The organism is Lentzea xerophila, from assembly GCF_051094245.1.
GTDB classification, from domain to species: domain Bacteria; phylum Actinomycetota; class Actinomycetes; order Mycobacteriales; family Pseudonocardiaceae; genus Lentzea; species Lentzea xerophila.
Genome location: NZ_CP194934.1, coordinates 3,195,379 through 3,253,049 on the forward strand (window position 1 = coordinate 3,195,379; position 57,671 = coordinate 3,253,049).

Here is a 57,671-nt window from a genome sequence, read left to right on the forward strand (position 1 = left end):
GACGCGTCAAGGCCGCAGTGTGGTGTACAGCCTGTACGACAACCACGTCGCGATGTTGCTCGACGAGGCCGTCTATCACATCGAACATCTCGGTCTCGGCGCCACCGACGACATCGACGGCACTGCTTGAGCTGCTTCGTCGTGTGCCGCGTGCACGCGGTCGAGGTGTGTCCCAGACCGCGTGCCCCGCAGGTTATCCAGGCGCGAGCGTCACGGCGTGGCCGGTACGGGGTGCCCTTCCGACGCCTGCACGACGACGATGCCCTGACCCGACAGCGCGAGCTGGTACGCCTCGCCCGAGCCGCGTCCGATGACGGCACCGAGCTTGGCCGTCTTGCGGATCGAGGACTGCAGCGAGGTGGACCACAGGACGGCGGACTGCATGTCGACGTACGTCGGCACGTCCACGTTCAGCACGACCGGCGTCCCGTAGGCGGTGACGGCCAGCGACCCGGTGCCCGTGAACGTGGTGTTGAACAGGCCGCCGCTGAGCATCGACGCGCCTTCGGTGCGGTTGATGTCCCACTTGAGCGTGCTGTCGAAGGCGAGCACGTTCTTGCCGTTCACCGTGACGCCCTCGTTTTCGAGGTGCAGCACGAAGATCTCGTCGGCGTCCTGGGCGAGGAACACGTCGCCGCTGCCGGACACCTTCATCAGCGACATGCCCTCACCGGTGAAGGCCTTCTTGAACAGCTTGCCGAGGCCACCGGCGCCTTCGTAGGCGAAGTCGACCTCGCCCTGGTAGGCGACCATCGATCCCTGCTTGGCGAAGAAGAACCCGCCGCTGCCGGTGAGGTCCACCTTCAGCATGCGTTCGTTCTGCAGTTGGAAGCTTCCCGGCTCTACGGACCGTTCTTCGTGGTTGAACAGTGAGCTGCGCATGCACAGATGATGCAGGCGATCAAGCGCACGCGTGTACCTGGGGCTGGGAACAGGGTTCGGGCGTGGCGGAGTGCCTTGCTCGGCAACAGGATCAGCGCGGCGGAACGCCCAGGTCGAGCAGGGGCAGGGTGAGGCGGAAGCAGGCGCCCTCGCCCAGGGTCGTGTCGAGTTCGACGTCGCCGTCGTGGGCACGGGCGAGGGCGCGGGCGATCGCCAGGCCGAGTCCGGCGTTGGCGCCGTCCGCGCGGTTGCGCGAGTGGTCGGCGCGGTAGAAGCGGTCGAAGACGCGTGCCGCCTGGTGCGCTGCCAGTCCTGGACCTTGGTCCGCCACCTCGAGCACCGCGCGGCCGTTCGCTGTGCCCACGCCGATGCGCACCGCGGTGCCCGGTGGGGTGTAGGTGACGGCGTTGCCGATCAGGTTGGTGACGACCTGACGCAGGCTGTCCTCGTCGGCGTGGACCGGGGCGGGGCCAGGCGGTCCGATGCCGCCGGGGCCGGTGAGCTCGACGGGGCGGGACGGGTCCAGGCCGCGCAGGTCGTGCCGGGCGTCGCCGGCCAGCGTGCGCAGGTCCATCGGGGTGGCGTCCAGCTGGGCCTCCGGCGCCTCGTCCAGCCGGGCCAGCAGGAGCAGGTCCTCGGTGAGGCTGGTGAGCCGGGTGGCTTCGCGGTCGATGCGGAGCATCGCCTGATCCACGTCGGCGCGTTCGGGCATCGCGCCCATCCGGTACAGCTCGGTCGAGCCCTTGATGCCGAACAACGGGGTGCGCAGTTCGTGGCTCACGTCCGAGAGGAACGTGCGCATCCGCGCCTCGGCCGCGGCCCGGTCGGCGAAGGCCTGTTCGAGCTGGCCGAGCATGGTGTTGAGCGAGGTCGACAGGTGCCCCACCTCCGTGGTCGGCGCCGCGAGGACGGGCACGCGCCGGGTGAGGTCCCCGTCGGCGATCGCGGCGGCGGTCTGCTCGATCCGGCGCAACGGCCGCAGCCCCCGGCCGAGGGCGAACCAGCCGACCGCGGTCAGCAGCATGAGCAGCACGGCGCCGCTGATCAGGCTCGTCGCCCGGAGCCGGGCGGTGGTGGCGTCGGCTGCGGCCAGCGATGCCGCGACGACGACCGTCCCCTCCCTCTCGGTGGTCGGCCGCGCGGCCGCTCGCCAGCGTTCCGAACCGTCCGCGGCGCGCAGGTCGACGGGCTCGCCGTCGGTGGGCACGGACCGCAGTTCGGCCGGTCCGGGCACGGATGCGATGTCCAGCCGGCTGGGGTGCAGGCCTCCCACCACCGCGCCGTTCGCGTCCAGGTACACGAGGTACGGCGCGCCGACCAGGCGCAGGGCGGGGTCGAGGAGGTCGGGGCGGGTCGTGGTGCCGACGGCGCCGAGCGGCCCGGTGGCGGGTGCGCGGGAGAGGATCTCGCCGAGTGAACGCAGCTGAGCGTCGATCCGCTCCAGCTGGTAGCGCTCCAGCTGTTCGGACACGACCGCGCCGACCAGGCCCAGCCCGGCCAGGAGCAGACTCGTGGTGAGCAGCAACAGCCTGGTCCGCAGGGAAAACCTGCCCAGTACGCGCCTCACCCCGCGGATTCCCGCATCACGTACCCGACGCCGTGCACGGTGTGGATCAGCTTCGGGTCCTCGGCGTCGACCTTGCGCCGCAGGTACGAGATGTAGGTGTCCACGATGCCGGCGTCACCGCCGAAGTCGTAGCGCCACACCCGATCGAGGATCTGCGTCTTGGACACCACGCGCCCGGCGTTCTCCATCAGGTAGCGCAGCAGCCGGAACTCCGTGGGGGAGACGCGGACGGGCAGCCCGGCCCTGGTCACCCAGTGGCCCTGGGTGTCGAGTGCGAGCGCGCCCACGGTCAGCACGCCCTCCCGGTGGCCGGAGGTGCGGCGCAGGATCGCCCGGATGCGGGCGATCAGCTCCTCCAGGTCGAACGGCTTGGTCACGTAGTCGTCGGCGCCCAGGGACAGGCCGGTGACCTTGTCGGCCTTGCGGTCCCTGGCGGTGAGGAAGAGGACGGGCACGGGTCCGCGGTGGCCCTCCGCGCGCTGCTCACGCAGCCGCCGGACCACCTCGAACCCGTCCACGTCGGGCAGCATCACGTCGAGCAGCTCGAGGTCGGGCGGTTCCTTGATGGCCGCGGCGACCGCCTCGGCGCCGGTCGCCGCGGACGTCACCTGGAACCCCGCGAAGCGCAGTGTCGCGGACAGCAGTTCGCGCACCGTGGCTTCGTCGTCCACCACCAGCAGCGTCGTCACCGGACCCGATCCTCGCGCGCCTTCCACGCAGGCCACGATACGGACGCCAACCTGAGAGTCCCCTCGACGAGCAGGCTGCCCACGAGCCCCGCCACGGCGCCACCCACGCTTCCCAGTGCCACCACGGCCAACGGGTTCGCCGCCACCGATGCGTCGAGCAGTGACAGCGAGAGTCCGAACGCGTCGATACCGAGCCGCACCGACACCCGTGACAACCACGCCAGTACTCCCAGCGCCACCCCCACCACCGCGCCCAGCACCGCGGCACGGCGCAGCAGTCCACCGGACCGGCCACCGGGCAGGGCGACGACGACGCCGAGAGTCAGCAGCACGGCAACCGCCACCCACGTCAGCGGCCCACCCGGCGCGGGTGGCGCGACACCGTCGAGGACGCACGCGAGCGCGCCGTCCGACCTGACCGTCCACGGCACTCCCAGCCCGAGCGACAGCACGCCGAACACGACCAGCGGCAGCAGGAGCAGGACACCGCCCGCCACCGCCGGACCGCCCAGCGCCCACGCGAACAGCACGCCGGCGGCGGCGAGCCCGCACACCGTCCACAGTGGACCGCGCAGGGCGGGCCGGAACCGCGCGACCAGCCCGCACACGCCGACGACGGCGAGAACCCAGCCCACCGCCCCGATCCACACCGCCCCGGTGGGCACGGAGAACCCGACGCCGATCGCGTCGAGGGCTCCGGCGCGACCGAGGGGCGAGACCGCGGGCAGTCCGCAGACGCCGGAGGCCCCACCCGGTGCCGCACCAGCGGGTGGCGTCACCGTCCCCCGGGCCGCCGTCGCGACCGCCACCACGCCGGCGGGGAAGACCACAGCCGCTGCCGCGCCGCGGACGAGCAGCCCGTCACGGTGGCGCAGCAGCAGCCATCCCAGCACCACGGCGCCGACCAGCGTGACCCCCGACGGAACCACACCGATGCCGCCCTGCACGGCGAACGGCGCGTCACCCGCCGAGTCGGTGCCGAACTCGGCGGAGCCACCCACGGCCAGGGCGACGACGGCCGCCGTCAACCGGTCCAGCCCGCCCACCCGGCCGGCGTCGAGCAGCAGCAGCCCGGCCGCGGCGGTACCCGCCATGGCGGCCAGTGCGGCGACCGCCGCCGTCACGCCCCGCCATATGTCCTGCCGCGTCGCCATCACACGTCACGGCGGTGGAAGACGACGAACGCGGCGGCCAGCACGGCGGCGACACCGAGACACATCCCGCCCAGGTTCAGCCAGGGGTTCGGATAGGCGGGATCCGGCACCGTCGTGAACACCGCGGCGGCGCCCAGCGTCGGCCAGAAGTCGAGCAGGCCCTCGAACCACGAGGGGAACATGCCCGCCAGGCCGGGCACGATGAATATGATGCCCACCAGCGTGGTGAGCGCGCCCGCCGTGGCGCGCATGATCGTGCCGAGGCCGATCCCGAGCAGAGCGATCGCCGCGAGGTAGAGCCCGCCACCCGCGACGGCGGAGAGCACACCGGCGTCACCGAGCTGTGCGTGCGGCACGTCCTGGCCGGCGTAGAGCGCCTGGCCGAGGAAGAAGACGGCGAACATCAGCGTCTGGCCCGCCATTACAGCGACGGCGGTGGCCACCGCCACCTTCGCCGCGAGCAGCCGGTGCCTGCGCGGGGTGACCGTCATCGACGTCCGGACCAGCCCGGTCGCGTACTCGGAGGTCACTACCAGCGTGCCGAGCACGCCGATGATCAACTGGGCCACGAGGTAGGCGGTCAGGCTGCCGTTGGTGGGATCCCACGCCAGCCGTTCGGCGGCCGACGCACTCGCGTAGACCTCGCCCGCCCGGCTCGTCGCGAGGAACGTGATGCCGAGCCCGACCCCGAACAGGCAGGCAAGCGTGTACCAGGTGGAACGCAGGCTGCGCAGCTTGACCCACTCCGCGTGCAGCGTGTGGCCGAAGGACACCCGATGCGTCGGCCGGCTCATGCGGTCACCCCCTGGTACTCGACGCTGTCCTTGGTCAGCTCCATGAAGGCGTCCTCCAGCGAGGGCCGTTGCGGCGTCAGTTCACTGAGCACGGTGCCGTGGTAGGCGGCGAGCTTGCCGATCTCCTCGCCGTCCAGGCCGGAGACCACCAGTGACGAGTCGGGCCCTTCCCGCACGGTCGCGCCGGTCGCGGTCAGCTGGAGCGCGAACGCGGCGGGATCGAGCGTGCGGACGAGCACGGTGCCTCCACCCTGGCCGCGCAGGAACTCGGCCATGCCCGTGTCGGCGATGAGCCTGCCGCGGCCGATCACGACCAGATGGTCGGCGGTCTGCGCCATCTCGCTCATGAGGTGACTGGAGACCAGCACCGCGCGCCCCTCGTGGGCCAGGGAACGCATGAAGTCGCGGATCCAGCGGATGCCCTCGGGATCGAGCCCGTTCACCGGCTCGTCGAAGATCAGTATCCGCGGGTCGCCGAGCAGCGCCGCCGCGATGCCGAGCCGCTGCCGCATGCCGAGCGAGAACCCACCCGCACGCTTGTGCGCCACGCTTTCCAGCCCGGTGCGGGCGAGCACCTCGTCCACCCGGCGCCGGGGCAGGCCGTTGCCGACGGCGAGCGCCAGCAGGTGGTCGCGAGCCTTCCGCGCGCCGTGCACCGCACCGGCGTCGAGCAGCGCGCCGACCTCGGTCAGCGGCACGGGCAGATCGCGGTAGCGGCGTCCGCCGACCGTGACCGAGCCGCTGGTGGGCGCGGCCAGCCCGAGGATCACCTTCATGGTCGTGGACTTGCCCGCGCCGTTCGGCCCGAGGAACCCGGTCACCTGTCCGGGCTCGACCGTGAATGACAGGTCGTCCACCACGGTGTCGAGACCGTACCGCTTGGTCAGCCCCCGTACGTCGATCATCGTCATGGGTTCGAGCTTGGAGACCCGGCCTGACCGATCCCTGGGAGTTCCTGTGAGAACCCGGAGAATCCCGCTTTGGATCACCGTCGGGGCGGCGCATTCACAGGGAACACCCAGATCCGGGGTGGTGTGCGGCCCAGCGTGGTCGACAACACCCATGTGATCGGCCATACAGGCGGAGCAGGTCGCGGAGGCCTGATGGAGCCGACTATCGGCGCCGCTGACCGCGGGCGCCAGAACGTCCCGGACGCCGCCGGGAAACGGCACCCGATTCAGAAAGCTGGCTCGGTCAACTCGGTCGTGCGCATAGCCGGCCTGAATTCGAGCCGCGATGGAGCCGACCATGGACTGCAAGTGCGGCAAGGGTTCGACGTCGTCGTCGCTGAAAGGCAGTCCGTGCGCACCTCGACGGCATGAACCACCTCGGACGATTTCGGCCACCCTCGTTTGCTCGAAGGTGAGGCGGGACTTGCACCGCATCTTCCTTGTGGCCGCGCTGGCGGTATACGCCAAATGCCACCTTGATGTGTCCATTTGGAGTAGTGGCACGGTCGTCTCGCCCAGATGAGGGTGATCTAGGATACGGCGATGAATCCGGATCAGCCACGAAACAGGGGTGTTCGAGCCGAAGTTCATGTCTTTTCGTGCGCGCTTGTGGCCAGTCCGGTTACGACCATGACGCACGGGCCGTGGTGCTGAACCGCAAATCGTGTCGGTGCCGGGTCTTGGCGTGCCGATCCCGCTTTGCCTCGGCCGAGTTGGGGCGGTCCGCTGTTCGCGCAGGTTCGAAGGCTGATCGTGATGCGTGCCCGCCGGCTTCCGGAATCCCGTTCTCGTCGCGACGACGTTCCACATGCGACAGCCGGTGGCAGGCCGAAGCGCTCGGGATACGGCCGGGCCGCTGGTCCGTCCGCCGGCGGACCGGCTTAGTGTGTCAGGCGGCCTTCCAAGGGGTCGCGGTTGACGGATCGTTGTCGCGGCGCATCTGTCCTCTCTCAGCACACAGAAAGGAGTGCGGGTTTGAACATGAGCACGCCGCGCACAACGCGGAACGGTGAGCCGATCCTGTTAGCAGACCCGGAAGTGCACGAGATGCCGGTGCTTGACAACGGCGAACCCTTGGTGTCGCTCGACTTCGCCCCCTCTGTGCTGGTCCGCGCCGGGCTGGCCGACCGCCTGCGTCGGGCGAGGGCGAACCTTCCCGCCGGAGTCGACTTCCTGGTGGTCGAGGGTTATCGGCAGGCCGCGAGCCAGCTTGCGATCATCGAGCGCTACACGGCCGAGCTGCGGGAGTTCCATCCGCACGCGGACGCTCATGAGCTCGCTCGCCTGTCGAGCCGGTTCGTCGCCCCGATCGCGGTCGCCCCGCACGTTGCCGGTGCGGCGGTCGACCTCACGCTGGTCGACCGCGATCGCGTGGAACTGTGGATGGGTACGGTGGTGGACGCCACACCCGAGCAGAGCGGTGGCGCTTGCTGGCTCGATGCCGAGGTGGATCCGGTGGCTCGTCGCAACAGGACGATCCTGGCCGAGGCGCTGGAATCCGCCGGACTGGTCAACTATCCGACCGAGTGGTGGCATTGGTCCTACGGCGACCGGTACTGGGCGTTGCAGACGGGTGCCGCTCATGCCCTGTACGGACCGGTCGCAGCGGCGGTCTCGTGAGCTCCCTCGCAGTCGACGTCCAGCAGACGCACGCGGGACCGGTGCTGCACGTCGACCTCACCGCGGTGGCGGCCAACACGCGCCATTTCGTCGAGGCGACCCCGGCAGCGGTGATGGCCGTCGTCAAGGCGAGCGGATTCGGGCACGGATTGCCCGCCCTCGCGACGACCGCGCTCGCCAGCGGTGCGACGTGGATCGGGGTCACCTCGATCGAGGAGGCCGTCGAGGTGCGCGGCGCCGGCGTCAGGGCGCCCGTGCTGAGCTGGCTGAACCCGGTGGACGTGGACACGCTCGCCGTGCGGCGGTACGACATCGACCTCAGCGTGCCGAGTGTCCACCACCTGGCGGCGATCGAGGAGTCCGCCGGGCCGCCCATCCGGATCCACCTCCAGCTCGACACCGGGATGGCGCGGGACGGCGCCGCGCCCGAGGAGTGGTTCGCGCTGATGAGTGCGGCGAAAAGGGCAGAGGTCGCGAAAAGGGTGAAGGTGGTCGGCGTGATGGGACATCTGCCGATGACCGACTCACACTCGGCTGGTCTGCGTGCGTTCGAACGCGGGGTGCAGATGGCGCGGCAATCCGGCCTGCGACCTGCCTTCCGCCACTTGGCATCCACCAGCGCCACACTGACCGACCGGCGCACGCACATGGATATGGTGCGGATCGGCGCCGGTCTGGTGGGAATCGACCCGTCCGGCACCACGAACCTGCGTGGCGGACTGACGCTCACCGCGCCGGTGGTGCAGGTGCGGCGGGTGCGCAAGGGGACCGGCGTGGGCTACGGACATACCTACGTCACGAGCCGCTCGACCACCTTGGCGCTGGTGCCGCTCGGATACGCGGACGGGGTGCCCCGGCTCGCCTCCGGACGAGCCGAGGTCTGGCTGGCTGGACGGAGACGACCGGTGGTGGGCCTGGTGTCCATGGACCAGATCGTGGTGGACATGGGTGACGACCCACTGGTGCCGGGCGCACAGGCGACTGTGTTCGGACCAGGCGACAACGGTGAACCGACGGTGGAGGACTGGGCTCAATGGGCAGGAACCATTCCGCACGAGATCATGACCGGGATCGGTCCGCGGGTGCGCAGGGTGGTCAGGTGACGAAGGTCGCGGTGATCGGTGGCGGCCGGAACTGCGAGCACGACGTGTCACTGGCGTCCGCGGCCGCGGCGCGCGCGGCTCTGGACCCTGCCAAGTACGAGGCCGTCGAAGTGACGATCGGACGCGACGGAGTCTGGAGCGGACCGGACAACCGGCGTCTCGGCGACACCGAGGCGAGCAGTCTGGCCGCCGCGCTCGAGGTGCTGGCCGGCTGCGACGTCGTGCTGCCGATGGTGCACGGTCCCATGGGAGAGGACGGGACACTCGCGGCGCTGTGTGATCTCGCGGGGATTCCTTACGTGGGCTCACCGTTGCGTGCGGGCGCGATCGGCATGGACAAGCACGCCACCAAGCTCATCGCCGAGGCGGTCGGCGTGAACACCGCGCGGGGCAGGGTGGTCACCTCCAGGTCCACTGTGGAGTTCACCGGCCCGGTCGTGGTCAAGCCGATCGCCGCGGGATCCAGCTTCGGCGTTCAGCTGGTGCGGACCGCGGACGAGTTGGAACCGGCGGTGCGCGCGGCACTCGAGTTCGACGAGCGGGTCCTGATCGAGGAGGTGCTCGTCGGCAGGGAGGTGGACGTCGCGGTCCTGGACGACCCGGACGACGGCCCGCTGGTCGGACCGCCGCTGGAAATCCTGGTGGCGGACGGGTTTTTCGACACCGCGGCCAAGTACGACGGAGGCGCGCGCTTCGTGATCCCCGCGCAGCTGGACGACGTGGAGCGCAAGGCGCTGAGCGAAGCCGCTCTGCGGGTGTACGAAGCGCTGGGGTGCCGTGGTGTCGCCAGGGTCGACTTCTTCCTCACCGAGAAGGGCCCGGTGCTCAACGAGGTCAACACGATGCCGGGAATGACCTCGGAGTCCCAGGTGCCGAAGATGTTCGCGGCGATGGGCATCTCCTACGCGGACCTGCTGGACCGCATGATCCGCGCTGTGAGGGAGCGATGAGCGGACGTATCGCCGGTCTGGACGTTCTGCGCGGCATCGCCATTCTGCTGGTGATGCTGCGCCATGCCTGGCCCGACGCGTTTCCCGGTGCCGGAGTCACGGGCGTGGTCGTGTTCTTCACGCTGAGTGGCTACCTGATCACCGGTGTCCTGCAGAAGGAGCTCCAGACCAAGGGGCGCGTCAACTTCCGGCGTTTCTACGCACGGCGAGTCCGCAGGCTGCTGCCCGCACTCGTGGTGCTGGTCCTCGTCTTCGCGGTGGTGACCGTAGCGTTCGACCCGCTGGACGAGCTCGCGCTTCTGCCCGCCACGGTGGCGGTGCTCCTGACGTTCACCGGCAATCTCCCGATCGCCGAGATCAGCCCGGCGGCGTTCCACGGGTGGACACTCGCCACCGAGGAGCAGTTCTACCTGCTGTGGCCCGCACTGCTGGCCTTCACGTGGGTGCGCGGCCGCGTCGGTGCCGCGTTGCTGGTGACGGGACTGGGGGCGATGGCCGCGTGCGTGGCGACGCTGGTCTGGCTCTGGCCGCATGCCGACAACGCCTACGCCCTGCCGACCTCGTGGTTCGTCTGCTTCGTCATCGGCGCGACCGTCCGCCTGCGCGGGAAGAACGTGCCGCGGTGGTCCGTGCCGGTGGCACTGGTCGTGCTCGTCGTGCTCTCCGTCGTGCCGTTGCGGGGCCATGCGTTGACGTACCTCGTCGCAGGTCCCGCGATCGCCTGCGCCACGGGCGTGCTGCTGCTGTCCTGGTCGCGGTGGAACCAGCTCGACCGGTTCTCCCGCGCTCTCGCCGCCCTCGGCACCCTGTCCTACGGCGCCTACCTGTGGAACTACCCGCTGACGCTGTGGCTGAGGCCGGAACTCGGCGGCTTCGCCGGGCCGGTCGCCGCGGTGCTGACCGTCGTGGCCGCGTACCTGAGCTGGAAGTTCGTCGAAGAGCCGGCGATGAAGTGGCGCCGGAACTCGCAGAAGACCGGTTCTCCGCCGGACGAGCCGGTGGTGCTGACCGCGCAGAACGAGTCGGAGGAGAAGGCCGTGGCGTCCGGGTCGTGGCCGCGTCGGCAGAAGGGTGATCTCTGGTCCTGACGGACCGGTTTGCCGCCGCGCTCCTGACTGGCGCCGTGACTGGGTTCCGGCCTCGGTTGAGGTAGCGCACCAGGAGGTTGGCGGTGCCGCGGTGTTCCCGGATCCCGGTCGGGGTCCGGGGGACCGCACCGCGGCGATCGGTCCATGCCCTCCGATCGCCGGCCTTCGCGGAGAACATCGCCGGCCGTGGGAACGACCTGGCCTGTGACTGCGAGCTCGGACCCTCGGACGCTCGGCAGGGCCCGAACTGGTGGTCGAACAAGTCGTGCCAAGGGTTGGTCTGGAGTGCGCGGGGTCACTGGGATGACTGCTAGGTTCGTCAAGAACCGATCTGAGGGAGTCATTCCGTGGACCGCAAGCTCCATTTCGTTGGCTCGATCCCTCTCGAGGTCTCGCGGACCGACAGCGACGCCCTGCTGTGGCCGGTGGAGCGGGCGCGGGACAATGGGATCACCGCGGTGCCGAGGGATCTGGACCCGGACTGGATCGTGGACTACCTGCGTAGCCGCGCGGACCAGCGCGAGGCTTTCGAAGTCGTGCTGTCGGGAGAGTACGAAGCCGACGACTACGACGACCTCCGCGCCTATCGGGTTCGGCGCGGCGTCGAACTGAAACCCGACCATGTCGCCATGGGCCGCACCGCGCGCATCAACGAGGTCGTCGAGGCTTACCGGGAACTCCAGCGGGAGCACTCGCAGCTCGCGGGCGTGAGGTTGCAGATCTCCCAACCCGCGCCGCTTGACCTCGCACTGTTCGTGGAGGCGGGCGGACTCGCCGTCGCCCCTGGACTGCCCTGGGGCAAAGCATTGCGTCACCCGCTGCCGCTGATGCGGGCCCTGCGCCACCTTCCGGTGTACGAGCAGGCGGTGTCTCAGGAGATCGAGCCGCTCACCGCCGCTCACCGCGACCTGCTGACCTGGCAGATCGAAACTCCGTTGTGCACGCTCGCAATGGTCAAGGCGGCCACGGTGCCGGGCCTGCAGGCGGCCATGGTGCCTTTGCTGTCGCTGCACCTCGCCTCGATGTTCGCGCGGATGGCCGCACTCGGTGCTCACGCCACGCTGCACCTGTGCTACGGCGACTACGCCCACAAGGCGTTGCTCCACCCGAAGGATCTCAGCCCGCTGGTGCGCCTGCTCAACGGCTTGGGCGCCCGCCTCGACAAGCTCGGGCTCACCCGGCCGATGGTGCACGTGCCGTGCGCCTACGGCGCCGAGGCCGCGCCGCTGCGACCAGACTTCTACCAGCCGCTCAGCGGTCTGGACGAGGGGTGGACGGAGCTGGTCGCGGGTGTCGCCGCAGCGGGCCAGCAGGACACGACCACCGCACTCGAGCTGTTCGAACGGGCCGCGGGCCGCAGGGCCGTCGCTGTCGCCGCCGCGTGCGGCCTCGGCAGGCAGAGCGTCGCGGAGGCTGACGCGGTCGTGCACGCCATGCGGGCCGCTGCCGGTTCCTAGCTCGAGACAACCTGTTCGGCGGGTCCTGGGTGGCACGACTCAGCCGGCATCTGATTCTGGGTTGTGGCGGAACAGGATCGCGGAGTGCACCTCCTCCGGGCGGGCGCCGGACGAGGTCGCCCTGCGCGGAGCGGTTCCCGCGTTCGGGCGGGGGCTGCTGATCGGCGTGGGAATGTTCGCCGCCGTCATCGTGAACATCGCGTTCGTCGGCGGTTACGAGGTGCGTGGGTTGGGGTCGGTGACCGGTGCGGTGGCGTTGGTGGGCTTCATGGCCGCCGCCGTCGTGGTGGAGGAGTTGCTCTTCCGCGGCATCTTGTTCCGCATCGTCGAGCAACGGATCGGTACGTGGATTTCGCTTGCGCTCACCGGAGTGTTGTTCGGTGCCGCGCACTTGCTCAACGCGAACGCCACGGTGTGGAGCGCGGTCGCCATCGCGATCGAGGCGGGCTTCATGCTGGCCGCCGTCTACGCTGCCACGCGCAACCTGTGCGTGCCGATCGGCGTGCACTTCGGCTGGAACTTCGCTCAGGGCGGCATTTTCAGCACCAGTGTGTCCGGACAGGACGCTCCGCAGGGCCTGCTGGACAGCGTGACGTCCGGTCCGGTTCTGCTGAGCGGCGGCGACTTCGGCCCGGAGGCCAGCGCGTCCTCGGTGCTGGCGGGCGTGGTGGTGACTGTCGCGTTCCTGTCGCTGGCCCGGAAGCGCGGCAACATCGTGCCCCTCCGTCGTCGATCCGCTCCCGCGGACACTCTCGTAAGGTGATCAGCGTCGGCCCGGGACTTCCGCGTCGCTGCCGGAGTGCGATCGCGGCGATGACGCTCTCGGCCTGATAGTGCGGCGCGTGTCGCGTGGCCGGACAGGTGATCCTGCGGCCTGGTTCCCGAGTGCGGTCACCACAACACGTCGACGCGAGCCATCCCGCGGAAGATCGGACTGCGCAGTTCGTGCTGTGCTTCGGGATCGGCCAGCCGCAGGTGGGGCATGCGTTCCAGGAGGCGGTCCAGGGTCGTGGTGATCTCGATGCGGGACAGCTCGGCGCCCAGGCACAGGTGGATGCCGTGACCGAAGGCGACATGGCGGCGCGCGGACTCGCGGCGGAGGTTGAACTCGGCGGCGTCCGGGCCGAACTCGGTCTCGTCCAGGTTCGCCGACTCCAGGCCGATCAGCACCCGTTCGCCGGCCGGGATCTCGGCGCCGCCGAGGTTTCCGTCCTTTGTGGCGGTGCGCATGACCCAGCGGATCGCGGTGCAGTGCCGCAGGCCCTCCTCGCGGGCCAGGGGCAGCAGCGAGCGGTCGGCCCGCAGCGCTTCCCAGCGGTCGCGGTCGGCCAGCAGGTGGTGGACTGTCCATCCGATCGTGTAGGCCGTGCTCTCCACCCCGGCCACGAACAACTGCCAGGCGTGAAAGGCCACCTCCTTGGCGGACATCGGCATGCCGTCCATCGTCGCCGTGACCAGCCGGGTGAGCACGTCGTCCGGCTGCCGGGCCATTGCCCGGCGTTCCTCGGCCCTGGCCTGGAAGTAACCCTCCAGCTCCGCCCACTCGCCGGTGACGAAGATGTTCGCCGGCACCATGGCCGCGATCCGGCCGGACAGCTCGGCCAGCCGGTCGGCGTCGGCGCCGGGCACGCCGATGAGCCGGGCGATGACCGCGGAGGTGAGCGGTTCGGCCAGCTCACTCATCAGGTCGGCCGGTCCGCCATCCGGCAGGGCGTCCAGCAGGTCGTCGACGATCTCGGTGATCCACGGCGCGGCGTCGGTCATCGCGGCCCGTTGGAACGCCGGACGTAACAGGTTCCGCAACGCGGTGTGCCGGGGCGGGTCGCTCTGGATGATCAGCAGCGGTGTCGGGTCGCCGTCGCCTTCTGCCATCAGGAAGTTGCTTCGACAGCTCAGGTCCGTCGCACGCAACGCCTCGCGCACATGCTCGCCGCGGGCCACGAAGGCCATCCCAGGTACCCCGGTCGGGGTCAGCGGGGCGTCGGCGGCTCTGGCGGCCGACAACGCCGCGCGCATCTCACGAACACTCGAGTCGGCCAGTGGATTGACGGCGTCGGGCATGTTGGGTCTCCTCGCCTCGGCGGGCTGCGGATAGTACCGGACAAACTAGCCAGAACGGTCTTTTCTGAAACGTCACTGGAAAACTGCTTCGACATCGCTCGCTTGAAGCCGCACGCTCAGCACGCGGTCACGCACGGACGCGGCTGGGTCTCAAAAGCCGCGGACCGCGTCCGTCGAGAAGAGTTCGGACGGTCCGGCCGGCGACAGCGCCCGAGTCGGTTGGCCGGCCGCCACGGCCGGGGACGCTGATCAGATCCAGCGCCGCTTGTCCGGCATGCCTTCCGCCACCGTCGCGGCGTACTGGTCGGCGGTGCCGAACTCCTCGAGCGGCGATCCGCCAGTGGCGCCGAGGTGGGAGCGGAGCTCCGCCACGACGTCCTTCGCCTGTGCGACCGGCATTCGGTAGCGCCCGACCAGCAGCGAGTGCAGCCGGCTCAGCCACTCGTCGCCGTCGGCGGGCACCGGCGGGGCCTTGGGCGTGGGTTTGCGAATCAAAGCCCATCCCAGAACCGCGGCTCCCAGTACGGCGATCAGCGGTGCCTGAACGACGGTCAGCCGTGCGTCGGGCAGAACCAGGAAGGCCGCCGCCGCGCCCGCTCCCATCGCCAGCGCGAGGTACCACGACCTCGCGATGACGGACGGCCGGTGGCCTTCGGCCTTCATCACGTGCACGGCACACAAGGCGATGATCACGCCGACGGCCAGGAGGAGCGTGCCGGTCGCCCCCGCCACCGTCACCGGCAGCAGGAGGCCGACACCGATCCAGGCGGACATGCCCGCGACGAGCACCAGCAGTCCGAACTGAGCGACGACCTCGGATCGACGCTCGGCACCGGACATGCCGAACCGGTCGAGATCGGCCCGGACCTCCAGAGGTACTCGTTCCCGCAGGACCACCCGTGCGTACTCGTCAGGGTCGCCGAACGCCGCCTCGGGGCGTTCGCCGCTCATCGCGCAATGCTCGGCCACCTCGGCCGCGACCGCGTCGATCAGGTCCTTCGACGCGCCCGCCCCGGCCAGCCGGAACCGGACCCGGTCGAGCCAGAGACCTTCACCAGTGATCATTTTCCCGTTCCTTCCACACGCGTGAGCAGTGCACTCATCGAGGACGCGAACTGCGCCCACCCGGCGGCCTCGCCGCGCAGCCGCGAGTGACCTGCCTCGGTGAGCCGGTACACCTTCCGCCCAGGGCCACCCTGACCAGCGGCCCACTGCGCCTCGATGAGGCCTTCGTTCTCCATGCGGCCGAGAACGGGGTACAGCACGCTGCCTCGTACTGTGCCCAGCCCTGCTTCCGCGATGCGCTGGATGAGCCCGTAGCCGTGCAGATCGTCTTCGGCCAGCACGGCGCTGACGACGAGCTCCAGCGTGCCTCGAAGCCAGCCATGCGAAGGACCGCTGTCCGCCACGTCTCACTCCCGTTCTAGTCTGGAAGTGACACTAGTCTGGATTCGTAATAGTTGGCAACCGGCATAGTCCCGTCTCACCCGAAGGTGGCAGGTGAGCCGCTTCGCCGCAGTGGTGATGCGATGCGCCGTCCGTGCATGCCGCGTCCGCGCGGCCGCGGTCTCGTCGGCGTCAGGCCAGTGCTGTGCGGCAGCGCGCCAACATGCCGCGCAGCATCTGAACGTCGCCTTCGGACAGCTCCGCGACCATGCGGTCCTCGAGTTCCCGCACTGGTTCGTGGTGATCGCGGACCAGCTGGCGTCCGGCGGGCGCGAGGCTGATCAGCTGCCGTCGTCCGTGGTGCGGGTCGGGGCTGCGAACGATGAGCTCGCGTTGGTGGAGTGGGCGCAGGATGTCCGCCATCGACTGCGCCTTGACGAACGAGTTGTGCGCGAGCTCGGTCAGGGTCAGCTCGTCGCGGCGATCGAGCACTGTCAGCACGGTGTACTGCAGTGCGGTCAGCCCGGCGGGCTTGAGCAACTCGTCCAGATGGTGCCGGATGGCCAGCTCGACCTGCTTGACCGTGTACAGCAACGACGGCGCGCCATCGTCGATCGACGGCCGGGAATGCCTGCGCCGCCTGCGTTTCACGTCGGGATCGCTCAACGGTGCCTTCTCGAGGTCTCGGTGGGTTCAATGCCGTGAACGGTCGCGGTAAGCGGCCCCGCCGCGATCTCCTGGCCGCAGCTGGAGGCGGGCATCGTGCCCGGCCAGGCGGCGTCACGGCGCGTAGCGGTCGCTGGAGCGCTCCACTGCTTGGTGGCGGAGCGAATGCGCTCGGTCACTTTGGGCCAATAATCTCAGGATTCCGTTGTCTTTCGCAAGCATAGCGTGGTCTTCTGTAGGCCTGACGCCGCCCTACTGGTACGCCACAGGACGAAGGAGTGGAGTCAGCCGCGCCGACCGCGTACACCTACAAGGTCACTGACTGGCTGATGCGCGCGAGTACGGCTCACGGGTTCGGCAGGGGAGTGCGGCCGGCGATCGCATCGGAGCCGACGAGCTGCTGCCGTCGATGCGGCCGGCACGCGCCGAGCTCGAAGCAGTTCACCAAGGCCCGCAGGATCACCCTCCGCGGTTGGCCGTTCTGAAGGGAAGAACCACGATGTCCGCACCGAGCCGCACCCGCGACGACGCGATGACGCCCTGGGGCGACACCGTTCTCGTCGAGTTCGACGAAGGCATCGCGTGGGTCACGCTCAACCGCCCGGAGAAGCGCAACGCGATGAGCCCGACGCTCAACGACGAGATGGTCCGCACCCTCGACGCGCTCGAAGGCGACCCGCGCTGCAAGGTCCTGGTGCTCACCGGCGCCGGCGACTCGTTCTCCGCGGGCATGGACCTCAAGGAGTACTTCCGCGAGGTCGACGAGACCGGTGACAGGGCACTGCAGATCCGCGTCCGCCGCGCCAACGCCGAGTGGCAGTGGAAGCGCCTGGCCAACTGGTCCAAGCCGACCGTCGCGATGGTGAACGGCTGGTGCTTCGGCGGCGCGTTCACTCCGCTCGTGGCCTGTGACCTCGCGATCTCCGACGAGGAAGCGGTGTTCGGCCTGTCCGAGATCAACTGGGGCATCCCGCCCGGCGGCGTGGTGTCCCGTGCGCTTGCTGCCACCGTCTCGCAGCGCGACGCGCTGTACTTCATCATGACCGGTGAACCGTTCAACGGCCGCCGCGCGGCCGAGATGCGGCTGGTCAACGAGGCGGTCCCGGCGGCTCGCCTGCGCGAACGGACGCGCGAGCTGGCGCTCAAGCTGGCGTCGATGAACCCGGTCGTGATGCATGCCGCCAAGGTCGGCTACAAGCTGGCTCAGCACATGCCGTGGGAGCAGGCCGAGGACTACCTCTACGCCAAGGTCGAGCAGTCGCAGTTCCTCGACTCGGAGCGGGGCCGGCAGAAGGGCATGTCGCAGTTCCTGGACGACAAGACCTACCGTCCCGGTCTGTCGGCCTACTCGGACGAGTGATCGACCGCAGGACGTGCGTGCGACAGCGGACGGACTCGTGAGAGCCGTCCGCTGATCGGCTGCACGGTGCCGGTGTGCAAAGCCCTGCCTGGCGTGGGTCATCGGCCCAGAGGGTGGGCCGTCCTGGCCAAAACGAATCGATCCACTTCAAACGTGTTGCGCGACGGCGGAAAGACGCGTTCCGACGGCTGGGACGGGACGGCCCGACAACCGGGGTCCGGCTCCTAGCATCGCTGGTGTCCGTTGGCGATCAAGGTCCTCGCCACGGGCTGACAGGCCGGACGGAACAGAGTGGAGCGCCGTATGCCGCCGAAACGTCGTGTTGCCCTGCCGGGCGGCCTTCCGGCCGGCGTCACGTCATCCGACGAGGTCGTCCGGAGGTCGAGAAGGTCCTTTGTGGACGGTGACGGCGACCTGCTGTTCACGGGCCGGGAAACCGGCGGGCCTGTGCGACAACGAGAGCACGGCCTGACGGAGTCGCCGTGAGAACAGCTTTCTGCTTTCCTGGCACCGGAACTCTGTACGCCGATCCGTTCGTTCACTACCCGGCGGGACGACGAGCCGCCGCCGATCTGGCGGGCCGCATCGACGCCGTCACCGCGGACCACGGATGGCCTTCCGTCCTGGGTGAACCCGACCTCACGGTGTGGAGCCCGCTGATCGAGCTGCAGACCTACCATGCGCAGCTGAGCTGCTACCGCGTTCTCCTGGAGGAGTTCGGGCTCCGGCCTGACGTCCTGCTCGGACACAGCCTGGGCGAGATCACCGCCATGGTCGCCGCGGAGGGTTTCACCGTCGAAGACGGCGCGCTCCTGCTGTGCGAACGCGCCCGTGCGCTGCAGGCGTTCGCGAGCGCCGACGCCGCCACCGCGGCGTTCGGGCTGCCGCCGGACGAGGCGGTGCGGTTCGCCGGACAGGCTAAGGACATCGCGGTAGCCGCGGTGAACAGTCCTGGGCAGGTAGTGCTCTCGGGTCCCGCCGAAGAGCTTGAACGGCTCGCCGACCTCGCCCGTGCGCACGCCATCAACGTGACACCGCTGCGGGCCGGTCCCTATGCCCAGCACCACGCCGCACTCGGACCCGCGTTCGAGCGCTACCTCCAGTCCGTGCGAGACATTCCGGCACGGCCGCTGACGACGGCGGTCTGGTCGCCGGTGCTCGGTCGCGCGCTGGGACCCGACGACGATCTGGTCCTGCTCGCCGCACTCCAGATGGTGCGGCCACTGGACTTCCGCCGCGCGGTCATCGAGTTGCGAGCGGAGGGCGTCAGCGAGTTCGTGGAGTGCGGGCTGAAGGACACGCTGACCCGGCTGGTCGCCGAGACCCTCGGCGATCGGACGCGGGTGCGCGCGCCGTTCCGTAAACGCCTGACCGAAGCCGATGCCGAACAGATGAACGCCAACCTCACCAGGAGCGTGTAGTGACCAACGCGGAAGACAACATGATCAATTACCTGCGGGAGACCTACGCCACCGCACTCGAGATTCCTGAGGAGATGGTGAGCCCGGACATCGATCTGGAGGCGGAGTTCGGACTGGACTCGCTTCAGCACCGTCTCGTGCTGACCAAGGCCGGCGAGCGGTGGGCGGTGGATCTCGGCCGCGTCGAGTCGCCCGCCACCATCACCGTCCGCTCGGTCGCCCAGTTGCTCAAGGACGCGGGCGCGACGGAACAGGGTTGAGCTTGATGACCACCGACCAGGTTTGCCTCGTCGCCGCCGGCGTTGTGACTCCGGGTTGCGACGATGTCGGGGAGTTGTGGGAGCGGGCGCAGGACGGCCCGCTCGTGTTCGGCCGATCCGACCGCTTCCGCGGCCACGAGTCGTTGTCGAAGCTGACGCACAGCCAGACCGGCCGGCCCTACGAACTCCGGTACGGGGAGGTGCCCGACCCGGCCGACGACAGCGGTGATCTCCAGGTCGCCTGGCTGCGACGGGCGCTGCAACAGTGCCTTGCCACCACAACGGCTCCGGCGGGACGCACCGGCCTGTTCCTCTCCGCCTCCACCGACACGAGCTACGAGATCGACCTGGCGCTGGCCGCGGACACGCTCGCGGCCGAGACAGCGTTGCGGCTGCCGGAAAACGGACGTGCGCAACGCCGCGACGCCATCCGGCGGACGCTCGCGAAATCGGATCCCAGCGCATCGCGCGCACACGCCGAATACCTTCCGCACAGTCAAACCGCCCGCGCCATCGAGGGACTTCTCCCACCGGACACCCGGATTCTGATCTCCAACAACATCTGCCCATCAGCGCTGTACTCGGTGGACCTGGGGGTCAGGCACCTTCTGGACGGTGCGGTGGACGTCGCGTTCTGCGGTGGTGTGAGCTCGCACGGACCGTTGCGGCAGGTGTACTTCGCCGAGATGGGCACCCTGTCGCACTCGGGACAGCTGCGTGCCTTCGACGCGGAGGCGGACGGCACGGTGTTCTCCGAGGGCGTCGGTCTCGTGGTGCTCAAGCGGTTGAGCGACGCACTGCGGGACGGCGACGAGGTGCTCGCCGTCCTCGCCGGGTTCGGCGCGGCCAGTGACGGCAAGAGCAAGGCGATCTTCGCGCCGAGCCAGGAAGGCCAGACCCGCGCGATGGAGCGGGCGCGCGAGGTCAACCGGATCACGGGCGCCGAGGTCTCATGGGTGATCGGGCACGGAACGGCGACGCTGGCGGGGGATGCGACGGAGTTGCGGTCCATCGCGGCCGCGCACGCAGGCGGTCGGCCGTGGGTGACGGGCAACAAGGGGATGCTCGGGCACACGGGCATGGCCTGCGGGGTCATCTCGCTCATCCAGGCCGCGGTCGGCCTGTACCGGTCGACGGTGCCACGGCAGCCGAACCACACGGCGTTGCCGGAGTACGCCGGCTCGCTGTCCCTCCGGGTTCCGGCGGCACCGGTGCCGCTGTCACAAGAGGAGTCGTTCGCCGGGGTCTTCGCCTGCGGGCTCGGCGGCATCAACGGGTACCAGCTGCTGCGCTCGCCTCACGGCCAGGTGAGTGACGTGCGGTCCGGCCCGCCCGAGCTCAGTGACGAGCTGGTGCTCGTGCGTTGGAGCGCGTTGCTGCCGGGAAGACCGGACGACGAGGTGGTCGCGGACCGGTTGTTCCAGGGCGACGCGCCCGCGAGCGCCGGCCGCTTCGAGCACCCCTACCCGCTGCCACCGTTCGCGGCCTCGCTGATCGCGCCCAAGCTCGCGGGTCAGCTGGACATGAGCCAGCTGCTCACCGCCGAGCTGGCGGGCAGACTGGCCGGTCCGGCAGGCGGCACGCCCTTCTGGGAAGGTGTCGAGGAACGCACGGGTGTCTTCGGCGCGCAGTACGGTCTCACCAGGTCGGCCGTCGAGTCGACCACGCTGTGCCTGGGCGACGGGCTCGCGGAAGGGCTCGACGGCGAGGAGAAGGCAGCCGCCGAGGGCTACCTGGAAGAGCTGCGCCAGCGCGTCCCGCCCATCGGCCCGTACAGCCTCGTCGGGCGCATGTCGTCCACCGCGCTCGGCTGGGTCAGCAACCGGAGGAACCTCCGCGGACCGACGATGATGGTCGACACCGGCGAGACGTCCGGGCTTGCCGCCGTGCACACCGCCGGTTGTTACCTGCGCCGTGGCGACATCGACCTCGCACTGGTGATGGCGTGGAACGCGGCCGCACCGGAGGATGCGGCGCGCTCGCTCGGGATCGGAGAGGAGAGCATCGCCGAAGGCGCGTTCGCGGTCGCGCTCGCCCGCCCCGAAACCGCTGCGGCACAGGGATGGGAGGTGCTCGCGCGGATCCGGACCGGCTTGGCGCCGGCGGCCGCGCCGCCACGCCTCGACGACACCCGCTACCTGGCCGCGGACGGCGTGCTCGACATCGTGCGGTGCGTCGTGCAGGACGCGTTCCCCCAACGGTTCTCGACGATGTCGGGGCCGACCGTCGAAGTGCTCCCGCCGTCATGACGTCCTCAGAGGGGACGGTGCGGCCGTACGCGCTCCGCCTGGTGCCGCGTCCCGCTGTGCCCCGGTTCCCTGAACGCGAGCCGCTTCCACCCGGCGCGCTGGTGCTCACCGACGACGCCGGAATCGCCGATGAGGTACGCGCCGCTGCGGAGCACGAGGTGGCGGTCGTGCTCGTGCCGGCGGCGGCGAACTCGCCCGAGGAAGAGCTGACCGCCCTCGTCGCCGGAGCGGGACCGGTCAACGGCCACCTGTGCGTGATCACGTCTCTGCGTCGTGCCGCGTGGCCCGCCCCACCCAGGCCGAGTCTGCTCGCCCTGCAGGAGACGGCCTTCGTCGCGTTGAAACAGCTGGCCGGGTCGGCCCACGAGGACTCGTCGGTGACGATCCTCGTGCTCGACCGGTTCGACGGCGGAACACCGCACCCGCACGGCGCATTGCTGACCGGACTGGCGAAATCGGTCGCGTGGGAGTTGCCCGAGACGCACGTGCATGCCGTGGTCACCGACGAGGACACACCTGCCGCGTTGGCTCGGCTCCGCACGGAGTCCGGCTGCGCCAGGGGATTGCCGATCGCCTACTACCGCACGGGAGCCGGTCGCTGGGAGGAACGGCTTCTGCCGCTCGGTGAGCCGGCATCCTCCGATGGTGAGCCGGTAGCGGCTGGAGGGGTCGTGGTCGCTGTCGGCGGCGCGCGAGGCATCACCGCGCGGTGCGTGGAAGGGATGAACCCTCCGCCGTCGGAGCTGTGGTTGCTCGGCAGCACCGAACCGGACGCGATGGCCGCGCAGGCGGCGGAGATCGGCGACCTGAGCGGCGCCGACTACGTGCGCCGGAAACGTGACGAGGACCCCGGCATCCCCGTGAGTGCTTTGCGGGTGACCTACGACCGGGGCCGCAGATCGCGGGAATCGCTTGCCACCATTGAGGTTCTGCGCGAGCGGATCGGGGCGGACCGGGTGCACTACCTCGGCTGCGACGTGACGGACGCGGCCGCGGTCCGGCGGGCCGCCGCGACGATCGCCGCGGCCACACCGCGCATCGACCTGCTGGTGAACGGCGCGGGAATCAGCGGCGCCCGCCGTCTGCGGGCCAAGGACCTCGCGACGTTCCGGCGGGTGCGCGACACCAAGCTCGTGGGCTACCACAACCTCAGGACGGCGTTTCGCGATCCCGCTCCGTTGGTGTGGTGCCATTTCAGCTCGGTCGCCGGCGCGTTCGGCCTGCCCGGTGAGATCGACTACGGCCCCGCCAACGACGTGCTCAACGCCGCCGCCCGCTACGAGCACGACCGTCCCGAGCGCACCGAGTGCGCCATCGGATGGAGCCTGTGGGGCGAATCCGGAATCGGCCCGCGCACCGGTTTCACCGACTACACGGCGAAAACCGGACAGCTCGGCCTTCTCAGCGACGCGGAGGGGCAGCGGCTGTTCACCGCGTTGGTGTCGCCACACCACCTTGAGCAGCACCCGTCCCCGGTTCTGCTGGGTGACGCCGAACGGCAACTGGCGACGACGCGGTTCCCCGGCCTGCTGGACGACGGCACCCGGTCGCCCTACCTGAACAGCCCTCCTCGCACCCACGAGCACGACACCGTCTGGCGAATGGACCTCTCCCGGCACGAACACCTGCGGGGGCACGTACGCCAGTCACGAGCGCTCGTACCGGGCGCGCTGGTGCTGGAACTCGCGGCGCACGTCACCGACCACCTCACCGGTGGCGCTGTCGTGGACCGGTTCCAGGACATCCGGTTCGACGCTCCCGTGGCCGTCGATCCGCACCTGGCCGAGTACACCGTCGCAGCGTCGTTCGTGCCGTGCGGCCCGGACAACGGCACGGTGCGCGTCGCCGTCCGGTCGCACCTCGGCGGCCACCACCGCCGCGTCAGCCACGTCGAGGCGACGGTCCCGGTCGGTGACGGCGGCACCGCGGTCGCCCGGCCACGCGAACTTCACGTCCGGCGCGCACCGGCGACGATGTCCATGTCGGGCCTGTTCGACCAGGTCCGCGATCTCCGCTTCACCGAAGGCACCACCTCGGCCCGCTGGGAGCCGTCGCTGCCGGACCAGGAGTTCTTCTCCACGCACCGGATCCCGTGGCTGCTCATCGACGCGCTGTTGCAGACCGCCTGCGCCACCGGCATTCCGCACCGTTACGCCACGCCCCACTCGATCGCGGAAGTGCGGCTGCACAGCGGACACAACGATCTCGCGCTGTCCGAACTGAAGAACGGAATCCGTCTGCACGTGACCCATGAGGATGGCATCGCCGAAGCCGGGGCCTGTGCCGACGACGGCAGTCCGCTCGTGACGCTGTCCGGGCTTGTGCTGAGCGGGCGGGACGGCGCCGCATGACCGGTCCGCACGATCTGCTGCTGGGACTGCTGTCACCGGCGGGACGCGTCGATCCCTACCCGTACTATGGCGACCTGATGGCGCACTGGCCGGTGCTGCCGATCACCAGTCAGCGCCTGCTCGTCACGGGTTACCAGGAGTGCGCGGACGTCCTGGTGAATCCCCGGCTGTTCCCGGTTCCCGACCGCCACTGCGCCGACCGGCTGTGGCCGGCCTGGCACACGTTCCCGTCGACCGATCTCCTCTACCGCAGCGTGCTCTTCCGTAACGCGCCCGACAACCAGCCCGCCCGGCGGCTGCTCTCGCGGTTCTTCGCTCCCGTCGAGGTTCAGCGGATGCGTCCGATGATCACGCGGTACGCCGAGAACGGCACGGCGTCGTTCGGTGAGGGCCACGGCGTGGTGGACGTCACGCGGTCGTTCACGACCATTCCCAACGCCGTGATGGGCGAGCTGCTCGGCCTGCGGCGCAACGACGACGAAGTCGTGGCGGACTGGATCGACAGCTTCCTGGAACGCAACGAACTGCATCCGCCGGACAAGGCGCTCGCGCAGGCCGACGAGGCGGCGACACAACTCGTCGGCCACATCCTCGGCATGGCCGATGGACAAGCTCCGCTCGTCCGTGCGCTCATGGGACATGGCGAGGTCGACGCCGGCGACCTCGTCAGCAACCTGGTGTTCCTGCTCGGCGCGGGCACGGTGACCACCGGATCACTGCTGGGCAGCGGTGTGCGCCGGCTCGCGGCCAGCAACGACCTGCTGCCGCGTCTGCGCCAGGACGACGAGCTGCTGCGATCCTTTGTCCTGGAGACACTGCGGCACGATCCACCGATCCAGTACGGCGTCAGGGTTGCGGCGCAGGACACCGAACTCGCCGGCGTACCGGTTCCCCGTGACAGCGTGGTGCTCGTGTCCTTCGGCGCGCTCGGACGGGATCCGGCGAGGTTCACCGATCCGGACGTTTTCGTGGCGGACCGGTTCCTGAAGCCGGAGTCGGAACCACGCGACGTGCTGTCGTTCGGACTGGGCGCGCATCGTTGCGCCGGCGCGGAACTGGCGCTGGTGACGAGCGAGATCGCGTTCCGGCAGCTGGCTTTGCGGGTGGACGCGATGGCGGAAACCGGTGAGCCTCAGCGGCAGGCTCGTGCGGTGACCCGCAGGTACACCCGGCTTACCGTCGAGGTCAGCCCACGCCTCACCGGCTGACCGGGCACCGCGCCACCGCGTCGCGAATGACCGTCAGCACGTCGCTTCCCTCGGTAACGGGGTAGAAGTGGCCGCCCTGATAGGTCCGCAGCTCGAACCCGCCGGTGGTGTGCCGTTGCCACGCAAGGGCTTCCTTCTGCTCGACTTCGGGATCGTCATCCCCGACATAGGCTAGGATCGGCGCGGTCAGCGCCTCGGCTCGCGTTCCGGTCTCATAGCTCCGTACGGCTTCGTAGTCGGCGCGGAGCACCGGAAGGACCGTCTGCGAGACGAACGCGTCGTCCTCGACCAGTGTCTGTTCGGTGCCGCCGAGTCGTGTCAGCTCGGCGATGGCATCGCCGGCGGTGTCCAGCCGCACGTCCCGCTCTCTGCGCACGGACGGGGCACGCCGGCCGGAAACGAGGAGCGACAAGGGCGTGCGGCCGTCCGCTTCCCACCGTCGCGCGACTTCGAAGGCGACCAGAGCGCCCATGCTGTGCCCGAACAACGTAACCGGCCGGTCCGTCATGCCCGCCAGCTCGTCGGCCACCGCGTCGGCGAGCGCGTCGATGGTGACGAAACACGGTTCGGAGCGACGGTAGGACCGCCCCGGATACTGGACGGCGATCACGTCCAGCTCGCCGGCGAGCGCACGGGCGACCGGAAGGAAGTAGCTGGCGGAGCCGCCGGCGTGCGGGAAGCAGACCAGCGTGCTCTCCGCTGCGGGTGCCGGCCGGTAGCGCCGGAACCACCGGCTGCCGTCGCTCATGCCAGCACCCTTGCTGTCGACGTGATCAGCTGGACCGCTCACGCGGCGGACCATACCAGCGCCTGGGAGCCGGAAATCGGCTGCCGCAACGGATTCGCACGGACGAGCCTGATGCGGTCGATGCTCGCCGATGGTGAACGGGAAAGCCGGACGCAGCCGATCTGACACAGCCGTTCCAGCCCGTGAGCCGCGGCCGTGCGTTTGGCGTAGCCACCGTGTGAAGCTTCGCCGGCAAGCCCGTGTCGGACATCGCGGTTCCACTGCTCTTCTCCGGCGCTGACGAAAAGGCGGTTGGTGCGCAAGCAGGTCGTGTCAGTGGATGCGTGCGTGCCGATGGTCTTCTTCAGCCGCAGGACGTCGCGGAGCAGCTTGGCTCGAACGGCACCGCGGCCGGGCACCGAGCGCCACTGGTCGTGACCGGGAGGAACCAGTTGTCGGACGGGTTGCGCGCGCTGCACGACCACCGGCCGTTTCCAGGGCCCTACCAGGGCACGCCGACGCCAGGCCCGGTGCTTTCCTGTTCACCGGAATCGGCGCGGAACGCCTGGTCCGGGAATCAGCCTGTACCAGGCACATCCGGCGTCAGGCCGAGGCCGCCGCGGTCGTTCTCCGACCGGATCTTCTGCGTCGCGATGTCGCCGGACTCCCAGGTGATCGCGGCCGAGCTCGGGGCGACGCCACCGAGGTGCTGCCGGAGCTGAAGAAGCTGGATGTGACCGCCACTATCGCCTGACAGTTCGGTTTTCGTGGTCACGGGACGCGCTCGATGTGATGTCAGTGTTGCCGTCACTCGTTCGGGTGAATCCGGTCGTCAGCGACGACCGCATTGGTAGGCGGACCTGCGGCAACGCTGTCCTGACTGCGGAGCCGGTCCGCGGCTGTGGAGTTCCGCAGTCACAGACCGTGGCGGCCTCCCTACGCTCGGCCGCAGATCTGACGGTGGAGCTGAAGGAGAGTTTCTGTATGTTCGAGCAGCTTCCGAGAGGGCAGTCGCGGTCTGTCTGCCTGCAGACCGTCGAGGGTGAGGACGACTCGCGAGACGGGAGGGGAGCGGCCGCGAAGGTGCTGTCGATACTGAAGGCCTTCGGTGCGACCGAAGGCGCGGTGTCGCTGGCCGAACTGATGCGCCACACCCAACTGCCGAAGTCGACCGCGCATCGGATGATCGGGTTCCTGAAGTCGGCGGGTCTCGTCGAGATGACCGACGGCCGCTACGCGCTCAGCTCCGAGGTGACCGAGCTGTCGGCCGCGGTGCCGAGCGGTTTCTCCTGCGGTATGCGGGAAGTCCTGCTGCCGGCTCTGACGGACCTGTACGACGCCACCCGCGAGGCCGTGCACCTCACGGTGCGATGCGGCGACATCGCACGGGTGGTGGAGCGCGTGCACGGCCGCAGGTCGGTCGGACTGGTGACTCAGTTCCGCAGCGCTCTCCCGTTGCACTGCACCGCGGCGGGCAAGATCCTGCTGGCCGCCTCCCCCGAGCAGGACGACGACCTTCCCGATCGCCTGCAGGCCTACACGCCCGCGACGATCACGTCGGCCGACCGGCTCCGTGAGGAGCTCGCGATGGTCCGCAGGTACCACCTCGCGTTCGACCGCGGCGAATGGTCCTCCGGTATTTCCGGGGTCGCCGCGCCGGTGTGGGGGCCAGGACGCAGGTTGATGGGAGCGATTTCCGTGGTGGGACCGAACGGCCGGCTGATGTCGGACGCCATCGCTCCGAAGGTCCGCAAGATCGCCGAGATGGCGTCGCGCGAGCTGCGCATGTTCCAGTTCGCGCCGAAGCAGGGGTATGCGAGCCGAGCGGCTGGGTGAGTGACGGTCCTCTGTGGACTCCCTGGCGATTCGGCGTTGGTCGTGGCACTGCGGGACATGCGGAACAGGTCGGTTCCATGCGATGGGACGAAGGCTGATGCCCTGAGCGCGTTGTCCTTTAGCTTTCTGAAGTCATGAAGTTCACGGTCTTCCGGCACCGGCCGAAGGTCGCACCCGCGCCGAGCGCGAGAAGCCTGCGCCCACCTCGTGACCAGGTGGGGTGACGGCCACGACGGTGGTCACGGCGAGGCCGTGCGAATGCCGTTCGGTAAGCGCGCATGTGATCGAGGTGGTCGTTCTGGAACACGACGGTGCGCTCGGGATGTTCCTCGACCCAGCGGGGGAAGAAGATCACGCCGTGTGAGACGCGTTCGGCCGGCACGAGGGTGACGCAGACGGACGTGCCGGTCGGCTCGGTCCAGGAGACCTTGTAGACGCCCTCGGTGAGGACGACGAGGTCGACCTTCTGGTCCTTGACCCGGCGGCCGCCGACCATGCCGCTGTGGATCTGGTAGTCGATCGTCGTCGCGTTCTTCACGTACATCTCGTAACGCCAGCCGTTCGCGTAGATGTACTCGAACCGTTTGCCGACAAAGCCATCCAGGCTGCGTGCCGGCCGCTGTGTCATTGTGGCCGTTTGCTCACTCATGATCGGCCTCCTCTCCCATTACTTCTGGCGATCACCAGGCCAACGAATGCCGAAGACTTGAGCGCGGTGGTGTTGCCGCCGGATTCGGCACGGCGGCGAGCCCTCGAAGAAGTTTCAAATGACGGTAGAGAAACCGTTGCCTTGCCGGCGAATGTCATCCCGACGAGTGGAACGCGCTGTCGAGCTGCCACAGGTACAGCGCCTGACCTGTTTCGGCGGACGTCTGAGATCATGGTGTGCCAGGAAGGACGTCCTCATGAAGACCACGGGCTCGAACAAGCCCCGGCGCACCTGGCGCCGGAGTCCGTGGAGGTACTCAACGGGGCCATGGCTTCCTTCGAGAAGCGCACGCGGCTCCACTGTCTGGGACGTGGACTACCACTCGGTCGCAGGGCGTCCCTACTGTTCGGCGTCTGTTCGGTGGGACCGGAAGGAGCGTTCGTGAGCGAGCACAGCAGGCTGTTCACCAGTGAGTCGGTGACCGAGGGGCATCCGGACAAGATCTGTGACGCGGTCAGCGACTCGATCCTGGATGCCTTGCTGGCCAAGGACCCTCGCTCGCGGGTGGCGGTGGAGACGCTCATCACCACCGGCCAGGTGCACGTGGCCGGTGAGGTGACGACCGAGGCCTACGCGGACATTCCCACGATCGTCCGGGAGAAGATCCTGGAGATCGGTTATGACTCGTCGGCGAAGGGCTTCGACGGGCATTCGTGCGGTGTGAACGTGGCGATCGGCGCGCAGTCCCCGGACATCGCGCAGGGTGTCGACACGGCGTTCGAGGAGCGTGTCGAGGGCGCGGCGGACGAGATCGACAAGCAGGGCGCGGGCGACCAGGGCCTGATGTTCGGTTATGCGTGCACTGACACGCCGGAGCTGATGCCGCTGCCGATCGCGCTGGCGCACCGGTTGTCGCGGCGGCTGAGCGCGGTCCGTAAGGACGGCACCGTCCCGTACCTGCGCCCGGACGGCAAGACGCAGGTCACCATCGAGTACGCGGGCGACCAGCCCGTGCGTCTCGACACCGTCGTCATCTCCACGCAGCACGCCGACGGCATCGACCTGGAGAAGCTGCTCGGCGTGGATCTGCGTGAATACGTGGTGGCGCCGGAGCTCGCCGAGCTGTCGCTGGACACCACCGACATGCGCCTGCTGACCAACCCGACCGGCCGCTTCGTCGTCGGCGGCCCGATGGGCGACGCGGGCCTGACCGGCCGCAAGATCATCGTCGACACCTACGGCGGCATGGCCCGCCACGGCGGCGGCGCGTTCTCCGGCAAGGACCCGTCGAAGGTCGACCGCTCCGCCGCCTACGCCATGCGCTGGGTCGCGAAGAACACCGTCGCGGCGGGCCTCGCGTCCCGCGTCGAGGTCCAGGTCGCCTACGCCATCGGCAAGGCCGCCCCGGTGGGCCTGTTCGTCGAGACGTTCGGCACCGAGACGGTCGACCCGCAGAAGATCCAGCAGGCCATCACTGAGGTCTTCGACCTCCGCCCGGCCGCGATCATCCGCGACCTCGACCTGCTGCGCCCGATCTACGCCCCGACCGCCGCGTACGGCCACTTCGGCCGCACCGACGTCGACCTGCCCTGGGAGTCGACGGACCGCGCGGAGGCCCTGCGCGACGCCGCCGGTTTCTGAGAACTGCCGTGGGGATACGCGTTGGCAGCCCTGAAGAACCGTGTCGTCGTCGCCGACCGGTTCTTCGAACTCGGCTGCCGCGGCGCGCTGCCCGGAGACGCAGTACTTCAATGCCTGAGCCAGAACCGTTGGAAGGACCCGAGATGACCCGGTTGCAGACCCGCAACGGCATCGACTTCGCAGTGGCCGACCTGTCGCTTCACGAGTTCGGTCGTAAGGAGATCCGTCTGGCCGAGCACGAGATGCCCGGCTTGATGGCGTTCCGCCGCGAGTACTCCGGGGTGTACCCGCTCAAGGGCGCCCGTATCTCCGGCTCGCTGCACATGACGATCCAGACGGCTGTTCTGATCGAGACCCTGGTTGACCTGGGCGCGGAGGTGCGCTGGGCGTCGTGCAACATCTTCTCGACGCAGGACCACGCGGCCGCGGCGGTCGTGGTCGGCCCGCACGGCACGGAGGAGGAGCCCAAGGGCATCGCCTGCTTCGCCTGGAAGGGCGAGACGCTGCCGGAGTACTGGTGGACCGCCGAGCAGATGCTGACCTGGCCTGACGGCAAGGGCCCGAACATGATCCTGGACGACGGCGGCGACGCGACGCTGCTGGTCCACAAGGGTGTGCAGTACGAGGCGGCCGGTGTCGTGCCGGCGGCGTCGGAGGACGACTCGGAAGAGTGGACCATCGTTCTCGACACGCTCCGCGCCTCGCTTGCCGCTGATGGCAAGAAGTGGACGAACATCGCCGAGGGCATCCGCGGCGTGACCGAGGAGACCACGACGGGCGTCATGCGCCTGTACCAGCTGGCCGCCGCCGGTGAGCTGCTCTTCCCCGCGATCAACGTCAACGACGCCGTCACGAAGTCGAAGTTCGACAACCGCTACGGCATCCGGCACTCGCTGATCGACGGCATCAACCGCGGCACGGACGTGCTGATGGGCGGCAAGGTCGCGGTCGTGTGCGGTTACGGCGACGTCGGCAAGGGCTCGGCGGAGTCGCTGCGCGGCCAGGGCGCCCGCGTCATCGTCACCGAGATCGACCCCATCTGCGCCCTGCAGGCGGCGATGGACGGCTACCAGGTCGCTCGCCTGGAGTCGGTGCTGCCGATCGCGGACATCGTGATCACGACGACCGGTAACAAGGACGTCGTGACGGTGGAGCACATGTCGCAGATGAAGCACCAGGCGATCCTGGGCAACGTCGGCCACTTCGACAACGAGCTGGACATGGCGGGCCTGCAGCGCTACCCCGGCATCCGCCGCAACAACATCAAGCCGCAGGTCGACGAGTGGATCTTCCCGTCGGGCCGCACGATCATCGTGCTGTCCGAGGGCCGCCTGATGAACCTGGGCAACGCGACGGGCCACCCGTCGTTCGTGATGTCGAACTCGTTCTCCAACCAGGTGATCGCGCAGATCGAGCTGTTCACCAAGCACAAGGAATACGACAACGAGGTCTACCGCCTGCCCAAGGTGCTCGACGAGAAGGTCGCGCGCATCCACCTGGAGGCGCTGGGCGGCGAGCTGACCAAGCTCACCAAGGAACAGGCCGAGTACATCGACGTCGACGTCGAGGGCCCGTTCAAGCCGGAGCACTACCGCTACTGAGAACTACCGCTACTGAGCGCTGTGTCTCAGAAGCCTCCCGCGCGCTCCTGAACCGCTCCCCGGAAGTTGGACTGAGAATCAGTTCCGACTTCTGGGGAGCGGTTGGTGTATCCAGGAAGTTCGTTGTCTGATCGGCAACGCGTGCGGCACACCGGTCAAGGCCGCCGTCAGCTCGCAGGACGGGCACGGGGTGATAGCGGTGCGGTATGAGGTGACGGCACCGCTCCCAGAGCACCTGGTGCACCCCACGCCCGGTAGGCGTGCAGGTGCGCGAATACCAGCGATGACCGCCCGGCTCGGGTATGGCTACGTCATGGCTCTCACGGTGGTGCTCGAAGCGGCACAGCCAGCGGCGACCGGGGTTCGCGAAGACCCGGAAGCGCCGATCTGTACGGACCAACTGAGAGAGCGCTCTCATGGATCTGCGATCCTGCCGCACCATGAACCGTTACGAACAATTCCGCCGCGCGGCGATCGACAAGGGCATCCCGAGCGACGAGGTCGACAAGTTCGCCGGCCAGCTCCGCTTCTCGATCGAGACAGATGGCTGCGGCGCAGACAAGCAGGTTGTCGGGCAGGGCGGAGGCATTCCCCGGTTACCGGTGGGCACGGAGTGGCCGAGCAGCGGAGGCGGGAGCCCGTTTGCCGTTCATCGCCTCCTTCGACTGCGCGGCCCTTCCGCGGGTCGAGGGACTTCCCCTGCTGACGGACGGCTTGCTGCTCTTCTTCCTGCACCACGAGGACGATCACATGGAAGGTGGCGACGAGTTCGCGCGAGTCCTGTACGTCCCGGCAGGCACGGACACGGCGGTGGCGCCGCTGCCGTGCGACCCCGACAGCGAGATCTACTGCGATGGCATTCCGTTCCTCATCCGCGAGTACCCGCTCTCCGCACAGGTTGAGGCGGATCTACCGGAATGGATCGAGGAGCGCGACGACGACTGGCCCTTCGATGTCGAGTCCGAGCCCGTGCAGCAGCTGTACGCGGAGCTGAAGCACATCGACGAGCTGTGCGAAGTGGTTGACGATCTCTGGCAGGCGGACTGGGACTCCACCTTCAGCATCGGCGGGCACTACATGGACATCGGCGGCGATGAAGGCCCGTGGTACCGGATGGCGTCGGAAAACGTCAGGAAACGGTCTGGCGCCGAACCTGGCCTTCCGATATCGGACGAAAACCGCCTGATCAGGGAGGAGGCGTACCAGCTGAGCCAGGAATGGGTGATGCTCGCCCAGTTCTGCACGGAAAGCGAGTTCCACTACGGATGTTTCCTGATCAATCCCGATGACCTCGCCGCCAAGCGTTTCGACAAGGTGTGCTCGTTCACCAGGTTCACCGAACAGGTGGCCGCGGTCCGCCGCTCCACATCGGATCACCCGCCTCACCGGCCAAGGCCGCACCATCGCCGACCATCACCAGATGCCCCTGCGGACACGCGGCAACCACTGGACCGCAACGACTTCTCGCGGCCGGCTCAAGCGAAAGGCGGAGGCCCAACACTCCAGTTGTGTTTCGCGATCTTGGCTGGTGAGAGCGGCTCGATGACGGAGACGGCCGCCTCGTGATCGTGACCGGTTGGGTGGACTGGTCGTGATCGCGAGGCGGCCGCGAGCCGCAGCGTGGACGTTGATCCTGCAGTCGGCGAGGCTCGGAACGTTGCCGGGCGAACTCGCCGTCGGTCGGGCTGGCCAGCCGCTACTCGACCAGGTGCATGACGTGCTTGACCCGAGTGAACTCATCCAGCCCGTAGGTGGAAAGGTCCTTGCCGAACCCGGACATCTTGAACCCGCCGTGGGGCATCTCCGCGGTCAGCGGCAGGTGGGTGTTGACCCAGACGCAGCCGTAGTCCAGTGCGGCGGAGACACGCATCGCGGTGTTGTGGTCGCGGGTGTGGACGGAGGATGCCAGGCCGTAGTCGGCGGCGTTCGCGAGCCGGATGGCGTCCTGTTCGTCGGAGAATCGTTCGACGGTGACGACAGGCCCGAACAGTTCCTCATGCACGATCGGATCATCGGCGGTGACACCGGTGATCACGGTCGGCGGGTAGAAGAATCCCTTCCGGTCGAGTGGCCGGCCACCAGTGGTGATCTCGGCGTGCGGGGGGAGCGCGGCGATGGCCTGGTCGATCCGGTCCAGCTGGGCCTGGCTGCCCAGCGGGCCGTAGAACGCGTCGGCGTCATCGCGAGGATCGGCCGTACTGAGCGAGGCTGCCCGGCGGGTCAGTTCGGCGACGAACTCGTCGTGGACGGCGGCGTGGACGAGGATCCGGGTGGCGGCGGTGCAGTCCTGCCCGCCGTTGAAGTAGGCGGCATTGGCGATACGGGTCGCGGTCGCGGTGAGGTCCGCGTCGCCGAACACGATCGCGGGGGCTTTGCCGCCGAGACCGAGGTGCAGGCGCTTGACGCTGGTGAGCGCGGCCGTGGCGATGGCGATACCGGAGGCGGTGGAGGCGGTGGCCGAAACGTGCCTGGCGGTGTGGTGAGTGGTGATCCCCGCCGTCGTCTCGCGGTCACCGCACACGACGTTGATCGTGCCGGGAGGCAGGAGATCGGTGGTCAGCTGGGCCAGCGCCAGAAGGCTCAGCGGGGTGTTGTGCGAGGGTTTGATGACGACGGTGTTGCCGGCTGCCAGCGCGGGAGCGAGCTTCCACATGGCCATCAGCAAGGGGTAGTTGAAGGGCACCATCTGCGCACACACGCCGACCGGTTCGACCCGGATGTAGGAGGTGTGGCCCGGAAGGTACTCCCCGGCCGAGGGAGCGAGTGCGGAGCGCGCCGCACCGGCGAAGAAGCGGAGCACGTCGACGGCGACGTCGATTTCCTCGACTCGCGTGGAGTGCAGTGGTTTGCCGGTGTTCGCCGACTCGATGGCGGCGAGCCGGTCGGCGTCGCGCTCGATCAGGTCGGCCAGGGAGAGCAGGGCGCGTTGCCGCTCGCCCGGGCTTTTCGCCGACCACGTGGTGAAGGCCGTGCCCGCGGCGGCGAAGGCCGCGTCGAGGTCCTCCTGCCCGGCACGGGCGACCTCGGCGAACGGTTCGCCGGTGCACGGGTCGATCAGCGGTGCGTAGGCGCCGCTCGCCGGCGCTGCCGGGGCGCCGTTGATGAAGTTGAGGTGGCGGGTTGCCATGAGGTTTCCTTAGATGACGATGCGGCCGGTGCCGTCGTGGTGGAGGTTGGCGAGTTTCCAGGCGTGGTCACGGACGGGTTCGACGACGGGTTCGCCGCGGTAGATGACCCGCACGCCGTCGTCGTGGCTGCCGTACGTGCCGGGTTCGTCCCATGCAGGCTGGCCGTTGACGCGGGGTGCGGGGACGACCAGTTCGCCCTCGATCAGCTTGGCCAGGCAGGAGGACTGCCGGAGGATGTGATGGCCGGCGGAACCCTGATGCGCGAGCACGACCGCTTTGTAGGCCAGCCACAGTCCGCCGGAGGTGTCTCCGATGTAGTAAGGCTGGTAGTCACCGTGCTCCATCAGCGCGCGGGCCTGTGCCACCGCGTCGAAGGAACGACCGTCGAACTCGTCGCGCATGGACACCCACGGCACGCCCAGCCGCTCAGCCTCAGCAGCCGGGTCGAGCCCCCATTTCTCCCAGGCGGCGCTCCTGATGTTGTCGATGACCAGGTCGACGCTCCCAGCCGGTAACTGCGTCACCTCGCGAACATGCCGTCGACGCAGGGTTTTGCCCTCATTGATCCAGGCCCACAGCTCGTCCCCACGGTGCAGCCCCTGGATCGGGTCGCAGTCTCCAGCCGGGTTGGTCCACTTGGTGACCTCGAAGCCCTGTTCGGCCAGGACCATCCCGGCGTAGGCGGGCAGAATGTACGAGCCAAGCTCCAGCACGCGTGTCATGCGGTTCGTCCCTCGTTGAGTTTTGTCAATGCCCGTTCCACGTCTGTGGTGAGCTGCTCGGCAAGGTCGGTCGTCAGGTCGGCGCGGATGACGATCCGGCCGGTCTCGGTCGCGGCCATCGGTTCCCGGAGCCGGTAGACGGGCACATGCCAGCCGTCCTCCGCCAGCAGCGCTGCGAGCTCGACCACGGCCGTACCGCCCGGATCGGCTGCGGTGAACGACACGACGGGCAGGTCCGTCCCGGCGCCGAGCACCCGGAGCGCCGAAGCACCGGCGAGCTGCCGCGCGACGCCTTCGGCGATGGCCCGCGACCGGGAATGCACCGCGGTGTAACCGTCACGCCCTCGGCGCATCAGGTGGAGGTACTGCTCCAGTACCGGTACCGCCGACCGGGAGAACGACAACGTCGGCTCAGGCGCACCAGTGCCGATGTAGGGCGCGCCGAGAGACAGCCGTGCCATGGCGGAGTCCTGCCGGCGCCACAGCAGCCACCCGACACTGGGCCTGGTCAGCCCGTACTTGTGGCCGGAAGCGTTGATCGAGGCAACCCTGGGAAGGCGGAAGTCCCACACCAGGCCGGGTTGCAGGAAAGGGGCCACGAACCCGCCGGACGCGGCGTCGACGTGCAGGGGGATGTCCAGGCCGGTGCCCGCGCACAACCCGTCGAGCACTGCCGCGATGTCACCGACCGGGTCGTACAGGCCGAGCTCGGGACAACCGAGCGTGGCCACCACCCCGATGGTCCCGGCATCACAGGCATCCGCCACATCGGCCGGATTCATCACCGGGTGGTCCGGGCGAAGCGGCAGTACGCGGGGCTCGACATCCCAGAACGCGCAGAACCTCAGCCAGCAGAGATGCGCTGTCGGGCCGAGCACGAGATTCGGCCTGTCCGTCCCGCCGGAGTCGCGCCACCCGCGCAGGAATGCCGAAGCCGTGATCATCGCCGCTTCGCTGGACCCGCTGGTCGAGCACCCGTCGGCACGTCCGGCATCGTGCCAAAGGTCCTTCAGCATCGCCACGCAGTGGTTCTCAAGGGTGGTCAGTCCGGCGTACTCGGCCCGGTTGATCAGGTTGTGCCCGGCCCACGAATCCAGCGCGAACTCGGCATCGCGTTCGGGCAGTGCGGGGACGAAGGTGCCCAGGTTCCGCGCCGGGGACACGTCCCCGCGGGTCGCCTGCCGGATCAGCTCGGCCACCACGGTCCGTGGCAACGGACCCCCCGGCGCCGCCCCGCCTCCACCGGCAGGGCGAGACCGCACGCGGTCGCCGACATCGCCGTCCAGAATTCCCGCCTTGAACGTCGGCCGGGCAACTGGGCCGGGACGGCAAAGAACGCCGGTAACCCTCTCGTCGAGCGTCAACTCATCCACCGCCTCCGGCTGACCTACGCGAACAGGCACACCAACTCCATAACCGACGCATTGTTGACTGATTCGTCTTGTTTCGAATTATTGCCGAGCCGATTGCGAGCTTTATTGATCGAGTGCGAGCGCAAGCGCGCGTCAGTTCCCTCTTTTTCCCTGCTTGTGTGGCACGGGAAAAGACCGGCGTTCTTCTTGCCTTCGGGTAGTTCCGCAACGAAGGCTCGGCGTGCGGGGAACGCGCCTGACCCATATTTGCAGCCACAGCTCGCATGGCGAAACGGTTAGCGGCAATCTTCTGCCAGAAGCGGGAGTCACTCTGCCCGGTCGCGCGGTTTCGATTGCCCAAGTAGACCGGTTTTGCGCTCGCTTGCGCAAGAATTGGCGATGCAGGCGTTCCGGGAGTTGGGACCGCCGAGCTGATTCGCACGATCACAAACAAGTCGGGATATGCCACGTTTATCGGAATGGCTGATCCTGGTTACTGCGAACGTCGCAGCGACCTGACCAATGGAGTTCGTCGCGGTGACGACAACCGGGAGACGTGGCACCAGATCATCACCGCTACTGACCGCAGGCCGATCGTCGCTGGTTGGAAGTGTCCTCGGGCATGGCGCTGGAGACCCGTGGTGGCCCACCTGTGGACGTTGCGGAGTGCACATACGGTCTTCCGTAGTGCCAGGCGATGTGACCGCGCGCACTGTGGTGTTCAGTCACAAGACGAGCCACAGGAGTGAATCGCTATGCGGACCTTGGCAAACACAACCACACCCGACGTGAACGCTGCCGTCGACGCGTACCACCTGCGGGCCGCTGCCTTGCTGTGCCAGCACCAGCCGGGCGACCACGTGTGCCGTGCCTGCGGTGGCGCATGGCCGTGCGCCACGGCGTGCACCGCGTCGCATGCGTTGGAGCTGTAGAACCGTCGTTCGTCCACGGGTGCTTCGCGAACACGTCACTGTCGCCGCCGGCGATGACCGCGTCGTGCAGGCGATGGACGACATCAACGCCTGAATCGGGCGCGGCATGGTGGTGGTCCCGGCCTCTGTTGCCCTCGAAGGCGTTGAGCATGAACGGGAACGCTGCCGCGAGTTGGTCAGCGTGCGCCCGAGGCATGGTGACGTAACGCCTCGACGGGTGGGAACAGAACAACAACCTGGATGAGTTCGTGACCGAAGGGCCGAACGACTTGTTCGGCAGGCCAGTCGATCCCTCGTTCAGCGGGCGACGGGCTGCCTCGGCCGCCACCGCGCACGACCGGCAGCGGCCACTCGGCACACACCGCAACGCGGAGCCGCTGAGGCGGTGGCAGTGCGCTCAGAGCGTCAGCCCCGTCCGCTCCTCCCGCGAGTCCTGCAGTTTGCCGGCCATCTCGGTCCAGGTCGCGTCCGCGACGAAGGTCTGGTCGTGCGCGGTCGACTGGTTGCGCCCGACGATCGTTCCGACGCCGAGGTAGTTGACCACTTTGCCCTTGTGCACGCCCAGGAAACCGGAGTCGCCCGCGAAGGAGGAGAGGACCTCGTTGAACGCTTCGGCGACCGCGACGTGCCGAGTCGGTGCGACCTTCGCCAGGCCCTGCGCGTAACCACGTACGTCGAGTTCGCGGACGAGGTCGAAGAACTCACGGTGCTTCCGCGGCAGCTGGGTGCCGCGCAACTCCTGGGCGAACACGCCCAGAGTCGAGTCGTACCGCGTGCGGCCGATCAACGCGTCGAAGAAGTGCGCCATGGGTATGGCCGAGCCACTCGGCCCGGTGGGGTAGCCGGGCGGTGGGACCGTCCAGGTGACCAGGGTCTTCGACCAGTCGACTGGGTCGCAAAAGGTCGAGCTGTCACTGCGCGGGCTCACCCGGCGGAAGGACTTCATCGCGCCACGGGCGCAGTCAGCCATGTCCAGCAGGATTCGGCTGACCTCGTCGTGAGCGTCCGGGCCGCCCTCGCCGATCGCCTGCGCCAAGCGGCACACCGCCCGCACCACCGGCGTTACCGCGGCGTTGATCTCGAAAAACGCCGAGGTGAACACCTGCTCGGCCCGATTGCCGTACACCGGGATCGCGGGCCGCAGGTTCTCGATCGTCGCGTCCTCGATCCGGTACTCGCCACCGGGGCCGATCCGGCCAGGGTCGCTGAAGGTGGTGTTGTTGAACACCCAGTCCTCGACGGTGAGTCCCGCACCGTCTCGCCCGAGCCGGCGGCACACCTGCTGCCACGGCTGCTCGATCACCGAGGGCAGATGGTCTGGAATGTCGCGGTTGCGCGACATGTTCATCCGCGCGACGCCGAACCGCCAGTAGGAGTGAGCCAACAGGCCCAGCACGGTCGCGGCTCGCTTGACCTGGTGATCAGGAAGGTCGTCCGGGCCCGCGGTCAGCGGTGGGAGGTCAGCGATGATCGCTTGAGCGTCTGAGTGGAAGGCCAGCTCGGGCAGCCGCGCGGCTACCTGTTCCCAGGCCTCGTACGGACCGGTCAACGGCGCGCTCGTCATCGTCCGGGGCATGAACCCGTGGTCGAAGGTGAGATCGCCGTCCAGGTTCCGGGCCGCATCCGTGGCACAGGTCGCGACGTACTGGGCGAGCACATTCGGTTCAGACATCGTTGATTCCCGCTTCGTTGCTCTTGTGGATCCAGTTCTCGATCACCGAGAGGGTTTCTTCGACAAGGCGCGCTGTTTCGGCGCAGGACGTACGAAGAGCCCGGACAGCCGCGGAACCACAGGCGAGCACCTCGTCCAGCACGGTGACGCAATGTTGCCGTATCGACTGTGCACGGGATGCGACGACGGTCGGATCGCCCTTGGCCAACGAATCCTCGATCCAGCCTTGGACGTCGATCGAGAGCTCGTCCAGTCGCCGCAGTAGCACCGGGTCGGCGGTTCGCCCGAGCAGTGCGGAGAATCCGTCCAGGAACGCGCGGAGGTGGTCGTCCAGCAGGTGGCGACAGGACTGTCCGAAGTAGACGAGATCATGAACGGGATCCCGTTCGGCGCTGTGCTGCACCGCGAAGGAGTTGCGCACCAGCCTGACGTAGTCGAGCAGTTGCCCGAGGGGAACCCATGCCTCGGGCAACGGAACGCTGTCCACCTCGGCGACGACGAGCTGCCGGAGCTTCTGCCGGACGCCGGGACGCGCGTGTGCCGGCACATGGTGGAAATCCGCGGAAGCATTCCGGCCCAGGTTCGCGAGCAGTACCGCGAGCCCACCAGGGTGCCAGCGCAGAAATTCGGTGAGGTCGACGACCTGATGATCCACCACCATCAGCGGACACGACTCGTCCGACCTTTCGAGTACATCCTCGATCGACATGGCGCTTCGATTCACGCTGATGCTCCAAGCATGGGGATTTCGGACTCGGACGGCTGATCGGTCCAGGACTCGTCCCATTGAAAACGAGCAAGCGCAATCGACTCAGGGCTGGTTCCACACGGTGGAACGCCGCTCGGATCGAGTCATGTTCGTCCCGTGCCGTGGGACGCGGCATTGCGTTCTGGCAGTGGAACGTTCACTTCTGTGCCGCGCCCGCGAAGATCGAGGAGATTGCCCGTTCGCGCCAGTGGAATCGCGTCCGAACGGGTTGAGTGGCAGTCTGGTGTCCGCGGTCTCGCGGTATCTGTGCGCGGACCGCGGCTGGACGTCATCGCCGCGACCTGCCGGCGTGGACCGCGGACCGTCGAGAGGTGCACGTGCACGAGCGGGACCGCCGAGGCGTCGACGCGCTCCGGTCGTACTTGGCCGGCGTGCGGGCGCGGGAGGGGACGTGGCCCGAGCCCCTGGCTCTCGCCGAGGTGATCGGGCGCGCGCTGGGAGCGTCGGGCTGCGTGCTCACCCTGGCGGGACAGCGATTCGCCTGGGGAACCGATGACGGTGCCTGGCGGGACGTGCCGGTCGAACACGATGGCGTGCCGCAGGGTGTGCTCGCCGTCAGCCCCGAGTCCGCGCGCCCGGCCGGCGAACTGGCGGCGGTGCTGGCTCCCGTTCTCGCGGCGGTCCGGCTGAGGCTCGAGACGGAGCAGCTGTGGAGGAGAGGGGACGCGGCCCGGCGCGAGCTCGGTGACCGGCGCTGGCGTGCCGCGGCGGAGATGGACAGGGAACGCCGGCGTCTCGAGCGCGATCTTCACGACGGCGCCCAGCATCACCTGGTCGCACTGCGGTTGTCGCTCGCGTTGCTGGAGCATGCGATCGCCACCGGCGACATGGAGTCGGCGCTGCGGCGCCTGGACGATCTGGAGAACGGGTTCGGCGACACCGAACGGCTGATGGAACGAACCGCTGCCGGCGTGCTGCCGAGTGCACTGGTCACCGGTGGGCTCGCCTCCGCGCTTACCGCCGAGCTCGCGCACCACGACGACGTGGTGCTGGACGTTCCTCAGGACCTCGGACGCCGGGAGCCGGTCGTGGAGGCCGCGATCTACTTCGTGTGCATGGAGGCGGTGAACAACGCCCACAAGCACGCTCCCGGCGCGCTGATCACCGTGGCGATCCGTGACACCGGGGATGCCACCACGTTCTCGGTCCGCGACGACGGGCCGGGCTTCGACGAGCTGCCGCAGGACTCCGGAATGCACCACCTCGCCAGCCGGATGGCCGAGGCCGGAGGTGAGGTCCGGATCCGGGCAGCGCCCGGACAGGGGACCGAGGTGGCCGGGTTCGTGTCCCGCGGCGCCGCCGGCTGACGGCCGGTCAGGCCGCCGGTGGTTCCTGGGAGACCTGCGACACCAGCCCCTCACAGGTTCGCACCAGGATCTCGCAGGCCGTGCGGGCCCACGCCCCGGCGGTGGGGTGCTCACTTCGCGCTCTCCAACGGTCGGCGGCCGAGCCGGCGGCCGACCGGACTTCCGCGGTTCCGGCTGTCGGCGGCAATCCGAGCCGTTGGTGCGCGGTAGTGCCGTGAGCACCGAGCAGCCGCACTGCTTCCGTTCGAGCGTCGTGGGGGAGGAACCACCGCTGGGAGGTTCCATCCCCGTCGAGTTCGTGCAGCAGCTCCAACTCTTTGAGCTCGTGTGAGGAGGTTCGAATCCGCTCAACCTCACGCTGCAGCGCGTGGCGGGAGGCCGTGCGGCGTACTTCCTCGTCCACCTCGTTGAGCGCGCGGCGTGCCGTGATCACGTCGAAGCGCGCCACGAACCTGCGCATCAGGGTGTTCCGGAGCGCCGTGAGACCGCTCATCTCGTCCAGGCCTTCGGCGATCGCCGCGGTGCTCTCCTGTTCGTCCACGACCGCCGGCCGCAGCGGCACGGGGGGCTCCACGACGTCGAGGCGGTGCCGCGCCAGGTCGACGATCCGGCGGAAGGCGGGGTCCGGAGGCGTAAGGCACAGCACGGCGTCGATCTGGCCCGCGTCACCCGCCGACAGCGCGGACGCGAGCGCCGAGTCCGCGGCACCGGGCAGGTCCACGAAAGTGAGGCTGTGGAGCAGATCCACGCCCTGACGGACCACCACGTGCTCGACGTCCGGTGCGCTGGTGGGGCAGGTCGTGCCCTCTCGTGCCTCGTCGTGCACGTACCAGGTCGGCCGGTCCGCTTCCGGCAGTGTCCTGCCCAGCAGCGCGCCGATGACCGCGGACCGCCCCCGGCCCACCACGGCAACGCACACCGGGCGCCTCAGCCGGTCCGCGATCGCCGCCCAGCGTTCCTTCGCCGGGGGATCCTCGGCTTCCAGCCAGCCGCGTTCGACGAGAGCCCGCACCCGCGGGTGGACGGCACCACCGGCCGGTCGTCCCAGCACTTCGTCCGGCGCCGACCCGATCCGCTCGGGCACCTGGACCGACACCGCGGCCTGACCGTCGGTCACCGAACACCGGAGCGCACCGCCCAGCACGGCGAGCCGCTGTGCGTCGCCGGCGAGCGAGCCCCGCAGCTCCTCCTCGGACTCGGTCCAGCCGGCGGCTGTCGCCCTGACCCCCAGCACACCGTCGGCGCGGTCGAACTCGACCAGCACCGGTGAGGCCGAGGCCGGCGACTCCAGGTGGTTCAGCACCGCGGCCACGGCGTGGTAGAGGCCGGACTCGACCTCCCACCCGACCCGGTGGCCGAGGTCGCCCCGGAACCGCACCGGCCGATGCAGCACGGCCGCGAGCTCCTCGAGCGCTGCCCGGGGTCCCCGCTCGGGGAGCATCGAGGGATGGACACCGCGGACGACGGTGCGGAAGGCCTCGATCAGGTCGTCGAGAGCGACTCGCAGGTGCTCGGCGGCCTGGCCGGCGTCCCCGGTGTCCGGCTCGTCGCCGACGAGGGCTCCACGCAGGTCCTGTGCGTGCCTGCGCACGTCGGCGAACCTCCGGCCGGCCACCGTGGTGATGGTGCCGACCAGCCTGCGGCGTTCGAGTTCGCGCACCCTGGCAACCTGGCCGTGGGCCGTTCGCAGCTCCGCGTCCAGCACGGTCGCGCGGGCCGCTGCGCGGTGCCGATCGACTTGCAGGCGTTCCAGGACAACGGCCATTCCCAGCCACACGGCCGTTTCGTCGAGCATCGTCCGATCGTGGTGGGTGAGGGCGCGGCGCGGTTTTCGGGCCAGCAACCAGCCGCCGCCTGTGACCGGCTGGACCTCCGTGGCGCCGTGCACGGTCATCGCGGTGGCCAGGTCGGGCGCCGGTGCAGGCTGCTCGGTGTGGGCGGGCCACCAGGACGCGGTCACGACACCGGACTCGGTGGGCGTGCAGTACGCGACCGGGCCTCCGACCGCCGACGCCAGGTTGCGGATCAGCGCGGGCACGAGCAACGCGGGCGGTGCCGCGGCGGCCACCAGGTGCGGTGCCTGGTGATCCGGGCGTCGCAGCCGCACCGGTCAGCCCTCGATCCGGCGCGAACGCAGGTACGCCAGCACGGCCAGCACCCGCCGGTGGTGCACGGAGGGATCGCCGGACAGGTCGAGCTTCGTGAAGATGGTGGCGATGTGCTTCTCGACCGCTTTGGCGGAGACGTAGAGCTCGCCCGCGATCGCGTTGTTCGTCCGTCCCTCGGCCATGAGCCGCAACACGTCGTGTTCCCGCTCGCTCAGACTCGCGATCGCGTCCGCGGCCTGGCCGGTCGGGGCCTGCACGAGGCGTTTCGCCAGTACCGGCTCGATGACTATCTCGCCGGACGCGATACGGTCCAGCGTGTCGCCCAGCACCTGCACGCCGGCGATCCGCTCCTTGAGCCGGTAGCCGATTCGCTCCGTGCCGATCTCCAGAATGCGCATCAGGTAATGCGTTTCGGCGTAGTGCGACAACAGCAGCAAACCCACTTCGGGATGACTCGCGCGGATACGTTCCGCGGTGGTCAGGCCGCCGTCGGGTTCCGGCGGCATGCGGATGTCGAGCACGGCCACGTCCACCTGCTCCGTGGCGACGAGTGCCAGCAGCTTGTCGCCGCTGTCGACGCATCCGACCACCTCGTGCCCGGCGGCCTCGAGCAGGAGTACCAGGCCTTCCCGGAACAGAGCCCCGTCCTCGGCGATCGCTACCCGCATCGGATCACCGCCCAGTGACGCCGTGGTCCCGGTTCGCCCGGAGCGTCCTGGGTGACGCGCACCCACGCCAGTCGCCGGCCGGCCCGGACACGCACCGACACGGCGGTCCCGGGACGCAGCGTCGACAGGTGATCGATGATCATGAGGCAGATCCTCGATCGTGCCGTGCCATCACATTCCTCCGCTGCCACGTCGAGGGTCAGGAACAAGCCCAGGCGTTCACCGGCGGCGCGCACGGCGGGGCCGACTCCCGCTCCGGGCAGCACGGGTGGATAGAGCATTTCTCCCAGCCCTCGCATGTCGTCCAGCATTCGGCGTACGCCGTTCTGTGCGGTGTCCAAACGAGCGCGAATGTGGGGGTCGTCGGTCGCCACCGAAATCAACTCTAGCTCCAACGCGAGCGCGGATGCCTGGAGAGCGGGGCCGTCGTGCAGGGAGCGTTCGAACTCCCTGCGCAGGTCAGCCGCTTTCCGGCACGGTGCGCGCAACCTGGTGGAGGCGAAATTGCCCCACGTCAGAGCCGTTCGCGGCGGTTTGATCACAAGACCAGGGTGGTGCGTTCCGACCGTTGGGACAAGGTGGTGTTCCCGAGTGGGAAGTAGGGATATCCCTACATCTTGCGTCTCCTTACTCTCGGAGCGCGGACCTTCCCCACACCTTCTGGAGCCTTTCATGGGATACGGACTCGGCATTGATCTCGGCACGACGTTCACCGCGGCCGCCGTGTCCGGGGACTCCGGCACGCGCATGGTCGTGCTCGGCCCCGAGGTGGTCACGCCGTCGGTCGTGTTCGTCAGGCCGGACGGCGGGCTGATCACCGGCGACGCCGCCGAGGCCGCCGCGGCGCACGACCCGATGAGGGTGTCACGAGGCCACAAGCGCCGGCTCGGTGACCCGACCCCGCTCGTCATCGGCGGTGCCGCCTACTCGCCGGCCTCCTTGCTGGCCGCCCAGTTGAGGGACGTGGTCGCGAGGGTCGTCGCGCACGAGGGCGGACCACCGGAGTCGATCGTGCTCACCTGTCCCGCGGTGTGGGGGCCCTACCGGCGCGAGCACTTCGACGAGGTACCGCGCCTCGCGGGGCTGTCGAACGTGCGCATCGTGACCGAACCGGAGGCCGCGGCCACCCACTACGCGGTCGAGCGCCGGTTGGGTGAGGGCGAACTGGTGGCGGTCTACGACCTCGGCGGCGGCACGTTCGACACGACGATCCTGCGTGCCCGTGCGGGCGGGATGGAGATCCTCGGCACGCCAGAGGGCATCGAACGCATGGGCGGGATGGACTTCGACGAGACCCTGATGGCCCACGTCGACGCCAAGCTCGACGGCGCGCTCAGCGCACTCGATCCCGGTGACCCGGAGGCGGCGGCCGCGCTCGCGGCGGTACGTGCGCAGTGCGTGCGGGCGAAGGTCGCACTGTCGACCGAGCCGACCGTCGAGGTGCGCGTCGCGCTGCCGGCCGGGGAGCGCGAGGTCTCGGTGAGCCGGCTCGAGTTCAACGAGATGATCCGGCCTTCCGTGGTGCTCACGACGGAAGCGTTGCACCGCACCGTCACCTCCGCCGGGCTTCGGCCGGGGGACCTCGCGGGAGTCCTGCTCGCGGGTGGGTCGTCGCGCATCCCGCTCGTGCCCCAGGTCGTGTCGACGGCCTTCGGGAGGCCGGTCCGGGTCAGTCTGCACCCGAAGTTCACCGTCGCGCTGGGCGCGGCCGCGCTGGCGAACATCGCACGTCGTTCCGTCGCCCCAAGCGCTCCGCGGCCGGTGGGTTCGCCGGGTGAAGTCCTGGCCCAGCCGCCGACGCACACGGGACGGACGCCGAGGAAGACCCCGAAGTGGCTCGTCCCCGTGGGAGCCGCGGCAGTGGCGCTCCTGCTCACCGCCGCGACCGCCGTCGTGCTGACGTCCGGCGGAAACGAGCCGAAGGACCCGGTGCCGGCGTCGACCAACCAGCTCTCCGACTTCACCCTGTTCGACCGTGCGGACGTCTCGCCGTACGTCAGCATCATCGGTTCGCCGGCGAACTGGACGGGCACCCACGTCGGCGCCGATCGCACCGCGGCCCACGAGACGATCTCGGTGTCCTCTGAGGACGGTGTGCGGGTCACGTGGAAGGGGACCGGACCCGGCCAGTTCTACCTGCAGAGCCCCGGCACGGTGAGGGACGTGCGTCCGCACATCGACGCGAAGAGCGCGATCGTGGTCGACCTGACGATGCACGCCCCTCCGGCGGATCGCACCGCTCTCGCCGTTCACTGCCGCTTCCCGTGCGCGGCCGAGATCGACCTCACCCCGGCGCTGCGCAAGCTCCCCGTCGGGCAGGCCTCGACGGTGAGGATCCCCCTCGCCTGCTTCGTGGAGGAAGGACTCGATCCGATCAACGTCGACACCCCGTTCCTGCTCTCGACGGCCGGCGCGCTCGACGTCTCGATCGCGCGCGTTCACTGGGACCTGGGTGCCGCCGACGAGGCTGACGCGACCCCGTGCGCTGACGTCAAATGACCCGTTGATCATCCGTTCAGCGGTGGCGGGATGTCCTCCGCGATCAGCACGCACAGATCGTTGATCGTCGGTGACTCCAGCGTCCGCATCCGCCGGGCATGCCGGGTCACCGCCGCGTCGAGCACCTGGCGGGCATAGCGGCCGTTGCCGAAGGAGTCGCCGCGCGGTGCGGCGGCGAAATGCCCGCGCAGCGCCGCCACGGCCGGTCCGCTGCACTCGTAGGCGGAGGCGTTGGCGTGCTGGTTGACGATCGTCACCAGTTCGTCCGCCGTGTAGTCGGCGAAGAGGACCCGGTGGGAGAAGCGTGACGACAGGCCGGGGTTGGCCGCCAGGAACCTCTCCATCTCGCGTTCGTACCCCGCCGCGATCACCACGACCTCGTCCCGGTGGTCCTCCATCAGCTTGACCAGGGTGTCGATCGCCTCGCGGCCGAAGTCGTGACCACCACCCGCGGCCGCGGACAGGGTGTAGGCCTCGTCGATGAACAGCACTCCGCCCCGCGCGCGGTCGAACGCGTCGGTGGTGCGGCGCGCCGTGTGCCCGACGTACTCGCCGACGAGGTCGGCGCGGCTCACCTCGGTCACCTGTCCCTGGGCGAGCACACCCAGTGCGGTCAGCAGCGAGCCGTACAACCGCGCCACCGTCGTCTTGCCGGTGCCGGGCGGCCCGGCGAAGATCAGGTGCCTGCTGAGCGACGGCACCGGAAGTCCCGCAGCCTGTCGTTGCCTCGCCGAGGCGAGGAGATCGACCATGCTCGCGACCTCGTGCTTGACCTCGTCGAGGCCGACCAGTTCGCGCAGCTTCCCGAGCAGTTCGTCGACCCGCTCCTCGTCGACGCGGCCGGCCCCGGCTCCGACGGCGGAACCCGGCAGTGGCCCGATGTCCTCCGGCAGCAACCGGGTCAGCGCGACCGTCGTCGCCGTGTCGTCGGTCGCCAGCCGGTACGCCTGCCGGCCGATCATCTCCTCGAACACCTTGCGCGCGGTGCGGCCGTTGCCGAAGGAGACGTCCCTGGGGAGATCCGTGAAGTAGGTGTGCAGAGCGTCGCGCGTCTCGAACTCGAGCCGGTAGTCGTGGCTCGTGCACAGGCCTTCCACGATCGTCACCAGCTCGGCCGAGGTGTAGTCGGTGAACTCGATGGTGCGGGAGAACCGTGACGACAGACCGGGGTTGGCCGCGAGGAACGACCGCATGTCGTTGGTGTACCCGGCGACGATCACCACGACGTCGTCGCGGTGGTCCTCCATCAGCTTGACCAGGGTGTCGATCGCCTCGCGGCCGAAGTCGGGGCCACTGCCCCCGCTCTGCGAGCTCAGGGTGTAGGCCTCGTCGATGAACAGCACGCCGCCGAGGGCCTGCTCGAACCGCTCGGTCGTCTTCAGCGCCGTGCCACCGATCACCGACGCGACGAGATCCGCGCGCGCGACCTCGACCAGCTGACCGGTGCGCAGCACGCCGAGCGAAGCGAGGATGCGACCGTACAGGCGCGCGACGGTGGTCTTGCCGGTACCGGGAGAGCCCGCGAAGACGAGGTGCCCGCCCAGTTGCGGCGACGGCAGTCCGGCCGCCGCCCGCCGCTCGGCCATCTGGTGCAGCCGGACCAGGGTCTCCACTTCGCGCTTGACACCGCTGAGACCGACCAGGCCGTCGAGCTCTCCGAGCAGCTTGTCGAGCTCGTCACCGGCCTCGGGCCTCGGCGCCCGCTCGCCGTCGTCGGACGGCGCGGGTGACGGCTCGTCAGCGAGGAACGCGGGCGGCCTGGCCGGGGACGGCGCCGGTTCGGGTGCCGGGGACTGGCCCTGCGGCAGGCGCAGGTTCTGGCCGCGGTTCCGTTCGATCCGGCAGCCCACCACCTCCACCCGCGCGCCCGGCAGCACGACGACTCCGTCGCCGGTGTTGTCGGCCACTTCGCAGCCGCCGATCTCACCGCTGGTGCCGGCTTCCCAGACCGCGCCGGTCCCGCACTCGCGGATGGCACCACCGGAGACGATCGCCGCCGCACCGCCGCGGGCCGTGAAGCCGGGGCCGTTCGCCGCGCTGATCCGGGTGTCGACGAGCCGCACGTCCGCGGTGGCCTCGGCGACCACGCCCGCCCCGGCGCTGCCGGTGATGACGCACCGGCTGAGCCTTGCGCGTGCGTCGTCGCCCACCAGGACGGCGTCGTGCCCGGACTCGGTGAAGGAGCAGTCGGTCAACTCGGCGGACGAGGCCTCCAGCACGTGCAGGCCATGGCTTCCCGCGGTGTCGACCACCACCCGTTCGAGATCGACCGAGGCGCCCTGCACCACCACGATGGCCTGTGCCGACGTGCGCTGCACCCGGCAGTCCCGCAGCACCGGCGCCGATCCGGAGGCGACGAGCAGCGCCACACCGTCCACATCGGACACCGTGGTGCCGTGCACGGTCAGCTCGCTGTCCTTCTCCAGCACCAGGGCCGTGCCGGTGATCTGCTCGATGCGGCAGTCCGACAGCGATCCGCCGGCGCCGTCGGCGGCCAGCACACCGCCCTGTGCCTCCGTGATGACGCACCGGGTGAGCCGCGGCGCACCTCCGCCACGTGCCACCACCGCGGTCGTACCGATGGACCGCAAAGTGCAGTCGCGCAGTTCCGCGCGTGCATGGTCGAAGACCAGCACACCCGCTCCGCCCGGGTTGCTGACGACACAGTCGTTCGCGCGCAGATCGGTACCACCGCGGACGACCACGGCCACGGTCGAGTCCGCCTCCACGACGCACTCCTCCGCGTGCAACGTGCCACCGCGCAGGTCCACCGCGGCCTCGCCGTCACGGTGGACGAACTTCATGCCGGACACGGTCGCGCGCTCCGCGTTCAGCCGCAGCGCCGGTTCACCCGCCGCCTCGACGCGGACCTCACCCGCGGAGCCGGCCCCGGACAGCGTGATCTCCCGGTCCAGCACGAGAGACTCCGGATACACGCCGGGACGCACCGAGATGACGTCACCGTCGGTGGCCGCGGCCACTGCGTCACTGATGGTGCGGAAGCAGTCCGGTTCGGTCGGTGAGACGCTGAGCACCGAACGGACCCCGGTCATCCGGCTCGCCACAGCGGACCTTCCTCTCGATTCGGCGCCAGCACGGCGCGCACGCGATAACGGTCAAGGTGGGTCAGCCGGTCGGGGGGACGCCGCGCACCGGCGTGCTTCGCGAGGTCCGGATCCGGCGCCACCAGGTGCCGGTCGAGGTAGTACCGGCCGGCTTCCGACCAGACCCACATGCCGTCGGAGCGCAGGTCGCACGGCACCTTGCCCGCACCGGGGGCGACGACGTCGTCGAGCCCGTCCGGGACGGACAGCACGACCTCGCCGCCCGCGAGGAAGCCGAGCAGCCGTTGTCGTTCGCTCTCCTCGACGACGAGCTCCCTGGTCGGTGAGAAGTACGGTCCGCCCTTCGGAGAGGCCCCGTCGAAGGTGCGCGCCACCCGCACGGGCGCCGCCGGTGCGGACGTCCAGAGCAATGTGGCGGCACGCAGTGCGGCCTCGTGGTAGGCAGGCAGGACGGTGAGAGGGCCGAAAACCTCGACCCTCGGCGACCGCTCGCGGGCGTTCGTCAGCGCGCGTTGCACAGCGCTCGTGATCGCCGGCATCGGCGCGTGATCGTTGGCCTGCAACAGGTACACGGGCGCGGTGCCGTCGCGCATCGTCAGCCAGCACGCCTCGACCGGGTGCGCGGCGGCCGCCGCCACCACGGCACGATCCGCGGCGCCAGGGCGGTGCGGCGGTGCCTCGAAGCGACCTTCGTCCGCGACGGGCTCGCGGTCCGCCAGCACCCGGTTGACGTGCGACATCATTTCCCGGAGGCGGTCGACGGCGCCGGTGGCCAGGGTGTCCCTGGCGACCGTGAGCCAGTCGTCAGGGGCCTGCCCGGCCAGCTGGAGCAGCTGGCTGTGCGGGTCGGTTGGCTGCGGCGCGGGCAATTCGGCTCCTCGTGGTCGTTCGTCTGTCACGCGGCGGGCAACGCGCCGAACCAGCGGGCGGTGTCGCGGCCGCCGGTGTCCAGCGCCGCGGCGGAACGGGCGGCCACCGCGGCCCTCAACCGGGCCAGTGCCTGTTCCGGCGCGACTCCTTCTTCGGCGAGCAGGACCCGTGGTGACTCGTCGCCGTCCACGGCCAGCACCCGCAACCGCGAGTGCGCGGGCAGCAGGACGTCGAAGCGGCCGTCGTCGAGCAGGCCGTCGAGCCGCCGGCCGGTCGTGGTCCAGATCAGAACCTCGAGACCGTCGACGCGATCCGGAGCGAGCGCCGAGACGGCGAGAACGGGCCCGGCCAGCCGAAGCGACGCCCCGACCTCGTAGCGGGTGCCGTCAGGCGCGCCGCGGGCCACCACACCACGTGACGTGGGCAGCCTGCGCAGCCCTGCCGTCAGGCAGACGTGGAAGTCCTCGTCGTAGTCGGCGTCCGGCTCCATCGCGAAGACCCGCACCGCCGCGAGTTCCGGCAGCAGCGCGGCGGCGTCCGCGCCAGCGGTGCGCAGCCCCGGCCGTTCCGCCAGCAGACGGGCGACCGCGCGGGTGGCGACGTCGTACCGGCTACCCAGCGATGTACGCAGGCGCGCGCGTTGTTCCGGTGTGCTGCGGGCGTCCGCGGGCACCGCGATCAGCTTCCGCGGAGCCGGTTCGGTCGGCGCGGGCAGGTCGGCCTCGGCACGTGCCGCCGAGGCGACCGGGGGCACCGTGGCCGATGTCGTGATCGGAACCAGCAGCGGCAGCTCGGCCGGGGCGGGTGGCGTGGTCTTCGGCGGGACGGCCGGGGGCAGCGGTCGAGATCGGGGGAGGGGCGGCGGTTCCGATGCGGGCTGGGAGTGGGATGAGGCAGGCGACTCGGCGGGAGCCGGAGATGCCGGTGCCACAACCGGTGTCGCAGCCGCTGCCGCAACCGGCGCCGCAGCCGGAACCGGAGCCGCAGCCGGAGCCGCAGCGGGAGGTGCCGCTGCCGGAGCTGGTGCCGCAACCGGTGCCGGAGGCGTCGGACTGGCAGGCCGCGGCACGGCACCGGCGGGCTTCGAGAACGCCGGCGGCAGGCTTGCCTGCACCGGCTCCGGCACAGGGCCACCCACCGGGTTGCCCGGCGCGGGGTCGTGGTGGAACGGCGGCCGGCTGGGCACCGAGCCGTGGAGAACCGCGGCCCGTCCCCGGCCGGTCGGCGGTCCCAGCGGACGTGGCCGGCCCGTGGCGGGCCGGGAAGCACCGTGCGCCGCCGGAGGCTGCGCGAGCAAGGGGGCGGAAGGCAGGATCCGGCCGTCGGCGGTGACCACGACCGTGGTGCGCCGCTCACCCCGCAACGCGGCGAGACCGGCCACCCGACCGGCGAACTCGGGCACGCGGTGCGCCGCGGTCGCGGCGAAAGGTGAGCTCGGCAGCACGCGAAGGTGTTCACGGGCGTCGGCGGGCAAGTCTCGGACAAGGGCCGAGAGCGCGCGCACGACACCGTCGGGCACGTCGTCCTCCGCGGCGAACACGAGGTCCGCGGTCGGACCGGTTTCCTTCGACCACAAGGGGTCGGGTGTCAGCGCGTCGGGACGGACGACCAACCCGCGAGGCACGACGTCGACCCGCCAACCGGCGGTGAGCCGATAGACGGCCGGCGCGACCAGCGGCAGCGACGGCACGGGCGCAGTCCAGCGCTCCAGCACGGGGGCGGTGCCGGGCAGGTGCACGCTCTCGACCGCGAACGGGCGCCAGGTCGGCGTTCCCGCGTCGGTCACGCGCACCGATCCATGAGAACCGGGCACACCGTGCAACGCCCGCACGGCGCCGTTGAGCGCATCGGAGACGGCCTGGGCGATGCCGTGGTCGCCGTAGCAGGCAAGGACGGTCCGGTCGCGGGCGTCGCCCGGTAGCGCGCGCAGCAGGGCCGCGACCGCACTCGCGCCGGGGGAGGGTTCGCCGGGTGCACCGACGACAACGATCAGGCGCTGCGGATCGGCCACCTGCGCGTGCAGAGGGTCGTCGGCGCGATCGGGGCCGCCCGGTTCACGAATCCACAGGCCGAGTGGGAGCTGGGTGATGCCGTCGCCCAGCTTCTCCGGCAGGTGTTCCTGCCACCAGGGTGCCGGATGGCGCGGACCGCTGCGGCGTCCGGGGGAACCGGGGCGGTAGGAGACCCAGCCCGCGCCGCGGCCGGAGACGAACACCGTGCCGTCGGCCAGAGTCCGCAGCGCGTTGTCGGGAGCGACGACCTCGACACCGAGGCGGTCGGCGAGCAGCCGGGCAGGGGGGACCTGCCCGGCTGCTCCGGAGGCACCCAGGTGGGGAGCGAGCAGACGCAGACTGCCGCTCACGTGTTCGTCGAGATCGGCGATCACCCACGGATCCAGCCGGGACACGGCTTCCACGGCCGACTCACCGACGACGACGGCGGTGCGGTGCCGCTCCGGCGCCAGTGCCGCCGCCAGCACGGCCGCGTCGTGATCGGATCCCTGCGTGCCGATCAGCAACGCGTGCCCGACCTTCGCCACGGTGATCGTGTCGCTCACGGCGTCCTCCTTCCTGGGGTCTCACCTCTCTCACGTGCGGCACCCCCGGCGGAGTTCACGCTGTGACGGGCAACGGACGACCCTTCGGTGGGAAGCGCAGCGCTCGGGGCTCCTCGGCGTTGGAGCCGAACACCAGAGCGATGACGTCACGACCGAGCATCGACGCCAGATCCGCGGCCGCGGACGCGGCGATGACGGCTCCCACCAGCCTCAGCCCGGCCAGGCTCGGCACCAGGCGACCGGTCGTGCCGTGCACCGGTACGTCGTCACCGGCCGCGACCCCGGCCCGCATGCGATGGATGTCGAGGTCGCGGTGGTGCAGCGTCAGCGCCATCAGGTGATCTCGTTCCGCCTGCGACGCCTCGGTCCCGGCGCGTTCGACATGATCGCGTGCGAACCGCATCCGCTCGTCCAGGAAGGCCAGGTAGGCCGGCCAGTCCGGTTCGGGCGACGCGGCCACGCGCTCGTACTCGGCGACGACCTCGGAACCGACTTCCGGCTGCACGCTGGGAGCGGCGGCCGGCGCGCGGCTGATGAAGTCCTGGTTCGCGTCCATCGGAATGGCGTACACGCGGTCCAGTCCCTCGATGGCGTTCTCCGACGCGGGCTGCATGGTGCCGGCCTGTGCGTCGACCACGGACACCGTGCCGTGGTGGTTGACGACGTTCCAGGCATGTCCGGCTCCCTCACGCGGGAACGTGATCAGAAGGGCATCAGAGCCGTGCCCGCCACGGGTGACGCGGTCGATCACCTCGGCGAGCGCGATCTGCCCGCGGCCGATGAACTCGGGGGCGTACGGGGTCCCCTCACTCGCCGCGGTGCCGGTGCCGCCGGGCAGTCCACCGGACGCCGCCGTCCCTGCCACGCGAGGCATGCCGTGGTAGGTGGCGTGGAACGCGAGCGCCGCGTCCAGGCAGTTGACATCGCGCCCGCTCGCCGAGCGGTCACCGTTGATCAGCGTGAGCCACGTCGACGGGTCGCTGAACCGCGTCCCCGGTGGCACCACCGCGAGCAGAGCCGCGATGTCCTCCGGCGACGGCGGGACGAGCCGCTCGGGCAGCGGACGGACGTGGCGCGGGGCAGGCTCGGTCACCGGTCCCGAGCCGGCTTCGAACTCGTCACGTGAACGCTTCGACCCCGGCTGTCCACCGGTGGGCGCCGGTCCGGAGTCCGTTGTGGACTCTTCGCGCGCGGGAACCTGCTGTGGAACGGTCGTCGTGTCACCTGTCGGCGAGGCGGCGGACGGCCACGGGCCCGCTATCGCGTCGGTGCGGCCTGGCGCGCCGTCGCCGCTGCTCGCCTCGTGGTGGTCGGCATCGGCCATCCTCGGTTGTCCCGTCGGGAGCGCGGTCCCGAAACTCCGGGCGATCTCCTCGGATCGGCGGATGGCTTCCACGATGCCCTGCTCGTGGTACGCCTGGGAGACCACGGTGAGCACGTCCTCCCAGCGCGGACCCCTGCCAGGACGGAACAGCGCGGGCAGGTCGTGCGTCTGGGCGAGGATGAAGCTCGCGCGCAGGTTCAGGTGGCGATGCTGCCGCGGGCCGACGTCGCTCAGGGCCACATGTGCCTGGGCAGCCTGCGCCCGCAGGTCGTCCACCGTCCAGTCGGCGACCGGGGGAGCGGGACGCAGGATGTCGATGACAGCGGAACGCCGCCTTTCCTCGACGTTCGTGCCCTCACCACGTGGGGCGTGGTGACGTCCGCCGGAGACAGCGTCCACTTCCAGGCCACTCAGATCCGGGCCGGTGGGGTCAGCGTCCTGGCGCGACCTCAGGTCGGCGAGGAGCGCGTCGCGGACGACACCGGCACGTTCACGCCCGGTCCGCGACGCGTGCAGGCGCGAGTTGCCATAACCGACGACACGAAGGACTGGGAACGGCTGATTGGTGTTGTGCAGGTGCTTGAGTTCCGCGTACAGCGCGCCACCGACGTGGTGCACCTGGTCCAGCGTGGTGCCGTCGAGCTCCTTCGAACCCTCGGTGAAGCCCACCGGCGTGCTCGTCGGCGCCACGACCGGCGCCGGTACGGGATCCGGGCCGTCCTGCAACGCGGCGAGACGTGCGCGCATGGTCTCGAGCTCCTGGTCGTCCAGGCTCGAGCCGTCGTCGCCGGTGCCGGGCGAGTCCGAACCCGACCGGCTTTCGAGGACCTGCGCCAGCTCCTCCAGCTGGTCCATCACGCTCGCGAGGTTCGCGTCCGCGTACCGATGCGCGGCCGTGTTCCCGCCGGGTTCCGGCGTCGCCCGGTGTGAACTCTCGTCTTCCGTCGTGGAGCCGGAGTCCGCGGCCGCGTTGCGGATCTGGAGCACCCGCGGGGTCTCCTCGAACGGGACGTCGACCTCGGAGCCGCTCCGGGTCCCGGACCGCGACTGCGGTGTGGACGCGGCCGGCGAGTCGATGGTGGGCAGACCGGCGGGCACCCGCGACAGGGACTTGATCAGTCGTCGCGGCAGGGTGATGTGCAGGCTGGGCCGGATGCCGGCAGCGGCCTCCAGGAAGCCCCTCGCGAAGCTGACGCAGTTGTAGCCGGCGAGGTTGTACTTGTGCTCGAAGTTGGCGAGCGCGTACAGGTAGCCGTTCACCAGCTGGTCGGCGTTGATGTTGTACGGACCGACCAGCCTGGTGCTCTCGGTGGAGATGTGCTCCCGTGGTGTCTCGGACCGGACGCCGCCGACGACGCGGACGAACGGGGTCAGCGGACCGTAGCCCCGGACACTCCTCGTCGGTCCGAACCCGAACGCCAGCTCCGGTCCCCGTGGCAGCCGGACCGTGACCCACGCGTGCCCGACGTCCCCGGCCAGGTTCCGCAGCCGGTCGTCGGAACCGATGTCCGCCACGACGTAGACGTCGATGTTCCGGGTTTCGCGGTCCACCGCGTTCTGGGCGTGGTCCTTGAGCGGCCGGAGCAGGGCGAGGAAGTTGGGCAGGGAGTCACGGCGAAGGCGGGCGAGTTCCTGCTCGGGGGTGAGCTCCTCCTCCGCCGATTCTGAATCCCAGTCGGTCGAGGCGGCGTCATCCAGGACGGCCAGTGACGCGTTGTCGTCCGCGATCGCGTCATCCGCGACCATCTGATCCGCGGGTGGCATCGCGGGCACCGCGTGATCCGGCGCGTCACTGCTGGCAGTGTCGATCGAGTGACGGCGATCGATCTGCACGACAGGTTGCGGCCCGGCCCCCGCGCTCACCAGCGGCGTCGACCGCGTCGTGCCGAGATCGGCCGCGAGCTGACGGGAGAACTCGATGGCGTGTTCGACGTCGTCGTCGCCCAGCAGTTCGAGAGCGATCACCGAGGTGATGGCCTCGTCGGCGAACGCCCTGGAGTCGTGGGTGAACCCCGCGATCTGCCGTGCCGACTCCAGCAGGTTCTGTTGTGACATGAGGCCGAGCGCACTGAGGACGGTCCGGGCTTGTGCCGCCTGTTCCTGAAGACGCTGGGTATCCCACCGCGCGTCCGGGTTCACCTGAGCGGGCGCCACGGACGGTGACGACTCGTCCGGAGAGATCGTCAACGGCTGCAACGCGGCGACCACACTGTCATCGACGTGCAGGCCGGCCAGGGCACGCAGTCGGGCCAGCGTCCGGTCGCGGGCGTCGACGGCCTCGTACCGCTCGTTGCGCCACGCCGCGAACTCCGCGTGGGTGGCGTCGACAGTGGCCGCGCTCGCACCGGCCTGGTCCTGCCGGTCTCGGGTCGTCACCTCGTCGAGGCGCGTGCCCGCCCGTTCGACTGCCGCCTCCACCAGCGTGTGGAAGGCGTCCTGCCGCGGTCCTGGTTCGAGGTGCGCCCTCGCGGCGAGCACCAGGCGGCCGAGCATCTGTTCCGTCAGCCCGAGGCGACCTGTCGAGTGGTCGTCGAGCCGGTCGACGAGCGACTGCTCGACGTGAGAGCGCATCGCAGCGTCTAGTGCCGTGGGATCCGCGGCCCAGGTGACGTCATCGCGCTGGTCGAGCAGGTCGACCGCGTCGAGGAAGTCGAACAGGTCGCGTGCGACCTCGGCGACCTCTCCACTGGCACCGGAGGTCCGTGTGAGGAGGGACTGGGCCTTGCCCGCGCGCAACGCTTCGAGCCCTGGCGTGTGAGCAGCCTGCGCTCGCAGCGCCGCGGTCGCGCCGGCGACGTTGAACGTGTCGATCAGTTGATCGACCCGCTGCTTGGCCTGCCACCAGAGTTTCTGCTGTGAGCCGGCGTCCTGGCGGGCCTTCGCGTACGCCGTCTCCGCCTCCAGGATCTGGTCCTTGACCCGTTGCGCCGCCTGCGTGGCTTCGTCGTCGCGCTGGTCCGCGGCGGTGGCGCGGGCCAACTCCGGAGCGAGCCTGTTGATGGTGGTCTCCGCGGCGCGCCGGACCTCG

Annotated in this window: 47 protein-coding genes (2 of these 47 only partly in view); 21 read left to right on the forward strand and 26 right to left on the reverse strand. The window is 69.6% G+C overall.

Annotated features, from left to right (window positions below; all coding sequences use genetic code 11):
• Positions 1 to 130, forward strand: the 3' portion of a protein-coding gene (locus ACRSBM_RS15465; protein ID WP_434444078.1) for an ArsR/SmtB family transcription factor. 233 nt of this gene lie to the left of the window's left edge; only the last 130 of its 363 coding nucleotides appear in the window; its start codon lies off the left edge, out of view; it ends in the stop codon at positions 128 to 130.
• 80 nt (positions 131 to 210) lie between these two features.
• On the opposite strand, the gene ACRSBM_RS15470 is transcribed toward ACRSBM_RS15465, so the two are convergent.
• From ACRSBM_RS15470 to ACRSBM_RS15495, 6 genes are all read right to left on the reverse strand, one after another.
• Entirely contained in the window at positions 211 to 882 is a 672-nt protein-coding gene (locus ACRSBM_RS15470) for an AIM24 family protein (protein ID WP_434444079.1), read from the reverse strand.
• Positions 883 to 973: 91 nt separating this feature from the next.
• Complete coding sequence (locus ACRSBM_RS15475; protein WP_434444080.1) at positions 974 to 2,449, reverse strand: ATP-binding protein; 1,476 nt, start codon at positions 2,447 to 2,449, stop codon at positions 974 to 976.
• Positions 2,446 to 3,138 (reverse strand): response regulator transcription factor, encoded by a 693-nt coding sequence (locus tag ACRSBM_RS15480; protein WP_434444081.1) that lies wholly within the window; start codon positions 3,136 to 3,138, stop codon positions 2,446 to 2,448. The genes ACRSBM_RS15475 and ACRSBM_RS15480 overlap by 4 nt, the downstream gene beginning before the upstream one ends.
• Entirely contained in the window at positions 3,135 to 4,292 is a 1,158-nt protein-coding gene (locus tag ACRSBM_RS15485; protein WP_434444082.1) for a streptophobe family protein, read from the reverse strand. Before ACRSBM_RS15485 ends, ACRSBM_RS15480 begins: the two co-directional genes overlap by 4 nt.
• Complete coding sequence (locus ACRSBM_RS15490; RefSeq protein WP_434444083.1) at positions 4,292 to 5,086, reverse strand: ABC transporter permease; 795 nt, start codon at positions 5,084 to 5,086, stop codon at positions 4,292 to 4,294. Before ACRSBM_RS15490 ends, ACRSBM_RS15485 begins: the two co-directional genes overlap by 1 nt.
• A complete protein-coding gene (locus ACRSBM_RS15495) occupies positions 5,083 to 5,991 on the reverse strand; it encodes an ABC transporter ATP-binding protein (RefSeq protein WP_434453090.1) in 909 nt (302 codons plus the stop codon). Before ACRSBM_RS15495 ends, ACRSBM_RS15490 begins: the two co-directional genes overlap by 4 nt.
• A 141-nt stretch (positions 5,992 to 6,132) precedes the next feature.
• Here ACRSBM_RS15495 and ACRSBM_RS15500 point away from each other — a divergent pair, with 141 nt between their 5' ends.
• The 7 genes from ACRSBM_RS15500 to ACRSBM_RS15530 all read left to right on the forward strand — a co-directional run bounded on the left by ACRSBM_RS15500 (position 6,133) and on the right by ACRSBM_RS15530 (position 13,017).
• A complete protein-coding gene (locus tag ACRSBM_RS15500; RefSeq protein WP_434444084.1) occupies positions 6,133 to 6,408 on the forward strand; it encodes a hypothetical protein in 276 nt (91 codons plus the stop codon).
• A gap of 675 nt (positions 6,409 to 7,083) precedes the next feature.
• The gene (locus ACRSBM_RS15505) at positions 7,084 to 7,656 is read left to right on the forward strand and encodes a M15 family metallopeptidase (RefSeq protein ID WP_434444085.1); all 573 of its coding nucleotides are present in this window, start codon (positions 7,084 to 7,086) and stop codon (positions 7,654 to 7,656) included.
• Positions 7,653 to 8,759 carry an alanine racemase gene (alr, locus tag ACRSBM_RS15510; RefSeq protein ID WP_434444086.1) on the forward strand — a complete coding sequence of 369 codons (1,107 nt, stop codon included), beginning with the start codon at positions 7,653 to 7,655 and terminating at the stop codon, positions 8,757 to 8,759. Before ACRSBM_RS15505 ends, alr begins: the two co-directional genes overlap by 4 nt.
• Positions 8,756 to 9,709: a D-alanine--D-alanine ligase family protein gene (locus tag ACRSBM_RS15515; protein WP_434444087.1), complete on the forward strand. Its 954-nt coding sequence runs from the start codon at positions 8,756 to 8,758 to the stop codon at positions 9,707 to 9,709. Before alr ends, ACRSBM_RS15515 begins: the two co-directional genes overlap by 4 nt.
• The gene (locus tag ACRSBM_RS15520) at positions 9,706 to 10,797 is read left to right on the forward strand and encodes an acyltransferase family protein (protein WP_434444088.1); all 1,092 of its coding nucleotides are present in this window, start codon (positions 9,706 to 9,708) and stop codon (positions 10,795 to 10,797) included. The genes ACRSBM_RS15515 and ACRSBM_RS15520 overlap by 4 nt, the downstream gene beginning before the upstream one ends.
• Before the next feature lie 347 nt (positions 10,798 to 11,144).
• Positions 11,145 to 12,254 carry a hypothetical protein gene (locus ACRSBM_RS15525; RefSeq protein ID WP_434444089.1) on the forward strand — a complete coding sequence of 370 codons (1,110 nt, stop codon included), beginning with the start codon at positions 11,145 to 11,147 and terminating at the stop codon, positions 12,252 to 12,254.
• Positions 12,255 to 12,315: 61 nt separating this feature from the next.
• On the forward strand, positions 12,316 to 13,017 hold the full coding sequence (locus ACRSBM_RS15530) for a lysostaphin resistance A-like protein (protein WP_434444090.1): 702 nt from the start codon (positions 12,316 to 12,318) through the stop codon (positions 13,015 to 13,017).
• 128 nt (positions 13,018 to 13,145) lie between these two features.
• Here ACRSBM_RS15530 and ACRSBM_RS15535 read toward each other — a convergent pair whose 3' ends face one another.
• The 4 genes from ACRSBM_RS15535 to ACRSBM_RS15550 form a co-directional block, all read right to left on the reverse strand.
• Positions 13,146 to 14,315 (reverse strand): cytochrome P450, encoded by a 1,170-nt coding sequence (locus tag ACRSBM_RS15535; RefSeq protein ID WP_434444091.1) that lies wholly within the window; start codon positions 14,313 to 14,315, stop codon positions 13,146 to 13,148.
• A 249-nt stretch (positions 14,316 to 14,564) separates the two neighbouring features.
• The gene (locus tag ACRSBM_RS15540) at positions 14,565 to 15,380 is read right to left on the reverse strand and encodes a hypothetical protein (RefSeq protein ID WP_434444092.1); all 816 of its coding nucleotides are present in this window, start codon (positions 15,378 to 15,380) and stop codon (positions 14,565 to 14,567) included.
• Positions 15,377 to 15,724: a PadR family transcriptional regulator gene (locus ACRSBM_RS15545; RefSeq protein ID WP_434444093.1), complete on the reverse strand. Its 348-nt coding sequence runs from the start codon at positions 15,722 to 15,724 to the stop codon at positions 15,377 to 15,379. Before ACRSBM_RS15545 ends, ACRSBM_RS15540 begins: the two co-directional genes overlap by 4 nt.
• 169 nt (positions 15,725 to 15,893) lie before the next feature.
• Positions 15,894 to 16,367 (reverse strand): MarR family winged helix-turn-helix transcriptional regulator, encoded by a 474-nt coding sequence (locus ACRSBM_RS15550; RefSeq protein ID WP_434444094.1) that lies wholly within the window; start codon positions 16,365 to 16,367, stop codon positions 15,894 to 15,896.
• Between the two features lie 499 nt (positions 16,368 to 16,866).
• On the opposite strand from ACRSBM_RS15550, the gene ACRSBM_RS15555 reads away from it, so the two are divergent.
• The 6 genes from ACRSBM_RS15555 (at position 16,867) to ACRSBM_RS15580 (ending at position 25,216) form a co-directional block, all read left to right on the forward strand.
• Entirely contained in the window at positions 16,867 to 17,727 is an 861-nt protein-coding gene (locus tag ACRSBM_RS15555) for a p-hydroxycinnamoyl CoA hydratase/lyase (RefSeq protein ID WP_434444095.1), read from the forward strand.
• Positions 17,728 to 18,209: 482 nt separating this feature from the next.
• Positions 18,210 to 19,148 carry an ACP S-malonyltransferase gene (locus ACRSBM_RS15560; RefSeq protein WP_434444096.1) on the forward strand — a complete coding sequence of 313 codons (939 nt, stop codon included), beginning with the start codon at positions 18,210 to 18,212 and terminating at the stop codon, positions 19,146 to 19,148.
• Complete coding sequence (locus ACRSBM_RS15565) at positions 19,148 to 19,408, forward strand: phosphopantetheine-binding protein (protein WP_434444097.1); 261 nt, start codon at positions 19,148 to 19,150, stop codon at positions 19,406 to 19,408. The genes ACRSBM_RS15560 and ACRSBM_RS15565 overlap by 1 nt, the downstream gene beginning before the upstream one ends.
• Before the next feature lie 5 nt (positions 19,409 to 19,413).
• Positions 19,414 to 21,657 (forward strand): beta-ketoacyl synthase N-terminal-like domain-containing protein, encoded by a 2,244-nt coding sequence (locus ACRSBM_RS15570; protein ID WP_434444098.1) that lies wholly within the window; start codon positions 19,414 to 19,416, stop codon positions 21,655 to 21,657.
• Positions 21,654 to 24,008: an SDR family NAD(P)-dependent oxidoreductase gene (locus ACRSBM_RS15575; protein WP_434444099.1), complete on the forward strand. Its 2,355-nt coding sequence runs from the start codon at positions 21,654 to 21,656 to the stop codon at positions 24,006 to 24,008. The genes ACRSBM_RS15570 and ACRSBM_RS15575 overlap by 4 nt, the downstream gene beginning before the upstream one ends.
• Positions 24,005 to 25,216, forward strand: a complete 1,212-nt coding sequence (locus tag ACRSBM_RS15580) for a cytochrome P450 (RefSeq protein WP_434444100.1) — start codon at positions 24,005 to 24,007, stop codon at positions 25,214 to 25,216. The genes ACRSBM_RS15575 and ACRSBM_RS15580 overlap by 4 nt, the downstream gene beginning before the upstream one ends.
• Here ACRSBM_RS15580 and ACRSBM_RS15585 read toward each other — a convergent pair.
• The 3 genes from ACRSBM_RS15585 to ACRSBM_RS15595 all read right to left on the reverse strand — a co-directional run bounded on the left by ACRSBM_RS15585 (position 25,206) and on the right by ACRSBM_RS15595 (position 26,718).
• Positions 25,206 to 25,964 (reverse strand): thioesterase II family protein, encoded by a 759-nt coding sequence (locus tag ACRSBM_RS15585; RefSeq protein ID WP_434444101.1) that lies wholly within the window; start codon positions 25,962 to 25,964, stop codon positions 25,206 to 25,208. The two genes, ACRSBM_RS15580 and ACRSBM_RS15585, sit on opposite strands and share 11 nt — an antisense overlap.
• 38 nt (positions 25,965 to 26,002) lie before the next feature.
• Positions 26,003 to 26,428, reverse strand: a complete 426-nt coding sequence (locus ACRSBM_RS15590; protein ID WP_434444102.1) for a hypothetical protein — start codon at positions 26,426 to 26,428, stop codon at positions 26,003 to 26,005.
• Between the two features lie 92 nt (positions 26,429 to 26,520).
• Complete coding sequence (locus tag ACRSBM_RS15595; RefSeq protein ID WP_434444103.1) at positions 26,521 to 26,718, reverse strand: hypothetical protein; 198 nt, start codon at positions 26,716 to 26,718, stop codon at positions 26,521 to 26,523.
• Between the two features lie 209 nt (positions 26,719 to 26,927).
• Here ACRSBM_RS15595 and ACRSBM_RS15600 point away from each other — a divergent pair, with 209 nt between their 5' ends.
• Complete coding sequence (locus tag ACRSBM_RS15600) at positions 26,928 to 27,779, forward strand: IclR family transcriptional regulator (RefSeq protein ID WP_434444104.1); 852 nt, start codon at positions 26,928 to 26,930, stop codon at positions 27,777 to 27,779.
• A gap of 118 nt (positions 27,780 to 27,897) precedes the next feature.
• On the opposite strand, the gene ACRSBM_RS15605 is transcribed toward ACRSBM_RS15600, so the two are convergent.
• Complete coding sequence (locus tag ACRSBM_RS15605; protein ID WP_434444105.1) at positions 27,898 to 28,428, reverse strand: phenolic acid decarboxylase; 531 nt, start codon at positions 28,426 to 28,428, stop codon at positions 27,898 to 27,900.
• Between the two features lie 441 nt (positions 28,429 to 28,869).
• Between ACRSBM_RS15605 and metK the strand changes: the two genes are divergently transcribed.
• The 3 genes from metK to ACRSBM_RS15620 all read left to right on the forward strand — a co-directional run bounded on the left by metK (position 28,870) and on the right by ACRSBM_RS15620 (position 33,236).
• A complete protein-coding gene (metK, locus tag ACRSBM_RS15610) occupies positions 28,870 to 30,069 on the forward strand; it encodes a methionine adenosyltransferase (protein ID WP_434444106.1) in 1,200 nt (399 codons plus the stop codon).
• A 143-nt stretch (positions 30,070 to 30,212) separates the two neighbouring features.
• Complete coding sequence (ahcY, locus tag ACRSBM_RS15615; protein WP_434444107.1) at positions 30,213 to 31,670, forward strand: adenosylhomocysteinase; 1,458 nt, start codon at positions 30,213 to 30,215, stop codon at positions 31,668 to 31,670.
• 543 nt (positions 31,671 to 32,213) lie between these two features.
• Positions 32,214 to 33,236 (forward strand): DUF1963 domain-containing protein, encoded by a 1,023-nt coding sequence (locus ACRSBM_RS15620; protein ID WP_434444108.1) that lies wholly within the window; start codon positions 32,214 to 32,216, stop codon positions 33,234 to 33,236.
• Between the two features lie 130 nt (positions 33,237 to 33,366).
• Here the strand turns inward: ACRSBM_RS15620 and ACRSBM_RS15625 are convergent, their stop codons facing one another.
• The 3 genes from ACRSBM_RS15625 to ACRSBM_RS15635 are packed head-to-tail and all read right to left on the reverse strand — an operon-like array spanning position 33,367 to position 36,719.
• Positions 33,367 to 34,797, reverse strand: coding sequence for an aminobutyraldehyde dehydrogenase (locus ACRSBM_RS15625; protein ID WP_434444109.1), 1,431 nt, complete (start codon positions 34,795 to 34,797; stop codon positions 33,367 to 33,369).
• A 9-nt stretch (positions 34,798 to 34,806) separates the two neighbouring features.
• Positions 34,807 to 35,520 (reverse strand): CoA transferase, encoded by a 714-nt coding sequence (locus ACRSBM_RS15630; protein ID WP_434444110.1) that lies wholly within the window; start codon positions 35,518 to 35,520, stop codon positions 34,807 to 34,809.
• The gene (locus ACRSBM_RS15635; protein ID WP_434444111.1) at positions 35,517 to 36,719 is read right to left on the reverse strand and encodes a pyridoxal-dependent decarboxylase; all 1,203 of its coding nucleotides are present in this window, start codon (positions 36,717 to 36,719) and stop codon (positions 35,517 to 35,519) included. The genes ACRSBM_RS15630 and ACRSBM_RS15635 overlap by 4 nt, the downstream gene beginning before the upstream one ends.
• A gap of 941 nt (positions 36,720 to 37,660) precedes the next feature.
• On the opposite strand from ACRSBM_RS15635, the gene ACRSBM_RS15640 reads away from it, so the two are divergent.
• Positions 37,661 to 37,804 (forward strand): hypothetical protein, encoded by a 144-nt coding sequence (locus ACRSBM_RS15640; protein WP_434444112.1) that lies wholly within the window; start codon positions 37,661 to 37,663, stop codon positions 37,802 to 37,804.
• Between the two features lie 397 nt (positions 37,805 to 38,201).
• Here the strand turns inward: ACRSBM_RS15640 and ACRSBM_RS15645 are convergent, their stop codons facing one another.
• On the reverse strand, positions 38,202 to 39,476 hold the full coding sequence (locus ACRSBM_RS15645) for a hypothetical protein (RefSeq protein WP_434444113.1): 1,275 nt from the start codon (positions 39,474 to 39,476) through the stop codon (positions 38,202 to 38,204).
• On the reverse strand, positions 39,469 to 40,185 hold the full coding sequence (locus ACRSBM_RS15650) for a cytochrome b5-like heme/steroid binding domain-containing protein (RefSeq protein ID WP_434444114.1): 717 nt from the start codon (positions 40,183 to 40,185) through the stop codon (positions 39,469 to 39,471). The genes ACRSBM_RS15645 and ACRSBM_RS15650 overlap by 8 nt, the downstream gene beginning before the upstream one ends.
• Positions 40,186 to 40,556: 371 nt before the next feature.
• Between ACRSBM_RS15650 and ACRSBM_RS15655 the strand changes: the two genes are divergently transcribed.
• Positions 40,557 to 41,552, forward strand: a complete 996-nt coding sequence (locus tag ACRSBM_RS15655; protein ID WP_434444115.1) for a sensor histidine kinase — start codon at positions 40,557 to 40,559, stop codon at positions 41,550 to 41,552.
• Positions 41,553 to 41,559: 7 nt separating this feature from the next.
• Here ACRSBM_RS15655 and ACRSBM_RS15660 read toward each other — a convergent pair whose 3' ends face one another.
• The 3 genes from ACRSBM_RS15660 to ACRSBM_RS15670 are packed head-to-tail and all read right to left on the reverse strand — an operon-like array spanning position 41,560 to position 44,870.
• Positions 41,560 to 43,659, reverse strand: coding sequence for a hypothetical protein (locus ACRSBM_RS15660; RefSeq protein WP_434444116.1), 2,100 nt, complete (start codon positions 43,657 to 43,659; stop codon positions 41,560 to 41,562).
• A gap of 3 nt (positions 43,660 to 43,662) precedes the next feature.
• Positions 43,663 to 44,328: a response regulator transcription factor gene (locus ACRSBM_RS15665; RefSeq protein ID WP_434444117.1), complete on the reverse strand. Its 666-nt coding sequence runs from the start codon at positions 44,326 to 44,328 to the stop codon at positions 43,663 to 43,665.
• Entirely contained in the window at positions 44,319 to 44,870 is a 552-nt protein-coding gene (locus ACRSBM_RS15670) for a histidine kinase (protein ID WP_434444118.1), read from the reverse strand. Before ACRSBM_RS15670 ends, ACRSBM_RS15665 begins: the two co-directional genes overlap by 10 nt.
• 130 nt (positions 44,871 to 45,000) lie before the next feature.
• Between ACRSBM_RS15670 and ACRSBM_RS15675 the strand changes: the two genes are divergently transcribed.
• On the forward strand, positions 45,001 to 46,827 hold the full coding sequence (locus ACRSBM_RS15675) for an Hsp70 family protein (RefSeq protein ID WP_434444119.1): 1,827 nt from the start codon (positions 45,001 to 45,003) through the stop codon (positions 46,825 to 46,827).
• A gap of 8 nt (positions 46,828 to 46,835) precedes the next feature.
• Here the strand turns inward: ACRSBM_RS15675 and ACRSBM_RS15680 are convergent, their stop codons facing one another.
• The 4 genes in view from ACRSBM_RS15680 to ACRSBM_RS15695 are tightly spaced (at most 55 nt apart) and all read right to left on the reverse strand, a layout consistent with a single transcriptional unit that may run on beyond the window.
• Positions 46,836 to 49,880 carry an AAA family ATPase gene (locus tag ACRSBM_RS15680; RefSeq protein ID WP_434444120.1) on the reverse strand — a complete coding sequence of 1,015 codons (3,045 nt, stop codon included), beginning with the start codon at positions 49,878 to 49,880 and terminating at the stop codon, positions 46,836 to 46,838.
• Positions 49,877 to 50,761, reverse strand: coding sequence for a hypothetical protein (locus ACRSBM_RS15685; protein WP_434444121.1), 885 nt, complete (start codon positions 50,759 to 50,761; stop codon positions 49,877 to 49,879). The genes ACRSBM_RS15680 and ACRSBM_RS15685 overlap by 4 nt, the downstream gene beginning before the upstream one ends.
• A gap of 26 nt (positions 50,762 to 50,787) precedes the next feature.
• Positions 50,788 to 53,319, reverse strand: a complete 2,532-nt coding sequence (locus ACRSBM_RS15690; protein WP_434444122.1) for a hypothetical protein — start codon at positions 53,317 to 53,319, stop codon at positions 50,788 to 50,790.
• Positions 53,320 to 53,374: 55 nt separating this feature from the next.
• Positions 53,375 to 57,671 carry the end of a toxin glutamine deamidase domain-containing protein gene (locus ACRSBM_RS15695; RefSeq protein ID WP_434444123.1) on the reverse strand. 18,932 nt of this gene lie beyond the right edge of the window, so only the last 4,297 of its 23,229 coding nucleotides appear in the window; the start codon falls outside the window, past its right edge — the gene reads right to left on this strand; the stop codon is at positions 53,375 to 53,377.

Bases quoted from the DNA above. Each gene is read 5' to 3' on its own strand.
- ACRSBM_RS15520 (WP_434444088.1), top strand. From the start codon at position 9,706: ATGAGCGGACGTATCGCCGGTCTGGACGTTCTGCGCGGCATCGCCATT.
- ACRSBM_RS15600 (WP_434444104.1), top strand. From the start codon at position 26,928: ATGTTCGAGCAGCTTCCGAGAGGGCAGTCGCGGTCTGTCTGCCTGCAG.
- ACRSBM_RS15680 (WP_434444120.1), bottom strand. From the start codon at position 49,880: ATGACCGGGGTCCGTTCGGTGCTCAGCGTCTCACCGACCGAACCGGAC.
- ACRSBM_RS15580 (WP_434444100.1), top strand. From the start codon at position 24,005: ATGACCGGTCCGCACGATCTGCTGCTGGGACTGCTGTCACCGGCGGGA.
- ACRSBM_RS15495 (WP_434453090.1), bottom strand. From the start codon at position 5,991: ATGATCGACGTACGGGGGCTGACCAAGCGGTACGGTCTCGACACCGTG.
- ACRSBM_RS15540 (WP_434444092.1), bottom strand. From the start codon at position 15,380: ATGATCACTGGTGAAGGTCTCTGGCTCGACCGGGTCCGGTTCCGGCTG.
- ahcY (WP_434444107.1), top strand. From the start codon at position 30,213: ATGACCCGGTTGCAGACCCGCAACGGCATCGACTTCGCAGTGGCCGAC.
- ACRSBM_RS15490 (WP_434444083.1), bottom strand. From the start codon at position 5,086: ATGAGCCGGCCGACGCATCGGGTGTCCTTCGGCCACACGCTGCACGCG.
- ACRSBM_RS15605 (WP_434444105.1), bottom strand. From the start codon at position 28,428: ATGAGTGAGCAAACGGCCACAATGACACAGCGGCCGGCACGCAGCCTG.
- ACRSBM_RS15675 (WP_434444119.1), top strand. From the start codon at position 45,001: ATGGGATACGGACTCGGCATTGATCTCGGCACGACGTTCACCGCGGCC.
- ACRSBM_RS15585 (WP_434444101.1), bottom strand. From the start codon at position 25,964: ATGAGCGACGGCAGCCGGTGGTTCCGGCGCTACCGGCCGGCACCCGCA.
- ACRSBM_RS15645 (WP_434444113.1), bottom strand. From the start codon at position 39,476: ATGTCTGAACCGAATGTGCTCGCCCAGTACGTCGCGACCTGTGCCACG.
- ACRSBM_RS15575 (WP_434444099.1), top strand. From the start codon at position 21,654: ATGACGTCCTCAGAGGGGACGGTGCGGCCGTACGCGCTCCGCCTGGTG.
- ACRSBM_RS15470 (WP_434444079.1), bottom strand. From the start codon at position 882: ATGCGCAGCTCACTGTTCAACCACGAAGAACGGTCCGTAGAGCCGGGA.
- ACRSBM_RS15630 (WP_434444110.1), bottom strand. From the start codon at position 35,520: ATGACACGCGTGCTGGAGCTTGGCTCGTACATTCTGCCCGCCTACGCC.
- ACRSBM_RS15650 (WP_434444114.1), bottom strand. From the start codon at position 40,185: ATGTCGATCGAGGATGTACTCGAAAGGTCGGACGAGTCGTGTCCGCTG.
- ACRSBM_RS15665 (WP_434444117.1), bottom strand. From the start codon at position 44,328: ATGCGGGTAGCGATCGCCGAGGACGGGGCTCTGTTCCGGGAAGGCCTG.
- ACRSBM_RS15535 (WP_434444091.1), bottom strand. From the start codon at position 14,315: ATGCCCGACGCCGTCAATCCACTGGCCGACTCGAGTGTTCGTGAGATG.
- ACRSBM_RS15505 (WP_434444085.1), top strand. From the start codon at position 7,084: ATGCCGGTGCTTGACAACGGCGAACCCTTGGTGTCGCTCGACTTCGCC.
- ACRSBM_RS15555 (WP_434444095.1), top strand. From the start codon at position 16,867: ATGTCCGCACCGAGCCGCACCCGCGACGACGCGATGACGCCCTGGGGC.
- ACRSBM_RS15620 (WP_434444108.1), top strand. From the start codon at position 32,214: ATGGCTGCGGCGCAGACAAGCAGGTTGTCGGGCAGGGCGGAGGCATTC.
- ACRSBM_RS15570 (WP_434444098.1), top strand. From the start codon at position 19,414: ATGACCACCGACCAGGTTTGCCTCGTCGCCGCCGGCGTTGTGACTCCG.
- ACRSBM_RS15485 (WP_434444082.1), bottom strand. From the start codon at position 4,292: ATGGCGACGCGGCAGGACATATGGCGGGGCGTGACGGCGGCGGTCGCC.
- ACRSBM_RS15625 (WP_434444109.1), bottom strand. From the start codon at position 34,797: ATGGCAACCCGCCACCTCAACTTCATCAACGGCGCCCCGGCAGCGCCG.